The organism is Pseudomonas sp. YL2 (assembly GCF_023063025.1).
In the GTDB taxonomy this organism is placed as follows: domain Bacteria; phylum Pseudomonadota; class Gammaproteobacteria; order Pseudomonadales; family Pseudomonadaceae; genus Aquipseudomonas; species Aquipseudomonas putida_A.
Genome location: NZ_JAJSLU010000007.1, coordinates 139,823 through 191,379, shown reverse-complemented (window position 1 = coordinate 191,379; position 51,557 = coordinate 139,823). Strand labels below are relative to the sequence as shown.

The window sequence follows — 51,557 nt, the reverse complement described above, 5'->3', positions numbered from 1 at the left end:
GTGGTCTGCCCCACTGCCAGCGGGGGGGCCCGCTCCCTCGCTGTCTGCGCCCGCCCCGCCGGTCAGTGGCCCATCAGCCAGTGCTGGTGCGGCCCCGGCAGGGCCCAGATGCCGAACAGGATCACCAGCAGACCGCCGGCCATGCGCACGCTGCGTTTGCGCAGCAGCGCCGTGACCCGCTCGGCGGCGAGGCCGGTGGCCAGCAACACCGGCCAGGTACCGAGCCCGAAGGCGAGCATCAGCAACGCGCTGTCGAGTGCATTGCCCTGGCTCGCCGACCACAGCAGCGTGCTGTAAACCAGTCCGCACGGCAGCCAGCCCCATAGCGCGCCGAGCAATAACGCACGGGGCAGTGTCGACACCGGCAGCAAGCGATTGGCCACCGGCTGAATGTAACGCCACAAACCACGACCCAGGCTTTCGATGCGGGTCAGGCCGCTCCACCAGCCGGCCAGATACAGGCCCATGGCGATCAGCAGCAACCCGGCGAGAATTCGCATGACCATCGCCGCCGGGCTGTTCGCCACCGCCCAACCGGCAAGGCCGATCAGCAAACCGGCGGTCGCGTAACTGAGGATCCGTCCGAGGTTGTACGCCAGCAGCAGACGAAAGCGTCGGCTGCGCTGCTCCTTGGGGATCGCCAGGGTCAGCGCGCCCATCAGGCCGCCGCACATGCCCAGGCAATGCCCGCCACCGAGCAGGCCGAGGATCAGCGCGGAAACCAGCAGCGGCGCCAGCTCAAGCATGGGGTGGCGCCTTGTCCTGCGGTTTGTCGGCTTTGGCTTCGGCCACGGCGGCGGTGTGGTTCGGGTCCTGATCATCGAACAGGATGCTGTGGGCCGGACCATCGAGGTCGTCGTACTGCCCGCTGTCCACCGCCCAGAAGAAGATGTACACGGCGATGGCCACGATCAGCAGGGCGGCCGGGATCATCACGTAAAGAGCTGGCATCGGTACTCCAGGCCCGCGCGGCTCAGGCCGGCAACGGGCGGGTTTCTGAACGGGTGCCGGCGACCGGCGCGCTCGGCTGGCGAGTCAGGCGCAGGGCGTTGAGCACCACGGTCAACGAACTGATCGACATGCCGACCGCAGCCCACACCGGGGTGATCCAGCCGAGGGCGGCGAACGGCAACATGAGGCCATTGTACAGCGCCGCCCACAGCAGGTTCTCGATGATTACCCGACGGGTTCTGCGCGCCAACGTAAAGGCTTGCACCAGCGCGTCGAGGCGGTTGGACAGCAGCACCGCGTCGGCGCTGGTTTTCGCCAGATCGGTGGCCGAACCCATGGCCACGCTGATGTCGGCAGCAGCCAGCACCGGCACGTCGTTCACACCATCGCCGAGCATCAACACTTTACGACCTTGAGCGTGCAGCTGTTGCAGCACCTGCAGTTTGTCGTCCGGACGCAGACCGCCACGGGCCTCGTCGATACCCAGTTCGGCGGCGACGCTGGCGACCATCGGCGAGCTGTCGCCGGACAACAGCAGCGTGCGCCAGCCACGCGCCTTGCACGCGGCGAGCAGGGCGGGCGCATCGTCGCGCAGGCGGTCGTCGAGAACGAACCACGCCAGCGCTGCCGAGTCATCGCCGAGCAGCAGCCACTGGCCCGGTTCATCCGGCATCGCCGGCAGCGGCGAACCGCTAAGGGCGCAGACAAATTCTGCCTGACCGATGCGCAAACGCTGTGTGCCAACCAGCCCTTCGAGGCCGAGTCCCGGCGTGCTGTGCACTTCTTCAGCCGCCAGTGGCGCACGACCGAAGGCGCGGGCAATCGGGTGTTCCGAACGATTTTCCAATGCGGCGGCAAGGCTCAGGCACTGGTCGCTGTTCAGCGTGCCCAGTGGACGGATCGAACGCAAAACCAGCCGCCCCTCGGTGAGGGTGCCGGTCTTGTCGAAGATCACCGTGTCGATCTGATTCAGGCCTTCCAGCACATGGCCGCGCGTCAGCAACAGACCGAGTTTGTGCAGGGTGCCAGTGGCGGCGGTCAACGCCGTCGGGGTTGCCAGCGACAGCGCGCAAGGGCAGGTCGCCACCAGCATCGCCAGCACGATCCAGAATGCCCGCGACGCATCCAGCTGCCACCACAACAGGCCGATGGCCGCCGCTGCAATCAGCGACAACAGCAAGAACCATTGCGCGGCGCGGTCGGCGATTTCCGCCAATCGCGGTTTTTCGGCCTGGGCGCGATCAAGCAGACGGACGATGGCCGACAGGCGTGTGTCCTGACCCAGCGCCAGAACCTCGACGGTGAGCGCGCCTTCGACATTCAGCGTGCCAGCGGTGACCGCATCGCCCAGCGTGCGCGGTTGCGGCAGGTATTCGCCGGTCAGCAGCGATTCGTCGATGCTCGACTGGCCATCGAGGATCTTGCCGTCCGCCGGCAGGATCGAACCCGGTTGCACCAGCACCCGGTCACCCAGGCGCAATTCGCTGAGCAGGATGCGTTCGCTCTGGCCGTCGGCGTCGAGGCGCAGGCACGAGGCTGGCAACAGGTTCACAAGCTGCGCGATGGCCGCGGCGGTGCGCTCGCGGGCGCGGCGTTCCAGATAGCGGCCGGCGAGCAGGAACAGCGCGAACATCCCGACCGCATCGAAATACAGCTCGCCGACCCCGGTGATCGAGGTCCAGATCCCGGCGATGTAGGCGCTGCCGATTGCCAGTGACACCGAGACGTCCATGGTCAGGTGGCGGGTGCGCAGATCGCGCATGGCGCCCTTGAAGAACGGCGCGCAGCTGTAGAACACGATCGGTGTGGTCAGGAACAGCGCGACCCAACGCAGGATCGTGTGCAGTTCGGGGCTGAGGTCGATGTTGAATTCCGGCCAGGTCGCCATGGTCGCCATCATTGCCTGAAACCACAGCAGCCCGGCGACACCGAGCTGACGCAACGCGAGACGGTTTTCGCTGGCCAGTTGCTCGCTGGCGCGGTCGGCCTGATAGGGGTGGGCGGCGTAACCGATGTGGCGCAGCTCGGCGAGGATCTGGCTCAGCGGCAATTGTGCGTCGGCCCATTGCACGTGCAGGCGATGGTTGGACAGGTTCAGCCGCGCCTCGGCCACCGCCGGCAGGCTGCGCAGGTGTTTCTCGATCAGCCAGCCGCAGGCGGCGCAACTGATGCCTTCCATCAACAGGGTGGTTTCGGCGAGTTCGCCCGCGTGACGGACGAAGGGTTGTTGCACGTCGGCGCGGTCGTACAGCGCCAGTTCATCGGTCAATTGCACCGGCAGTGCTTCGGGGTTGGCCGAGGCTTCGCTGCGATGTTGGTAATAGCTTTCCAGACCACCGGCGACGATGGCTTCGGCCACGGCCTGACAGCCGGGGCAGCAGAACTCGCGGGACTCCCCGAGCACGACGGCGGTGAAGCGGCTGCCCGACGGGACGGGCAGAGCGCAGTGGTAGCAGGGGAGTGGGGTGGTCATGGCATCGTTGAGGGGGTAAGCCCTTGCATTGGGGTTGTCCGCTTGCCCTCACCCCAGCGCTCTCCCGGAGGGAGAGGGAGCCGATTGATGGAGGCCGGAAAAGAGGTGCATCCACGGATATCGTCACTGCCATACACAAGGCATGCGAGCGGCCGAAATCAGTCCCCTCTCCCTCCGGGAGAGGGTTAGGGTGAGGGGCTTCTGCAGTTTATTTATTTATCCAGGTCTTCGGCGCCCTGCAGCGGTTCGTCACCGAGCAGCAGATCCTTGTCGTGGCTGACCTGTTCCTCTTCGAACGTGCGCCACACGTGGTCGTCCTGCATGCCCAGCAATTCGACAAAACGTCGGCCTTCGACCTTGTCGCCCAACTGACCGATGTAACGGCCGGTTTCGGTTTCGCTGCGGGTCAGGACGATCTTGCGATCCTTCTCCGGCTGGGTCGGCGAGATCAGGTTCAGTTCCAGGGTTTTCGGCTGGCTGTCGCCGCTCAGGCGCAGGTCAACTTCGCCGGTCAGGTCATCCAGATGCACGCTGGCGCGCATCTTCAGCTCCTGCGCCAGCAGCTCGCGATCCAGCGAGCGGTTGATGCCTTTGCCGGCCTCGTAATAGTTGTCGTTGACCAGGTTGTCCGGGTTGTTCACCGCGATGGTCACCATCGACAGGGTCAAGGTCACCGAACAGGCCAGAATCCCGATGATGATCCATGGCCAAAGGTGCTTGTACCAAGGACTGGCGGCGTTTGCTGCGGGCATGTTCAGTTCTCTCAACGGGTTTGTGGGCCGATGAATCGGCTCTTGGCTTCAACGTGGACGCTATCATCGTCGGCATCCTTGAGGATGAATTTCACCTCGTTGGTGCTCGACGGCAATTGTTCCGGTGCGCTCGACAACTCCACCGGCATGCTGAAGATTTCGCCGGCCGGCACCTTGATCTCGCGTTTGCCTTGCAGGCGCAGATCCGGCAGACCGGCGGCTTCCAGCACGTAAGTGTGGTCGCGCTGATCCTTGTTCATGATCTTCAGGCTGTAGACGTTTTCGATCCGGCCTTCGGCGTTTTCGCGGTACAGCACGCGGTCCTTGCTGACGTCGAAACCGACCAGCGAGCGCATGAAGAACGCGGTCACCAGCAGGCTGATCATCGCCAGCAGCACCACCGCGTAGCCAATCAGGCGTGGCCGCAGTTTATGGGTTTTCTGGCCGGACAGGTTGTGTTCGGTGGTGTAGCTGATGAGGCCGCGCGGGTAGTCCATCTTGTCCATGATCGCGTCGCAGGCGTCGATACACGCGGCGCAACCGATGCACTCGATCTGCAGGCCGTCACGGATGTCGATACCGGTCGGGCACACCTGAACACACATGGTGCAATCGATGCAGTCGCCCAGACCCATGGCCTTGTAGTCGACACCTTTCTTGCGCGGGCCACGGCTTTCGCCGCGACGCGGATCATAGGAAACGATCAGGGTGTCCTTGTCGAACATCACGCTCTGGAAACGTGCGTAGGGGCACATGTAGATGCACACCTGCTCGCGCAGCCAGCCGGCGTTGCCGTAGGTGGCGAGGGTGAAGAAACCGACCCAGAAATACGACCAGCCATCGGCCTGACCGGTGAAGAATTCGAACACCAGTTCGCGGATTGGCGAGAAGTAGCCGACGAAGGTCATGCCGGTGACGAAGCCGATCAGCAGCCACAATGAATGCTTGGCGAGCTTGCGCAGGAACTTGTTGCCGCTCATCGGCGCTTTATCGAGCTTGATCCGCTGGTTGCGGTCGCCTTCGGTGACTTTCTCGCACCACATGAAAATCCACGTCCATACGCTTTGCGGACAGGTATAGCCGCACCAGACGCGGCCAGCGTAAACGGTGATGAAGAACAGGCCGAACGCCGCGATGATCAGCAGCCCCGACAGCAGGATGAAGTCCTGCGGCCAGAAGGTCGCACCAAAGATGAAGAACTTGCGTTCCGGCAGGTTCCACCACACCGCCTGATGCCCGCCCCAGTTCAGCCACACCGTACCGAAATACAACAGGAACAGCGCAGCGCCGCCGATCATCCGCAGATTGCGGAACAGGCCGGTGAAAGCACGGGTGTAGATTTTTTCTCGAGAGGCGTAAAGATCGACGCTGTTGTTCGCGTTTTTGCTCGGTGGTGTGACGTCGTGTACCGGAATCTGGTTGCTCATCATTGCATCCCACGGCAGTGGACAAATGCCTCGGTCGATACGTGCCGACCGCGGTCAGAAAGGGGTGTCGCAGTGGCGCAATGATACGCCTGTCGCTCTAACTCAAGGGTGCGACCTTTGGTCGCGTTGGGGAAAAAGCATTATTGGTGTAGCGAATGCAGCAAAGCCTGATGCAGATCAATTGACTTGTTGAGTATGGACGGTTTTGGGGTGGCGGCTAATTCAATGTTCCCATGGGTTGATCAGGGCGACGCCGCTCAAGCGGAAATCACCGACATTGCGCGTGACCACCGTGAGTCCATGCACCAGGGCCGTGGCAGCGATCAATGCATCGCTTTCATTGGCCTGGTCGGGTACATGCAGGCTGGCACAACGCAGTGCCACCGCGGCATCAACCGGCAGGATTCGGGCTTCGAATGCCGGAATGACGTGACGCGTCAGCCAACTGCGCAACAGCTTTCCTTGAGCAGGATCACGCCGTTCCATTCGCAGTACTCCGGTTTCCAGTTCTTTCAAAGTAATGGCGGAAATGTACAGGCGCGGGGCGATGACGCCTTTGGCCCAACTGACCACATTGGCATCGGCCTGCGGCTTGCGAAGTTCGGAAATCACATTGGTGTCGAGTAAATACATCAGGACAGATCCACGGGACGATGAATGATGACTGCGCGCTCGGTTTCGAAATCGATGTCGGCAGCCTCCGGCATGACCAACAAATCGACAATGCTCGTGTTTGCGCCGCTCAGTTTCTGATATTCCTCAATGCTCAACAGGACATGAGAGGCCTTGCCACGGTCGGTGATGATCACTGGACCCAGACGCGCAGCCTTTTTGGCGCTGCTGGTGTCCTGATTGAATTCACGGCTGGAGATGGTGGTGATTGCCATCATGGTTGACCTCTCGCAATACAGATGTAGCAACGTTACTACTTCGCCTTGGGGGCGGCAATCAAGGAAGACAGAACTCAGCCGTCCGTGGGTCGGTCCGTGGCTGGCATAGTCGAGCCAGCCTCGCAAAAGGCGCAGGCCGGCTCGGATTGATTCAGACGTGGCTTCAATACTCAGGGAAGTCTGCCGCCGCCCAGGCTCTCGAGACTGCCGGTATTTCTGTGGGGCTTTGTGGTGCTTCTGGAGTCGGGTTGCAACGGATTACCCAGTGTCACGGCAATCGATTCCACGGGGTGGTTCGATGGATCGATTGTCTGATCGTTGTCTGTGAGTTTCTGATCAACCGGGACAGGGTTTTTGCTGTCATTCAACATAGCGGCTTCATCCTTGAAGTGGCTCCGATGAGGGTCAACGGGCTGTGGACGACCCTACAGAGCATAGCGAATCGAGTCCATCAGGCATGTGTCTCAAAGTATTAATTTCGAAGGCGATTTCAATATTCCAGAAATATAATTAGTTAATTGATGGGTTTTGCTTTCTTGTTTTTTTCGAATAGCTTAGTGGCTGTTCTGCAGCGTGCTAGTTGCATGTTTATGTTTTGAAATTTAACGAAATAATGGAGTGTTATGAAAACCAAGGAAGTTAAAAAGCTTTTCGCTTGTCTGTGTCTGGTGTCCCTGACTTCTCTCACCAGTGCCAATGAAGGTATGCCGCAGCACATGGTATTTGCATCAGACCCGCAATACCCGTGGACAGAAAAGTCGGACAGTGGCGAGGATGAATCGAGCGCGGATTTCGAAAAACGCGCGAAATGGCTGGTGGAAACCCAGTTCGCGAGCATTGCCCAGTTCCGCACCGAGATGGGCGGGCAGGCTGCGGTGCCATTGATGATCAACGGTGACATGACCGCGTTTGGCCACGGCTGGCAGCGCTCTTTCATCGGTTCGATGCTGAAGAAACACTTTGGCGATCACGTGCTCTACGGATTGGGCAATCACGACTACCAGAACAACGTGAATGACTGTTTCAGTGAAAGTTGCGCAGCGGGCAGTATTGTTGATTACCGTGATCATCATGTCGGTAAAGTCGATGAATTTGATCTGGAAGTCACCGGCAGCTTTGTGAATAAACACTATCTGGGTAGTCTGGCTTATTCAAAGAATGTGGGTGAAGTGCATCTGGTGCAGTTGAACAATGAACCCACTTATGCGGTGAAGATTTCTCACGCGTTGAATCCGACCACATTCGATATCACGGCGTCGCTGGACTGGCTGGAAAATGATTTGCGAATAGCGCGAGCGCAGGGCTACGCGATCATTATCAACATGCACAAGCCCTATGAGTGGAAAGGCAGTTGGGATCAAGAGAAGCGCTTTCGCGAAATGATTGAAAAGTATCAGGTGACGGCGATGTTCGCCGGCCACTTCCACGACGAGGGTGGTAGCCAAACCTATATGGGGAGCGTGCCGATGTTTCTCAGCGGTTCAGCTTCTCAGCAGACGTACCTGACCGCCACTTTTTCCAAGGATCGCAAGCAATTGGAGGTGAGTCTGGTCGAGGACAATCAGTGGCGCAAACGTACGCCGGTGGCCACCGTGCCGGTGAAGTCGATCTGGGCCAGTAACCCATAAAAAAATCCCCCGCCAGAGCACTGGCGGGGGATTCTTCATTACATCAAGCCCTGGCCTTATTGCGCCTCGGCCTCCGGCGCTTTTTCACCGTGGGACAGGCTGTACACGTACGCTGCCAGCAGGTGCACCTTGTCATTGCCTTGCAGTTGTTCCTGCGCCGGCATCTGGCCCTGACGGCCGTAACGGATGGTCTGCTGCAGTTGGGCGAAGCTCGAACCGTAGATGAACGCGGCCGGGTGGGTCAGGTCAGGCGCGCCCATGGCCGGGGTGCCTTTGCCTGCTGGACCGTGGCAGGCCACGCAGTTGGCGGCGAACAGTTTCTGGCCGTTGGCCGGGTCAGCCTTGGTGCCTTCCGGCAGTTTGCGGCCATCGAGCTGGGTCACCACGAAGGCTGCGACATCGGCTACGCCTTGTTCGCCAATGACTTCGGCCCAGGCCGGCATCACCGCGTGTCGACCGCCCATGATGGTGGTCTTGATGGTTTCCGGCTCGCCGCCCCAGCGCCAGTCGGCGTCGGTCAGGTTCGGGAAGCCATAGGCGCCCTTGGCGTCGGAACCGTGGCATACCGAACAGTTGGAGGCGAACAGACGGCCGCCCATCTTCAGTGCTTGCGGATCCTTGGCCACTTCCTCGATCGGCATCGCCGCGAACTTGGCGAAGATCGGACCGAACTTGGCGTCCGAGCGGGCCATTTCCTTTTCCCACTCATGCACGCCGGTCCAGCCGGTCTGGCCGTTGGCGAACGCGGTCTGCTTGTCGTTATCGAGGTAGTTGTAGCCCGGCAGCAGGCCTTTCCAGTTGCCCAGGCCCGGGTACAGCACCAGATAACCCAGGGCGAACACGATGGTGCCCACGAACAGCATGAACCACCATTTCGGCAGTGGGTTGTCGTACTCCTCGATCCCGTCGAAGGAGTGGCCGACCGTTTCGTCCGTCTGTTCGCTGCGCTGGCCCTTGCGGGTCGACAGCAGCAGCCAGGTCAGGGCGAAGATCGTACCGAGACTGAGGACTGTGACGTACAGACTCCAGAATGTAGTCATTCTTTGTTACTCCTAGAAGCTTGCTCGACGTGCTTGATGGCTTCGGGATCATCCGCAAAAGGCAGCAAGGTTGCGTCTTCAAACTCCGACTTGCGCTTGGGGCTGAATACCCACAACGCCAAACCGATGAAGGCCACCATCACGACGACGGTGCCCAGGCCGCGAATCATCCCGATATCCATGAAGAATCACCGTTTGCTTTTGATGATGGTGCCCAGGCCCTGAAGGTAGGCCACCAGCGCGTCCATTTCGGTTTTGCCCTTCACGGCATCTTTTGCACCGGCGATGTCTTCGTCGGTGTAAGGGACGCCGAGCGTGCGCAACACTTCCATTTTCTTGGCCGTGTCTTTGCCGTCGAGCTTGTTTTCCACGAGGAACGGGTAAGCCGGCATTTTCGACTCAGGTACCACGTTGCGCGGGTTGTACAGGTGCGCACGCTGCCAGTCATCGGAGTAACGACCGCCCACGCGAGCCAGATCCGGGCCGGTCCGTTTGGAACCCCACAGGAACGGGTGGTCCCAGACGCTTTCACCGGCGACCGAGTAGTGGCCGTAGCGTTCGGTTTCAGCGCGGAACGGACGGATCATCTGCGAGTGGCAGCCGACACAACCGTTGGCGATATAGACGTCGCGGCCTTCCAGTTCCAGTGCCGAACGCGGCTTCATGCCTTCGACCGGCTTGTTGGTGACGTCCTGGAAGAACAGCGGAACGATCTGGGTCAGGCCGCCAATGCTGACGGCGATGACCATGAAGAAGGCCAGCAGGCCAATGTTCTTCTCGACAGCTTCATGCTTCATCAGTGAGCTCCAACAACAGCGATCTGGGCGGCGGCTTCGGCTTCAGCCGCGTTCGAGGCGCGCACGGTGCGCCAGACGTTGTAAGCCATCAGGAACATGCCGCTGGCGAAGAAAGCACCGCCCAGGGCACGGACGATGTAGCCCGGGTGGCTGGCCTGCAGCGCTTCGACGAACGAGTAGGTGAGGGTGCCGTCATCGTTGATTGCACGCCACATCAGACCCTGAGTGATGCCGTTGACCCACATCGAGGCGATGTACAGCACGGTACCGATGGTCGCGAGCCAGAAGTGCGCGTTGATCAGGCCGACGCTGTGCATCTGCGCACGACCGAACAGTTTCGGGATCATGTGGTAGATCGCGCCGATCGAAATCATCGCCACCCAGCCCAGCGCGCCGGCGTGAACGTGGCCGATGGTCCAGTCGGTGTAGTGCGAGAGCGAGTTGACGGTCTTGATCGCCATCATCGGACCTTCGAAGGTCGACATGCCGTAGAACGCCAGCGACACCACGAGGAAGCGCAGGATCGGGTCGGTGCGCAGCTTATGCCAGGCGCCCGAGAGGGTCATCATGCCGTTGATCATGCCGCCCCAGCTTGGCGCCAGCAGGATGATCGACATCGCCATGCCCAGCGACTGTGCCCAGTCCGGCAATGCGGTGTAGTGCAGGTGGTGCGGGCCGGCCCAGATGTACAAGGTGATCAGCGCCCAGAAGTGCACGATCGACAGGCGATAGGAGTAGATCGGACGTTCGGCCTGCTTCGGCACGAAGTAGTACATCATTCCGAGGAAGCCGGTGGTCAGGAAGAAGCCCACGGCGTTGTGGCCGTACCACCACTGGATCATCGCGTCGGTCGCGCCCGAGTAGGCGGAGTAGGACTTGAAGAAACTCACCGGCAGGGAGGCGTGGTTGACGATGTGCAGCATCGCGGTCACGACGATGAACGCGCCGTAGAACCAGTTACCGACGTAGATGTGTTTGGTCTTGCGCTTGGTGATGGTGCCGAAGAACACCAGCCCGTAGGAGACCCAGACAATGGCCAGCAGAATGGCGAGCGGCCATTCCAGTTCGGCGTATTCCTTGGTGGTGGTGTAGCCCAGCGGCAAGGTAATGATGGCGCCGACGATGACCGCCTGCCAGCCCCAGAAGGTGAAGGCGGCAAGGCTGTCGGAGATCAGTCGCGTCTGGCAGGTTCGCTGCACGACATAGTAGGAAGTGGCAAACAGTGCACAACCACCGAAGGCGAAAATCACCAGGTTTGTGTGCAACGGGCGCAGGCGTCCAAAGCTCGTCCACGGCAGACCGAAGTTCAACTCCGGCCAGACCAGTTGCGAGGCGATGAAGACACCGAGCCCCATGCCAAGGATCCCCCAGACCACCGTCATGATGGCGAACTGGCGGACTACCTTATAGTTATAAGCAGTCGGACTGATTGCTGTGCTCATTCTAAGGTTCCACGGTTTGGGTGTTTTATTAGGATTAAAATCGGCCGCAAGTATGCAGAGAGCAGGGGGTCATTGCAACGCGCCATGACCTGGGTCAATGCTTTCCAACGCTGATTCTGCGGCCTTTCCATACGCCGCGTAAGGTCAAAATTGGCCTCGGACAAAATGTCGCAGCGGACGAAAAAAGCGAGGGGATCAGGTCGCTTGTAACGGGGTGTGTTCAAACGCTCAGTTCGGGTGACGGACGGTAAATGGCACGACAGCCGGTATCTACCGGCGTTTGCGGCCACATCAGTCAGCCGGTTCGCAGAACACAGCAGTCAGCGTTGACCTGGAACCAGCACAAGCCAGTCCGCATCGAGCAAGCGTAGACCCGAATCCGGGGAACCGAAAGGAGAGGGTGTGACGGGGTGCGACAATGCGTCGCAAAGGGGCGGGATGCTGCCGCACCGAGAATGGTGCGGCAGAGGTGTGTGCAATGATTACTATTTGTTGTCTTCAGTAATCAGCTTATCTGTATTCAATCCATGGCTCAGGCTGTACACATAGGCAGCTAGCAATTGCACTTTATCGTTGCCCAGCAGTTCGTTCTGCGCTGGCATGTGGCCCTGGCGACCGTGGCGTATGGTCTGCTCAAGCTGTGTCAGGCTGGTGCCGTAGATAAATCCGGCCGGGTGCGTCAGATTCGGCGCACCCATGGCTTCAGTGCCGTGGCCGGTTGCCCCATGACAGGCTACGCAGGTGGTGCTGAACGCTTGCTGTCCGGCTTGCAGGTCAGCCTTGCTGTCGGCAGGCAGCGGCAGGCCCGCGAGTTCGTGACGCACATACGCCGCGACGTTCTTCACCCCGGCTTCGCCGAGCACTTCGCCCCAGGCCGGCATCGCCGCCATCCGCCCACCCATGATGGTGGTCTTGATGGTCTCGGCGTCACCGCCCCAGCGCCAGTCCTTGTCGGCTAGGTTAGGGAAGCCGAAAGCGCCTTTGGCGTCGGAGCCGTGGCACACCGAGCAGTTGGAGGCGAACAACCGGCCACCCATTTTCAGCGCCTGCGGATCCTTCGCTACTTCCTCCACCGGCATGGCGGCGAATTTGGCGAAGATCGGCCCGAATTTGGCGTCGGCCTTGTTCATTTCCTTTTCCCACTCGTGCACGCCGGTCCAGCCGTCCTCGTAGCCGGGCAGAATACCTTTCCAGTTGCCGAGGCCCGGATACAGGATCAGATAGCCCACGGAAAACACCAGCGTGCCGGCGAACAGCATGAACCACCACTGCGGCAGCGGGTTGTCGTACTCCTCGATGCCGTCGAAGCTGTGGCCCATGGTCTGGTCGACGCTGCCCTTGGTCTCGCCCCGGCGGGTGCCGATCAGCAGCCAGGTCAGGCCGATCAGGCTGCCGATGGTCAGTACGCAGATCCACGTACTCCAGAAGGTGGTCATGGCCGGGTACTCCTTGTTTCAGGTGCTTGGGTAATGTCGGGTTGCGGCTCGTCGGCGAACGGCAGCAGGCGCGCTTCGGCGAACTCCGGCGTGCGCTTGCGGTTGAACACCCAGATCGTCAGGCCGACGAAGGCGACGAACACCACGACGGTGCCGAGGCCGCGAATCAGCCCTGCACTCATTTCAATGATCATTGTGCTCACCTCTTGCTCTTGATCGCAGTGCCGAGCACTTGCAGGTAGGAGACGAGGGCGTCCATTTCGGTCTTGCCCTTGAGGCTGGCGACCGCGCCGCTGATGTCGTCGTCGGTGTACGGCACGCCGAGGGTGCGCATGGTCTTGAGCTTGGTTTCGGTGTGGCTGCTGTCGACCGCTTGCGTCACCAGCCACGGGTAGGCCGGCATTTTCGACTCCGGTACCACGTTGCGCGGGTTGTACAGGTGCGCGCGGTGCCAGTCGTCCGAGTAACGCGCGCCGACCCGGGCCAGGTCTGGCCCGGTACGCTTGGAACCCCAGAGGAACGGGTGATCCCATACGCTCTCACCGGCCACCGAGTAGTGCCCGTAGCGTTCGGTTTCGGCGCGGAACGGCCGGATCATCTGCGAGTGGCAACCGACGCAGCCTTCGCGGATATAGATGTCGCGGCCTTCCAGTTGCAGCGCGGTATAGGGCTTCATGCCCTCTACCGGTTTGTTGGTGACGTCCTGGAAGAACAGCGGGACGATCTGGGTCAGGCCGCCGATGCTCACGGCGAACACCATCAGCAGCATCAGCAGGCCGACGTTCTTTTCAATCGTTTCGTGTTTCATGGCGGACTCCTCAGGCCATCTGCGCGGCAGCAACGACGTCAGCAGGCTGCGAGGCCCGCACGGTGCGCCAGGTGTTGTAAGCCATCAGGAACATGCCGCTGAGGAAGATCGCCCCACCCACCAGACGCACGATGAAGCCTGGGTGGCTGGCCACCAGGGTTTCGACGAAGGAGTAGGTCAGCGTGCCGTCCTCGTTGACTGCGCGCCACATCAGGCCCTGGGCGATGCCGTTGACCCACATCGAGGCGATGTACAGCACGGTGCCGATGGTCGCGAGCCAGAAGTGCGCGTTGATCAGGCCGACGCTGTGCATCTGCTCTTTGCCGAAGACTTTCGGGATCATGTGGTACAGCGCGCCGATGGAAATCATCGCCACCCAGCCGAGCGCGCCGGCGTGAACGTGGCCGATGGTCCAGTCGGTGTAGTGGGAGAGGGCGTTGACGGTCTTGATCGCCATCATCGGACCTTCGAAGGTCGACATGCCGTAAAACGCCAGCGAGACCACGAGGAAGCGCAGGATCGGGTCGCTGCGCAACTTATGCCAGGCGCCCGAGAGGGTCATCATGCCGTTGATCATGCCGCCCCAGCTCGGTGCCAGCAGAATCAGCGACATCACCATGCCCAGCGACTGCGCCCAGTCCGGCAGCGCGGTGTAGTGCAGGTGGTGCGGGCCGGCCCAGATGTACAGGGTGATCAGCGCCCAGAAGTGCACGATCGACAGGCGATACGAATACACCGGACGTTCGGCCTGTTTCGGCACGAAGTAGTACATCATCCCGAGGAAACCGGCGGTGAGGAAAAAGCCTACGGCGTTGTGGCCGTACCACCATTGCACCATCGCGTCGGTCGCACCGGCGTACACCGAGTAGGACTTGGTCAGGCTCACCGGCAACTCAAGGTTGTTGACGATGTGCAGGATCGCCACGGTGATGATGAACGCGCCGAAGAACCAGTTGCCGACGTAGATGTGCTTGGTTTTGCGCTGCATGATCGTGCCGAAGAACACGATGGCGTAGGCGACCCAGACGATGGTGATCAGAATGTCGATCGGCCATTCCAGCTCGGCGTATTCCTTGGAGCTGGTGTAACCCAGTGGCAGGCTGATCGCTGCCAATAGAATCACAAGCTGCCAGCCCCAGAAGCAGAACGCGGCGATTTTCGGCGCGAACAATTGCGTCTGGCAGGTGCGTTGCACCGAGTAGAACGAACTGGCGAACAGCGCACAGCCACCGAAGGCGAAGATTACCGCGTTGGTGTGCAGCGGGCGCAGACGGCCGAAACTGGTCCAGGGCAAATTGAAGTTGAGTTCAGGCCAGACCAATTGGGCCGCGAGAAAAACCCCGAGCCCCATGCCGACGATGCCCCACACCACCGTCATAATGGCGAATTGGCGGACCACCTTGTAGTTGTAGGCGGTACTGATAGAAGTGTTCATGGTTCCCCATCCACGGTTCAGCCGAAGTGAGCGCGCGCAGAAAACGCCGCGAATCCTTCGCCTGGAGTTATAGGCAGACTAAAAGCGAGGCAAGCATGGACAAACAGCACAAGGCCAGTATTGACGGGGATCAATGGGCGCAGTGCGTGCGGGATCATGGGTGGTTGTGGGATGCCGCGTCGGGCGAGGCTTCGGCGACTTTGATCCTGGCGCATGGGGCAGGGGCGCCGATGGACAGTGAGTGGATGACGGATATGGCTGGGCGCCTTGCTGCACTTGGGGTGAATGTGTTGCGGTTTGAGTTTCCGTATATGGCGCAGCGGCGGGTGGATGGCAGTAAACGGCCGCCTAATCCGGCGCCGAAACTGCTTGAGTGCTGGCGCGAAGTGTTCGCTGAAGTGCGACGTCATGTCGCTGGGATTTTGGCCATCGGCGGTAAGTCCATGGGCGGGCGGATGGCCAGTCTTTTAGCTGACGAGTTGGGCGCCGATGCGCTTGTCTGTCTTGGATATCCGTTTTATGCGGTTGGGAAACCTGAGAAACCGCGGGTTGAGCATTTGGCTGCTTTGCGGACTCGGACGTTGATTGTTCAGGGGGAGCGGGATGCTCTCGGAAATCGGGACGCTGTCGAGGCTTATGATCTATCGCCGAGTATTGAGGTGTTTTGGTTGGCCTCTGGGGATCATGATTTGAAGCCGTTGAAGGTTTCCGGGTTTACGCATTCGGATCATTTGGCTTCGGCGGTGGAGAAGGTTGCCGGGTTTCTTCGTTGAGGTTTGGTTGGGGGGTATATCCGTTGCTGCGGTAACGGCGACTTAGGGTTTCGCCCTTACGGCGACTCACTTTTTTTACAAGCGCCTAAAAAAAGTAAGCAAAAAAACGCTTGCTCCTACGTTCGGCCCGCTCGCTGGGGCTCGGGGTTCCTTCGCTCCGGGATCCATCCGGGCGCAGCGCCTACGGTTTGCTTCGCTGCACCTCCTCTCGCTGTGTTTGGCTTCGCCAAACGGTCGCTGCGCTCCCACCCCCGGATGAATCCCTCCGCTCAGCCTTCCGATGTCGCCTGTGGATCAAGATCAAAAGCGGTACTCGAGCTAACGCTCATCGTGTTGAGTGGTGAGGAGCAAGAGCGGTGCGCGTTCTGCTCTTGCTTTTGTGTGGGAACCCGCCTGCTGGCGATGGCGGCCTGACAGCCGACCAATTCCTTACTGAAGTACCCGGCCCTACTGTGGGAGCGAGCCTGCTCGCGAAAGCTGTCTTCCAAGCGCCATCCATTTCAAACAAGCAATAAACCCCGGAGGCTTTCGCTAACCGGTTTTTCACGATCAAAAGATCGCAGCCTGCGGCAGCTTCAAGGAGTCATTCTTGCAAATTACATTGAAGGGGTACTCTTCTGGAGTTGCTGCGAGCACCCCTGCCAGATCTAGCCAGCATCCGACGGTCTCAGTCTCGTCATGGTGAAAGTCCCCTTGGGATTCAGGCGATAGCGATGACTTTTGAACACGGCCTCGAATGATCCCGTAGCGATATCCGTTTCAGCATCATATTTAACGCTGAGGATCGCCGAGTCGGCGTCCACCGAAGCCATTCCGATAAATCCCGGCGGCGCAGGGATCCAATGGCTGTGAACAAATGTCAGCCCGTTGTCGAAGTTATAGACGCCTGTGAGTGACTCATCGGATTGGTAGGGCAGAGTCATGGAGAATGAAAAATAGCTTTCATCGTCGAAATTTCCTGTTCCTCCACTGATGGACCAATACCGCTCGCCCAAGAACTCGTCCTGATAGAAAGATCTGAATTTCGCTGTTTTCCGTTTACCGCCCAATCTCCATTGAAACCTGTCATCACTGACGAGCGGTTTTTTCGGGAGAAACATAACGTGAGTGGTCATTGTTAAACCTGCCTTTCGAGTAAGAGGAGGTGTTACAACCGACTGCAATTACGGTTTCTCTTGATACCCGCTCGGATAACTCTGCGTCTACTGTCAGATCTGACAGGTGCACAAGCAATAAAAAACCCGGAAGCTTTCGCTGTCCGGGTTTTTTGCGGGGAGATTAGCAAGAGCTTTGCTTTTAGCGGTTAAACCGCTCCACCAACGAATACTGAGTATTCGCCGTCTTGGTCAGCTCTTCACTCAGCAACGCCGAGTTATGCGCCTGTTCCGAGGTCTGGTCCGCCAGTTCCGAAATGTTGCTGATGTTGCGGCTGATTTCTTCAGCCACCGCACTTTGCTCTTCGGTCGCGGCAGCAATCTGCGTGGTCATGTCCGTGATGTTGGCCACCGCTTCGCTGATGCCGACCAGTGCCTGATCCGCTTCCAGTACCCGCGCCACACCTTCTTCCGCCTGGCGATGCCCGGCTTCCATGGTTTGTACGGCGCTGGATGCAGTTTGTTGCAGCTTGGCGATCAGGGCGTGGATCTGGCCGGTGGATTCGCTGGTGCGTTGTGCCAGTTGGCGGACTTCGTCGGCGACCACGGCAAAACCACGGCCCATCTCGCCGGCACGTGCCGCTTCGATGGCGGCGTTGAGCGCGAGCAGGTTGGTCTGGTCGGCGATGCCTTTGATCACGTCGACCACGCCGCCGATTTCGTCGCTGTCCTTGGCCAGTTGGGTGACGGTCAGGCCGGTTTCGCCGACCACCACCGACAGGCGCTGGATGGCTTCGCGGGTTTCCCCGGCGATGTCGCGGCCGCGGCCGGTCAGGCGGTTGGCTTCCTGGGTGGCGTCGGCTGTGCGCTGTACGTGGCTGGCCACTTCCTGCGTGGTGGCGGCCATCTGGTTGACGGCGGTGGCGACCTGTTCGGTTTCCACGCGCTGGCGTTCCAGACCGCTGGAGCTGTTGTGCGCCAGGGCGTCGGACTGTTTGGCCTGATCGGTCAGGTGCTCGGCGGTGTCCTGCAAACGGGTCAGGCAGGTTTTCAGGCGCGCTTCCTGGCTGAGAATCGACATTTCCAGACGCGCCTGCGCGCCACGGCTGTCGGTGTACATCTGTGCGATCAGCGGGTCGGAGGTGGTCTGCTCGGCCAGACGCAGCAGACGCTTGAGCCCGCGTTGCTGCCATTGCAGGCCCATCAGACCCAGCGGCACCGAGAGGCCCGCTGCCAGAGCGAAGCCCCATTGAGAGTTCAGGGTCGCGCCGATCACGAAGCTCAACTGGCTGACCAGAATGAACGGCAGCCAGTCCTGCAGCACCGGCAGCCATTTGTCGCTGGAAGGAATTGCCGACTTGCCCTGGTTGATGCGTTGGTAGAGCGCTTCGGCACGGCGGATCTGTTCGGCGGTGGGTTTGATCCGCACCGACTCGTAACCGACCACCTGATTGCCGTCGAACACCGGTGTCACGTAGGCGTTCACCCAGTAGTGGTCACCGGATTTGCAGCGATTCTTGACAATGCCCATCCATGGCAAGCCTTGTTTCAGTGTGCCCCACATGTGCGAAAACACCGCAGCCGGGACGTCGGGGTGACGAACCAGGTTGTGCGGCGCACGGATCAGCTCTTCACGCGAAAACCCGCTGATTTCGACGAAAGCGTCGTTGCAGTAGGTGATCACGCCTTTGGCGTCGGTTGTAGAAATCAACCGCTGCTGAGCCGGGAAAGTCCGTTCGCGTTGTGTAATGGGCTGGTTATTACGCATGGTTTTTCAATCCGCAAGGCTTTGAAAGGTTGTCGGCGCTGTCAGGAAATTATTGAAGTTTTTTTTCAGATATAAGTACGGCGTCGCAAAACCGCTCTTGCTTCAACCGGCCAGCATCGGATAGGTGAACAGCGCAAAATGCAGCAGGTTCAGCCCGAAGTGCGTGGCGATCGCCGCCGCCAGCCCGCCAAAACGGTAGGCCAGACCATAGCCGACACCCGCCAGACCCGCCAGCAACACCCAGTGCCATCCTGCGCCCAGATGCGCCAGGGCAAAGATCAGCGACGCCAGCAGCAGAGCGAGGTTGTCGCCGTGGGGCAGGTGTTTGAACAGGCGGCTCAAACCGCCCTGTATATAGCCGCGAAACAGCGCCTCCTCGACCAGCGTCACCAGCAGCAGATTGTTCAGCAGCCACAGCCACGCCTGATCGGGCCACTTCGGCGCCCAGGCAATCATGCCGAACAACAGTGCGCCGCCCAGCGCCAGGACGGCGCTCAAGGTCAGGGCGAGGACGCTGGCGTACACCGTCGGACGCAGCGAGTGTGCCGCGACAATCCACGGGCAGGCGAGCAACAGCCAGAAGCCGATCAAGGGTTTGTCCAGATTCAGATACATCGCGAACGGCACGGCGTCGTCGGTGAAACGCAGCAGGGCGATGGCCCGGCCGTTGGCGAATCCCGGCAACCAGTGCAGCGCCAGCGACAGGGCGAGGAAGATGAACACGGCATGCCCCAACAGGCGCACCACCGGCACCTGCTGTTGGCGCACGGCGAAACCGGTCACCAGCAATAGTCCCACGGAGATCAGCACGAGCCAGCCGAGTTGGCCAAAGCTCAACGCTAATCCATAACCGAGGCTGAGAAGTGCCAGATAGAGCCATGGCAACGCCTTCATCGAAAGTCCTTGTGCAGAATTTTGTGGAAGGGCTTTCTACACGGGTGAGGGCGTCGGGACAAGTAAAGCTGTGGCGGGATGCGGGGACAGGCTCCAAACCTGAGGCCATCCACAAAACCCATTGTGGGAGCGGGCTTGCTCGCGAATGCGCTGTGTCAGGCGATAAAAATCTCGACGGATACACCGCATTCGCGAGCAAGCCCGCTCCCACAGTAGATATGCGTGTGGCTGAGGATCAGCGCAGGTCGAGTTTCGCCGCCGCGCGCTCGGTGATTTCCGTGCGCAGTTTCAAGGAAGGCGCCGCGCGGTGCCGGGCCTCTTTGACGACAGCACTCGGTGCCGTCTGCGGACTGCCCGATTCAAACGGCGGCGCCGGCGCATATTCCAGCTGCAGTTGAATCAACTGCGCCGCCTCGGCCCCCACCAGTTCGGCGGCCAGCACCAGGGCAAAGTCGATGCCTGCGGTAATCCCGCCACCGGTAAACAGATTGCCGTCGCGCACCACTCGGTCCTGCACCGCAATCGCGCCGAGTTTCGGCAGCAGTTCGTGATAGGCCCAGTGGGTGGTCGCGCGTTTGCCTTTAAGCAGACCTGCCGCGCCCAGCACCAGCGAACCGGTGCACACCGACGTCACATATTTGGCCTGCGCCGCCTGGCGTTTGATGAACCCCAGCGTCTGCTCATCTTCCATCAGCGGCCCGACCCCGGCGCCGCCGGGAATGCAGATCACATCCAGATCCGGGCAGTCGTCGAAGGTGGTGGTCGGTTTCAACAGCAGGCCGGTGCTGGCGGTGACTGGCACCAGATCTTTCCAGATCAGATGCACCTGCACGTCCGGCAGCGAGGCCAGTACGTCATAGGGACCGGTCAGGTCGAGTTGCTGCACCTGCGGAAACAACAAAAAACCGATCTGCAACGTCATGGGGTTTTTCTCCATTTGAGGGGTGGACGGCTTCACTGTAGGCGCGTAGGTTCTGGCGTATACGCCAATAACCCCACGAATTACGCCAAATGCCCAAAGCCATTCACGTACTCGCGTTCGCCAACATGCAGATCCTCGACGTCACCGGCCCTCTGCAAGTATTCGCCTCGGCCAACGACATCGCCCGCCAACGCGGCTTGCCGGTGCCGTATGCGCCGTCGGTGATTGCCAGTGAGGGCGGCGCGGTGATGTCCTCGGCGGGGTTGGCGGTGCTGGCCGAACCATTGCCGCAGCAGGCCAGCGATACCTTGATCATCGCCGGTGGCTGGGGCATTTATCCGGCGGCGGAGGATTTGGCGCTGGTGGATTGGGTACGCGAGCACGCAGCGAAATGTCGACGCGTCGCCTCGGTGTGTACGGGGGCATTTCTACTGGCGGCGAGCGGCTGGCTCGACGGACGTCGCGTGGTCACCCACTGGACTCGTTGCGAACAACTGGCCCTGCAGCACCCGAAGCTGCAGGTCGAAGCCAACCCGATTTTCATCAACGACGGCCCGGTCTGGACCTCGGCCGGCGTCACCGCCGGCATCGATCTGGCGTTGGCGATGGTCGAGGAAGATCTGGGCCGCGACATCGCCCTCGACGTCGCTCGGCATCTGGTGGTGTTCCTCAAACGTCCGGGCGGCCAATCGCAATTCAGCGTGACCCTGGCCCTGCAGAATCAGGGCAATCGCTTTGATGAACTGCACGCCTGGATCGCCGAAAACCTCACCTGCGACCTCGGCGTGCCGACCCTGGCCGAACAGGCCGGCATGAGCGAACGCAGCTTCGTCCGCCACTACCGCGCCGACACCGGCCAGACCCCGGCCCGCGCCATCGAACTGATCCGTGTCGAAACCGCCCGCCGTTTGCTGAGTGACACCGGGCTACCGGTGAAACGCATCGCCGCCAATTGCGGGTTTGGCAGTGAAGAAACCTTGCGCCGCAGTTTCCTGCGGGCGATCGGGGTGACGCCTCAGGCGTACCGGGAGAGGTTTTCGGTCAGTGCTGGCGAAGCAGATTCAGCGATGCCCTTAGGGGCTATTACCCGAACAGAACCTTCTGCCAATGATCTTCGCTGATGATCGCAATCGGCACGCCGCTGTCTCTCAGTTCAACGGCCTTCTTGATCTTGGTGCCGTAAGAGCTGTGAAGCCACTGATCATTGCCAATGCTGCCCACTACCAAATAGTGAATCTTTTTGCTGACGGAACCACCAATAAGGCCGCCGCGTTCGAGGATTTGCGACTCACATTCTTTACGTGGTCCATAGGCCATGACGCCTGTAAACAGGAAGACCCGATCAACCAGGCATAACTGCGGGGCAGGGTTGTCGAGAGGAAGGCTGGTCGGAGCGGCAAACGTTGTTGTTTGTGTTGGTGCGGTTGGCAGACCGGTGAACTGATGCAGCATTTCCAGCAGCTCCGCAGACTCGTCGGCGTCCAGAACTCCGTCGCTGAGCATGTCGGCAAGACGTCTGTAAAGGATGTTCACAACCGGATCGTCCAGGTGCACCAAATGGGTTTCAATCCAGGTTCTGAGAAACTCGGCTTCTTGCTGGTTGATCGTGCCGTCAGCGGCAAGCCCGGCTGCAATGCCGATGAGAGCATCGACCGAGCGCCGCTCGATTCTTGCCTGGTGAAAGAACACGCTGCTCTTAAATTCCTGATGCAAATCGACCATCGTTGCTTCTCCTTAAGCCTCGGCTTCCGCCACCTGATTGAAATACTTCGTCCGGTCCGGGGTAAACGTCACCCGCATCTTCGTCCGCGAGCAGATCAGCGAACGCTCTTCACCCAGATCAATATCCAGATCCTCGCCACGCAACCCCTGCCACTGGGCGAGGTATTTCAGCGAGCCGTATTTCTCGTTTTTCTTCAGGCTGCGGCTCACGCCACCTTTCCAGCCGAGTACCGGCAGTTCGCCGGCGAGGCATTGTTGGGCAAGGTCGGGGAAGCGGGTGGCGCGCTGACGGCCGATTTCCCAGCACTTGATCAGGCCTTTGTCGGCGGCTTCCCAGAGTTGGGTGCGGGTCAGGCCGGTGCGCAGGGGCGTGGCGATGGGGCGGTGGACGTGCTGGGTCATTCTGGTTCCTTGAATTCGGGTTTTATTGGACAGCTCCGCTGTGCCCGTTGCGGTGGATGGTAGGGGGGGATGTAACAGCTGGCAACAGGGTATTTCAGGGTGTAAGTGCAGGTTGCGGGGGAGGGATTTGCCAGGGTGTTGTTTAGAAGAAGCAGGAACAAACTACCCAAACTGTGGTGAGGGGATTCATCCCCGATCGGCTGCGCAGCAGTCGCAAAGCCATGCAATGCGGTACTGCCGAACAAATAAGCAGGCAAAGAGCGGGGCCGCTGCGCAGCCCGTCGGGGATAAATCCCCTCACCACAGGAGATCTGATTCTGTTTATTTCTGTGTAGGGGTTAGCCCGGCGAAGCGCGCTGATGCGGCATATTTCCTACAGACACTGACGAAATTACGGCTGCCAAACACTCTTCTCCCCACTCAAACGCCGATCCAGAAAACTCGCCGCACTGATCAGCGCCAGATGCGTCAGCGCTTGCGGGGTGTTGCCCAGATGGCGGCCCTTGCTGTCGAACTCTTCGGCGTACAGGCCCAGCGGGTTCGCATAACGCAGCAATTGCTCGAACTCCAGATGCGCCTTTTCCACCTGACCGGCCCGAGCCAGGCATTCGACGTACCAGAATGAGCACGCGGCAAACGCGCCTTCGGTGCCGGCCAAACCGTCGTTGTTGGCGTCGTCGTTGCGATAGCGATAAACCATGCCGTCGCGCACCAGAGTCTTTTCGATCGCTTCAAGGGTCGATAGCCAGCGCGGGTCCTTGGCGCTGACGAAGCGCACCAGCGGCATCAGCAGCATCGAACCGTCGAGCGCGGTGCCGCCCTTGTACTGCACGAAATGCCCGCGCTCCTCGTTCCAGAAGTTGTCCCAGATGTCGGCGTAGATCGCCTGCCGGGTCTGATCCCACTGGACGAACGGCGCCGGCAGCGAGCGTTTCGAGGCCAGGCGGATGGCCCGGTCAAGCGCCACCCAACACATCAGTCGCGAGTGCAGGAAGTGATGCTGCTCACCGCGCATTTCCCAAATGCCTACATCGGTTGTCTGCCAGGTCTCACACACCTGATCGACCACCTCGCGCACATGGTTCCAGCCTTGGTGGGAAATCGCATCGCCGTACTTATTGACCAGGTACACCGCGTCCATCAGTTCGCCAAAGATGTCGAGCTGAATCTGGTCGTACGCGCCATTGCCGATGCGCACCGGTTGCGCGCCACCATGACCGGAAAGGTGGGAGAGTTCGGTTTCCGGCAGCTCCTGGCGACCGTCGATCGCATAGAGGATGTTGAGTTTGGTCGAATTTCCCTGACAATCGCTGACCCGACCACGCAGCCAGCCCATGTAGGCATTGGCCTCATCGACAAAACCTAGGCGCATGAACGCGTAGACGGTGAACGAGGCGTCGCGGATCCAGGTGTAGCGATAATCCCAGTTGCGCTCGCCGCCGGGAGTTTCCGGCAGGCCGAAGGTGGCGGCGGCGAGGATTGCGCCGTGCTTGCGCGAGGTCAGCAGCTTCAACGCGAGGGCCGAACGATTGACCATCTCCCGCCAACGCCCGCGGTAGTTGGACTGGCCGATCCAGTCGCGCCAGAACTTCAACGTGCGCTCCAGGCACATTTTCGCGCCGTCATCCTTGAAACGCGGATCGTCGGCGCCACCGAGGACGAATTCGGCGTGCTGATCCTGTTTCAAGCTGAAGGAAGCAACGGCCGACTCGCCGTCGATGTGCAACGCCTGATCCGCCACCAGCCGCAACGATGGCTGACCCTCGGCGCTAAATATCACCGATTGTTGATCCATCTGCGCCCGGGTGTCGGCACGCGCGTAGTCATGGCGCACCGCGCAACGCATGTGAAACGTCGCTTCACCGCTGACCACCCGCACTCGGCGCATCAGCAACGGCAGGTCATCAACGCTGTCGCCGATCGGCAGCAGATCGGTAATTTCCACCACGGCCTGTTCGCTGAGCCAGCGCGTTTGCAGAACGTTGGTGTCCGGCAGATAGATTTGCTCGCGCCGGGCATCGGGCAAGTCCGGGGCGAGCTGGAAAATCCCTGCCTCGGGCGTGTCGAGCAGCGAACAGAAGATCGACGGGCTGTCGAATTCCGGCCAGCAGAAAAAATCCACGCTGCCCTTGTCGTTGACCAGTGCGGCACTGCGCAGGTCGCCGATGATGCCGTGGGCGTCGATCGGGCTTTGTCGTTCAGGATGATGCTCAGCCATTGCCACGAAACTCCGGATAAAGACTCATGCCGCCGTCGATGAACAGGGTGGTGCCGACGATGTAGTCGGCGGCGTCGGAAGCGAGAAACACCACCGCGTTGGCGATGTCCTCGACATCGCCGATGCGACCGTAAGGGATCAGCTCCAGCAGCTTCTCACCGGCCGCGCCTTCAGTGGCGTCCTGATTGATTGCCGTGCGAATCGCCCCCGGCGCGATGCCGTTGATACGGATGCGCTGCTGGCTGACTTCCTGGGCGAGGGTCTGCATCAATTGATCGACGCCGCCCTTGGACGCCGCATAGTTGACGTGCCCGGCCCACGGAATGCGCTGGTGTACGGAGCTCATGTGAATGATCTTGCCGGCCGCGCGGGACACGCCTTCACGCACGCCCTGGCGATTGAAAATCCGCAGCGCGGCGCGAGCGCAGAGGAACTGGCCGGTGAGGTTGACGCCGATCACCGTGTTCCAGTCTTCGAGGGTCATGTCGACCGCAGCGGCATCCTTTTGCAGGCCGGAGTTGGCCACCAGAATGTCCAGCGCACCAAAGGCATCGAGGGTCTCGGCAAATAGCCGTTCGACGTGGTCTTCCTTTGAAATATCGGCGCCGACGGCCAGTGCCTGACCGCCATCGGCGATGATCTGCCGGGCCAGCGCTTCGGCGGGTTCGGCCTGACGGTTGTAATTGATCACGACGGCTGCGCCGGCAGCGGCCAGCGCTTTGGCGGCGGCGTGGCCGATGCCGGAGCTGGCACCGGTGACCAGTGCTACTTGGCGGGCGAGGGATATTTGCATGCAGGGTCGCGCCTTGAGTGAGGGCCTATTTAGCTGACTGGTCGCAAGCCATGAGAGTTCATTCGACGGTGCGGTGTGTGGTGAATATGCCGGCCTCTTCGCGAGCAGGCTCGCTCCCACGGTTAGAATGCGCTGGCCCCGTGGGAGCGGGCTTGCTCGCGAAGGGGCCTTCACATTCCACCAACAATTGTGCGCTTCCACGCTTATCAACCTTTATGGCAACTTGGCGGCCCCTGATGAGGCTGTACCCATGGCAAACCCCTACCGCGAATTATTCACCGCCCCCGGCGCCCGGGCTTTTGTACTGGCCGGGATGATCGCGCGCATGCCGATTTCCATGACCGGCATCGGCGTGATCACTATGCTCTCGCAGCTCAAGGGTGGGTACGCACTGGCTGGTGCGGTGGCGGCGACGTTTGCCCTGGCCACGGCGTTTTGTGCGCCGCAGGTCTCGCGGCTGGTGGATCGTTACGGCCAGGGCAAAGTGTTGCCGCTGTCGGCGTTGATCGGTGGCGGGGCGCTGTTGATGTTGCTGCTGTGCACGCGTTTGCAGGCGCCGACCTGGACGCTGTTCATCTTCGCCGCGCTGGCCGGGTGCATGCCGAGCATGTCGGCGATGGTGCGTGCGCGCTGGACCGAGATCTATCGCGGCCAGCCGCAATTGCAGACCGCCTACGCGCTGGAATCGGTGCTCGATGAAGTCTGTTTCATCGTCGGCCCGCCGCTGTCGGTGGGTTTGTGCGTGGTGGCGTTTCCCGAGGCTGGGCCGTTGGCGGCGCTGCTGGCACTGGCGATCGGGGTGACGGCGTTTGTCGCCCAGCGCAGCACCGAGCCGGCGGTGCATCCGCAGGAATCACAGCATCAGGGTTCGATCATTCGCTCGACCGACGTGCAATGGCTGCTGGCGTTGATGCTTGCCATGGGCGTCATCGTCGGTGTGGTCGATGTGGTCAGCGTCGCGTTCGCCCAGCAGCAGGGCCAACCGGCGGCGGCGAGCATCGTGTTGTCGGTGTACGCCATCGGTTCGTGTCTGGCCGGTATCGCGTTTGGCGCGATGCGTTCGAAACTGCCGTTGCCGCGGCTGTTTCTGTACGGCGGCGTGGCGACAGCGGTGACCACGCTGCCGCTGTTGCTGGCGAGCAATATTTTCGGTTTGTCGCTGGCGGTGTTTGTCGCGGGATTGTTCTTCTCGCCGACACTGATCGTGGCGATGGCGCTGATCGAGCGCATCGTGCCGCCGGCCAAACTGACTGAAGGCCTGACCTGGCTGGTGACGGGGCTGAGTATCGGCGTGGCGATCGGCGCCGCCGGCTCGGGCGCGTTGGTGGATGCGTTTGGCGCCCGCAGCGGCTTCTGGCTGGCGATTGTGGCGGGGGCGGTGGTGTTGGCGTCGGCGTTTCAGAGTTATCGGCACCTGAAATAACCCGGCATTGATGAGCTGTTGTGGCGAGGGAGCTTGCTCCCGCTCGATTGCGCAGCAATCGCAAACCAGTCGGCCCGATTTCAGAAATCATTGAGACTCAGAGCTTGGGACCGCTTCGCAGTCCAGCGGGAGCAAGCTCCCTCGCCACAGTTATCAATACCTTCAGGAATTTGGTGGTGTCGGTTACCAACCCCGTCCCGAATTCACCCAGAAATTCACCGACAGTGACGTCGACACCGATTCCACCTGATGGAACCAGCCCTCCGGCAGAAACAGCAGATCCCCGGCCTCCAGCGTCACGCGCAGGAACGTCACATCGCGTGCTGCGGGAAAGCGCTCATAGTCCGGTGCGTCGGGGTTGAAGTCGCAGCCGTCCAGGCCACCCTTTGGCGCTGTCGACCAGGTGCCCAGTGCTTCGCGGTGATGCGGGGCGGCGAGTGTGAACTGCTTCTGGCCCCAGACCTGCGCGAACAGGTTGTCGGTGTCGTCGCGGTGCAGCGGCGTCAGCGTGCCTTTGGGGCCGATCCAGATGCGTGGCGGGATGAACAGCGAAGCATCGAAGTAGGGCGGGTATTTGATCTGCTGCAGCAATTGCGCCGGCAGGATGTTGTTGCCCATGTAGGCCGGTGGTTCGCCGTCAGCCCGTTTGACTGCCGGTTGGTCCAGCGAGGCAATGAACTCGGCCATCGACGTCGAGCGGAAATCACGTTCGGTGGAAAAGGTTTTCTTCACGTAATCGCCGTGGCGGGTGATGCCCTGCAGTTCGGCGAAATGCACCAGTGATTCCTCGCGACTGAGCTTGAACAGCGGCCAGTCCTGCAGGGCATCGCTGATCACCACCGGGATGCCGTTGGGCAAGTATCTGCTTTTGAATTCGCTTACCGACAATTCATCGCGCGCATGGCGCTCGATGCGGGTCTGCACCGGCAGCCCGGCGGTGAGTTGTTCGCTGAAGCGTGGCGGGGTCGGGTAGCGCTTGTTCATGTCGACCTTTTGCGCCACTGCGCTACCGTGCATCGCATGCTCGATGATCTGCGGCAGCAGCGTCGCCAGGCCCATGTTGCCGCCGATTTTCAGGCGTCCGCTGGCGAACAGTTCTTCGACATTGACTCGGCCGCCCATGATCCCGAGAAAATCGCTCTCGGCGACTTCAATGGTCACGTCGGGGCTGGGATGGCGTCCGGGCGCGGTGCGGCTGCTGGCCTTGACCTCCGACCAGTAGGCCTGCTGCGGGCCAAACACGAATTGGAAAACGCCTTCGATGCCGACGGCACCGGCGTTGGCGAACAACTTGCCCAGGATGCTCTGCAGGTCCACGGTGAATCCTCATTATTGGTTTTGGCTGAACAGTTAACGAGCGCCTGTTGGCGCAATTTACCGGCGCGCGACTAATTTGCCGGGGGCGTAATCCGTTTCTCTCTACAGACAAATTTTTCGAGGAAAGCCGGGTGAACAAGCTGACCCTGCTGTGCCTGCCGTACTCCGGCGCCAGCGCCATGGTCTATAGCCGCTGGCGGCCAAAACTGCCGCAATGGCTGCAACTGCAACCGGTGGAACTGCCGGGGCGCGGCGCACGTTTCGACGAGCCGCTGCACACGGATATGCGTGCGCTGGCGATGCAACTGGCCAAGGAATTGCGGCCGAATCTCAAAGCGCCGTATGCGTTGTTCGGCCATAGCCTGGGCGCGCTGCTGGCCTGCGAAATCGCTCACGCGCTGCGCGCATTGGGCTGTCCAGAGCCGGTGGCGCTGTTTGCCTCGGGCACGGCGGCGCCGACGATGCGCGCCGATTATGATCGCGGTTTCGCCGAGCCGAAAACCGATGCCGAATTGATCGATCAATTGCGCACGCTCAACGGCACGAGCGAAGAAGTGCTGGCCAATGCCGAGCTGATGAGCCTGACCCTGCCGATCCTGCGTGCCGACTTTCTGCTCTGCGGCAAATTCGAGCCGTTGTCGCGGCCGTTGCTCAACTGCCCGGTGCATGTACTGGGCGGCAAGGCGGATCGCGCGACCACCGAACAACTGATCGGCTGGAGCAAGGAAACCCGCGGCAGCTTTTCGGTGGACATGCTCGCCGGCGGGCACTTTTTCATTCATGAGCATGAAGCCAAAGTGCTCAAGGTGATCAAGGATCAGCTGGAGGGCCATCATCGTCGGCACAGCCTGATGGCCGTCGTGTAAACCGATTCTGCGGATTCATCCGAGACCCTGTGGGAGCGAGCCTGCTCGCGATAGCGATAGATCAGTCACTGCAACATTGACTGACAGGACGCTATCGCGAGCAGGCTCGCTCCCACAGGGTTTTGTCTGTCTGACAGTTGTTCTCATTCGCTAATTTTTCCGGTCTGCATTCGTTTTATAGGGACGACGTGCCTTTGTGCTTCCTGCCTACTGATCCGGATGCTGAGAAATGAATGCTGAAGACTCCTTGAAACTTGCTCGCCGGTTTATCGGGTTGCCCCTGGAAAAGCGCCAGATGTTCCTCGCGGCCCTGCACAAGGAGGGCGTGGATTTCGCGCGGTTCCCGATACCGGCCGGCATCGCAGCCGAGGATCGTCAGGCGCTGTCTTACGCGCAGCGACGCATGTGGTTCCTGTGGCAACTCGATCCGCAGAGCGGCGCCTACAACCTGCCCGGTGCGGTGCGACTCAATGGTCGACTGAACCAGTCGGCGCTGGAGCAAGCTTTCGCCAGTCTGGTGGAGCGCCACGAAACCCTGCGCACGGTGTTCCAGCGCCAGGCCGATGACAGCCTGCTGCAAGTGCCAGCCACCGCGCCGCTGCTGATTAACCGGGAAGACTTCAGCGCACTGCCGGCCAGCGAGCGCGAGCAGGCGGTGATCCGTGCCGCCGAACAGCAGTCGGTGTTGCCATTTGATCTGGCGGTCGGCCCCTTGCTGCGGGTGACCTTGCTCAAGCTTGCCGAGCAGGAACACGTGCTGCTGCTGACCCTGCACCACATCGTCTCCGATGGCTGGTCGATGAACGTGTTGATCGACGAATTCATCCGTTGCTACGACGCGTTCGACGCCGGTCAGACGCCGCAATTGCCGCCACTGCCGATCCAGTACAGCGACTATGCGCTGTGGCAACGCCGCTGGCTGGAGGCCGGTGAGCAGGCGCGCCAGCTCGACTATTGGCAGGCGCAACTGGGCGACGAACACCCGGTGCTGGAGTTGCCACTGGATCATTCGCGCCCGGCGATGCCGAGCTATCGCGGCACTCGTTACGAATTCGCGGTCGGCGGTCAACTCGCCGAGCAACTGCGCAGCACCGCGCAACAACATCAGGTCACCGTGTTCATGTTCCTGCTCGGCGCCTTCAATGCGCTGCTGCACCGATACACCGGGCAGACCGACCTGCGCGTCGGTGTGCCGATCGCCAACCGTAATCGCGGCGAGATCGAAGGCCTGATCGGCTTCTTCGTCAATACCCAGGTGCTGCGCACGCAGTTGCACGGCCAGACCCGGGTCGACGAACTGCTGCGGGCGGTCAAGGAAACCGCGCTGGGTGCCCAGGCGCATCAGGATCTGCCGTTCGAGCAACTGGTCGAAGCGCTGAAGCTGGAACGCAGCCTCAGCCACACGCCACTGTTCCAGGTGATGTACAACCATCAGCCGCACGTCGCCGATATCGCCACCATCAGCACCGCATCCGGCCTGCAACTCGACAGCCTCGACTGGCAGAGCCGCACCACCCAGTTCGACCTGACGCTGGACACCTGGGAGAAGGGCGGCAAGCTGCACGCCGCGCTGACCTATGCCAACGACCTGTTCGATGCACCGACCATCGAACGCATGGCGCGGCACTGGCTGCGCTTGCTGACGGCGATGGTCGCTGATCCGTCGCAGCGCATTGGTGAGTTGCCGCTGCTGGAGGCTGACGAGCAGCGCACCCTAGTGCACGACTGGAACAACGTCCACGCGCAGTACCCGAGCGACACGCCGATTCACCAATTGATCGAAGCGCAGGTCGCGCGTACGCCGCAGGCACCGGCACTGCTGTTCGGCGAGCAGACCCTGAGTTACGCCGAACTGGATGCCCGGGCCAATCGCCTGGCGCATCTGCTGCGCGAACAAGGCGTGCAGGCGGACAGTCTGGTCGGCGTTTGCGCTCTGCGTTCGGTGGAAATGGTCGTCGCGCTGCTGGCGATTCTCAAGGCTGGAGGCGCCTATGTGCCGCTGGATCCGGAGTACCCGCAGGAGCGTCTGGCCTACATGATCGAGGACAGCGGCATCACTTTGCTGCTGACGCAACAGGCGTTGCTGGCAGCGCTGCCGACTGACGGCGTAAACGTCATCACCCTGGATCAGCCGGGGCTGCTCGACCGTTACCGCGATAGCCGTCCGGAGGTCAGCGTCGATCCGCTGAGCCTGGCCTACGTGATTTACACCTCGGGTTCCACCGGCAAGCCGAAGGGCGCCGGCAACAGCCACGCGGCGCTGGTCAACCGTTTGTGCTGGATGCAGGAAGCCTATGCGTTGGACGCCAGTGATTCGGTGTTGCAGAAAACCCCGTTCAGTTTCGACGTGTCGGTGTGGGAGTTCTTCTGGCCGCTGCTGACCGGCGCGCGGCTGGTGGTAGCTGCGCCGGGTGCGCACCGTGATCCGCTGCAACTGATCGATAGCATTAACCGCCACGGCATCAGCACGCTGCACTTTGTGCCGTCGATGTTGCAGGCGTTCATCCACGAACCGGGCGTGGAAAGCTGCAGCGGACTCAAGCGGATTGTCTGCAGCGGAGAAGCGTTGCCGCTGGATGCGCAGCTGCAAGTCTTCGCCAAACTGCCGAACGCGAGCCTCTACAACTTGTACGGCCCGACCGAAGCGGCCATCGACGTCACTCACTGGACCTGTGTCGATGAAGGCGCGGACAGCGTGCCGATCGGCCGGCCGATCGCCAACCTGCGCACCCATGTCCTCGATGCCGAATTGCTGCCGGTGCCGAGCGGTGTCGCCGGTGAGCTGTATCTGGGCGGCGCCGGGCTGGCGCGCAGTTATCACCAGCGTCCGGCGCTGACGGCTGAACGTTTTGTACCGTGCCCGTTCCATGACGGCGCGCGCCTGTACCGCACCGGCGACCGTGTGCGGCAGCGTGCCGACGGCGTGATCGAATACCTCGGGCGTCTCGACCATCAGGTTAAGTTGCGCGGTTTGCGCATTGAGTTGGGTGAAATCGAAACCCGCCTGATGCAGCACTCGCTGGTGCGTGAGGCGGTGGTGCTGGTGCAGGGCGGCAAGCATCTGGTGGCTTATCTGGTGCTGGAAAACCCGCAGGCAGACGAGCAGTGGCAACAAGAGGTCAAGGCGTGGCTGCTCGGCAGCCTGCCGGAATTCATGGTGCCGACCTACCTGATCACCCTCGACAAATTACCGGTCACCGCCAACGGCAAACTCGACCGCAAGGCCTTGCCGCAACCGGAGGCCGCGCCGCAACAGGCATTCGTGGCGCCACAAGACGCCATGCAGAAAGCCCTCGCGGCGATCTGGGAAGCTGTGCTCGGCCTCGACCGCGTCGGCCTCGAAGACAACTTCTTCGAGCTGGGCGGCGATTCGATCATCTCGATTCAAGTGGTCAGCCGTGCGCGACAGGCCGGGATCCGCATCAGCCCGCGTGACCTGTTCCAGTACCAGACCGTGCGCAGTCTGGCGCTGGTCGCGAGCCACGATCATCTGTCCTCGGTGGATCAGGGACCGGTGACCGGCGACGCCGTGCTCGGGCCGATCCAGCAGGATTTCTTCAGCCGGGCGATGCCGGTGCGCGAGCACTGGAACCAGTCGTTGCTGCTGACCCCGCGTGAGGCATTGAACGCACAATGGCTCGATGCGGCGCTGACGTACCTGATCAATCACCACGACGCCTTGCGCCTGCGTTTTGTCGAAGGCAGCGAAGGCTGGCAGCAAAGCCACGGCCCGCTGCTGACGGGCGCTGAGCTGTGGCAACGCGATGCCGAATCTGCCGAACAGTTGCAGGTGCTGTGCAACGAAGCGCAGCGCAGCCTCGACCTGCAAAACGGCCCGCTGCTGCGTGCATTGCTGGTGACGATGGCCGATGGCTCACAACGACTGGCACTGATCATTCATCACCTCGCGGTCGATGGCGTTTCCTGGCGGGTGCTGCTGGAAGACTTGCAGCAGGTTTACGAGCAACTGGCGGCGGGTGGCGGCATTCAGTTGCCGGCGAAGACCAGCGCGTTCCAGAGCTGGACGGCGCGTCTGGCGCAGGAAGCGTCGCGCTTCGATGAGCAATTGAGCTATTGGCAAGCCCAGCATCAGGGCGCCAAGGATCTGCCGTGCGACCGCCCGGATGGCAGCCTGCAAAATTTGCATGGCGAGAAAATCGAATGGCGTCTCGACGCCGAGCGCACCCGCCAGTTGCTGCAACAGGCGCCCGCCGCCTATCGCACCCAGGTCAACGATCTGTTGCTCACCGCACTGGCGCGCACCATCAGCCGCTGGAGCCAGCAGCCGGGCACGTTGATCGAACTGGAAGGGCATGGCCGCGAAGATCTGTTCGATGACATTGACCTGACCCGCACCGTGGGCTGGTTCACCAGTCTGTTTGCGGTCAACCTGACCGCCAGCGCTGATCTCGACGGTTCGATCAAGGCGATCAAGGAGCGACTGCGCGCGGTGCCGGACAAAGGTCTGGGTTACGGCGTGCTACGGCATCTGGCCGCACCGTCGGTGCGCGCCGAACTGGCCGCGCTGCCGCAACCGCGCATCACCTTCAACTACCTCGGCCAGTTCGACCGCCAGTTCGACGAGGCGGCGCTGTTCGTGCCGGCCGTTGAAACCAGCGGCGTGGCGCAGGATCCGTCGGCGCCTCTGGGCAACTGGCTGACCGTGGAAGGTCAGGTGTATGGCGGCGAACTGTCGATGAGCTGGGGCTTCAGCCACGAGATGTTCGACAGCGCCACGGTGCAGCACTTGGTTGATCAATACGCCAGCGAATTGCAGGCGCTGATCGAACACTGCTGCAGCCTGCAAACCGCGCAAGCGACGCCGTCGGACTTCCCGCTGGCTCGGGTGACCCAGGCGCAACTGGATGCGCTGCCGGTGCCGGCCGGTCAGCTCGATGATGTCTATCCGCTGTCGCCGATGCAGCAGGGTTTGCTGTTCCACACCCTCTACGAGCAGGCTGCGGGTGAGTACATCAACCAGTTGCGCGTGGATGTGCAAGGTCTTGACCCTGAGCGGTTCCGCGCCGCGTGGCAGGCCACCGTCGATGCGCAGGACATTCTGCGCAGCGGTTTCGTCTGGCAGGGCGAACTGGCGCAACCGCTGCAGATCGTCCATAAGCAGGTGCAGTTGCCGTTCAGCATTCTCGACTGGCGCGAGCGCGACGATCAGCCGGCAGCCCTTGCGGCGCTGGCCGATGCCGAACGTCAGCAAGGATTCGATCTGAGCCATGCACCGTTGCTGCGTCTGGTGCTGGTGCAGACCGCTGCCGAGCAATGGCACCTGATCTACACCCATCACCATATCCTGATGGACGGCTGGAGCAACTCGCAGTTGCTCGGCGAAGTGTTGCAGCGCTACAGCGGTCGCACCCCGGCCCATGGCGGTGGACGGTATCGCGATTACATCGCCTGGCTGCAACGTCAGGACGGCCAGCTCAGTCAGGACTTCTGGAGCGCTCAGTTGGCCGCGCTGCAAGAGCCGACCCGACTGGCCCGCGCTGCCACCGGCGACGAGCGCGACAGTGGCCACGGCGACCATTACCTGACCCTAGACGTGCCGCGCACCCAGGCGCTGGAAGCGTTTGCCCGGCAGCAGAAAGTCACCGTCAACACCCTGGTGCAAGCTGCGTGGCTGCTGTTGCTGCAACGCTACACCGGTCACGAAGCGGTGGCGTTCGGTGCGACCGTTGCCGGGCGTCCGGCGGATTTGCCGGGCATCGAGCAACAGGTCGGCCTGTTCATCAACACCCTGCCGGTGATTGGCGCGCCGCGTCCGGATCAAAGCGTTGGCCAATGGCTGCAAGCGGTGCAGGCACAAAACCTCAGCCTGCGCGACTTCGAACACACGCCGCTGGCGGACATCCAGCGCTGGGCCGGGCAGGGCGGGGAAGCGCTGTTCGACAACATTCTGGTGTTCGAAAACTACCCGGTCGCCCAGGCGCTGAGCCAGGCCGGGCAAGGCCTGACATTCGGTGATGTCGGCAACCTTGAGCAGACCCACTACGCCCTGAGCGTGGCGGTCACCCTCGGTCAGCAACTGGCGCTGCACTACAGCTTCGACCGCAGCCAGTTTGCCGGTGAGGTGATCGAAGGCATCAGTGCCCATCTGCTGCAATTGCTTGAGCAGTTTGCGCTGTCGGCCGAACGCAACCTCGGCGAAATCGCTCTGGCCAGCGCTGACGAGCATGCCCGCCAGCAAGCCGAAAACCAGCCGCAGCCATACCCGGTGGACATCGCTGTGCATCAGCGCATTGCTGCGCTGACGGCCGAGCGTCCGCAGCGCACCGCGGTGATCTTCAACGGTCAGCACTTCAGCTATGGCGAGATCGAGCAGCGTGCCAATCAACTGGCTCACGCGCTGATCGCCCGTGGTGTCGGCGCCGAGACTCGGGTCGGCGTGGCCCTGCCGCGCAGCGAGGCGGTGATCGTCGCGCTGCTGGCGGTGCTCAAGGCCGGCGGTGCCTATGTGCCGCTGGACACCAGTTATCCGCGTGAACGCCTGGCCTATCTGATTGAAGATTCTGGGCTGGCGCTGCTGATCAGCGATTCGTCGGTGTCGGCGCAATTGCCGGTAGCCGAATCGGTGCCGTTGCTGGAGCTGGATCGTCTCGACCTGCGCGAGTTGCCGATCACGGCGCCACAGGTGCCAGTCGATCCGCATAACCTCGCGTACGTGATCTACACCTCCGGTTCCACCGGTAATCCGAAAGGCGTCAGCGTTGCCCATGGCCCACTGGCGATGCATTGCCAGGCCATCGGTCAGCGCTACGAAATGCGCGACAGCGACTGCGAATTCCACTTCATGTCGTTCGCCTTCGACGGTGCCCACGAACGCTGGCTCACCAGCCTGACCCACGGGGCTTCGCTGCTGATTCGCGACGACACGCTGTGGACGCCGGAGCAGACCTATAACGCGATGATCGAACACGGCGTGAGCGTGGTCGCGTTCCCGCCGGTGTATCTGCAACAACTGGCCGAACACGCCGAGCGTGTCGGCAACCCGCCGAAGGTGCGGATCTATTGCTTCGGCGGCGATGCGGTGCCAAACGCCAGTTTCGAGCGGGTCAAACGCGCCCTCGATCCGGACTACATCATCAACGGCTACGGCCCGACCGAAACCGTGGTCACCCCATTGATCTGGAAGGCTGGCCGTGAAGAGCCGTGCGGCGCCGCTTACGCACCGATCGGCAGCCGGATCGGCGACCGCAGCGCCTACGTGCTCGACGCCGATCTGAACCTGCTGCCACAAGGCATGGCCGGTGAGCTGTACCTCGGTGGTACCGGGTTGGCGCGGGGTTATCTGAACCGTCCGGGGCTGACCGCCGAGCGTTTTGTCGCCGACCCGTTCAGCGCCCATGGCGGCTTGCTCTATCGCACCGGTGACCTGGTGCGCCAGCGCGTCGACGGCACGTTCGACTATCTGGATCGCATCGACAATCAGGTGAAGATTCGCGGTTTCCGTATCGAACTGGGCGAAGTCGAAGCGGCGCTGCAAGCTCTCGACGGCGTGCGTGAAGCGGTGGTCGTGGCGCAGGAAGGCAGTGCCGGCAGTGGCAAGCGTCTGGTGGCCTACGTGGTCGGTGATTCAGCGAGTGCCGAGTTCACCGACCACCTGCGCGCGCAGCTCAAGGCCAGCCTGCCGGCGCACATGGTGCCGGCGTATGTCCTGCGTCTTGAACGCATGCCGCTGACGCCGAACGGCAAGCTCGATCGCAAGAACCTGCCAAAACCGGACGTCAGCCAACTGCAGCAAACCTACCTCGCGCCACAGACGGCGCTGGAACAGCAACTGGCGGCGATCTGGCAAGACGTGCTCAAGCTTGAGCAAGTCGGTGTCAGCGACAACTTCTTCGAACTGGGCGGCGATTCGATCATCTCGATTCAAGTGGTCAGCCGGGCGCGGCAGGCCGGGATTCGCTTCAGCCCCAAAGACCTGTTCCAGCACCAGACCATTCAGGCCCTCGCTACAGTCGTGCAGATCGGCGAAGCCGTGCAGCCCATCGATCAGCATGCGCAAACCGGCGAAACCGCGCTGCTGCCGATTCATCAGACATTCTTCGCCGAAGCGATTCCCGACCGTCACCACTGGAACCAGTCGGTGATGCTCAAGCCGACGCAGGCACTGGACGCTCAGGTACTGGAGCAAGCGCTGGATGCGTTGGTGGTGCAGCACGACAGCTTGCGTCTGGACTTTGTCGAGCAGGCTGCGGGTTGGTCGGCGCACTACCGCGACGTCGCCACCCAAGCGGGGGAAACCATTCTCTGGCAAGTCGAGGTCGCTGATCTCGCCGCCCTTGAGGCACTGGGCGACAAGGCCCAGCGCAGTCTGCAACTGAGCGGCGGTTCGCTGATCCGCGCGGTGCTGGCGAACCTGGCTGATGGCAGTCAGCGCCTGCTGCTGATCGTCCATCACCTGGTGGTCGATGGCGTGTCGTGGCGGATTCTGTTCGAGGATCTGCAAAACGCCTATCGCCAGCTCCTCGCAGGTAAGCCCGTGCAATTGCCGGCGAAAACCAGTGCGCTCAAAGCCTGGGCGGCAGCGTTGCAGGACTACGCCCAAACCCCTGCGTTGCAGGCCGAACTGGGCTTCTGGCAGCAGCAGCTGCAGGGCGCTTCGGCGGCTTTGCCTTACGACCATCCGAACGGTGGGCAGCAACACGATCAGGCGCTGACCCTGCGCAGCAAACTCGATCAGACCCTGACCCGTCAGCTGTTGCAGGAAGCTCCGGCGGCCTATCGCACCCAGGTCAACGACCTGTTGCTGACCGCGCTGGCGCGGGTGCTGGTGCGCTGGACCGGGGACGACAATGCCTTGGTATTGCTTGAGGGCCATGGTCGCGAAGACCTGTTCGAACACATCGATCTGACCCGCACCGTGGGCTGGTTCACCAGCGTATTCCCGGCACGCCTGGCACCGGCTGCGGAACTCGGCGCGTCGCTCAAGCAGATCAAGGAACAGCTGCGGGCGATCCCCCACAAAGGCATCGGCTTCGGCGCACTCGCGCACCTTGGTGATGAGCCGGCGCGTGCCACCCTGCAAGCCTTGCCGGCGCCGCGCCTGACCTTCAACTACCTCGGCCAGTTCGATGGCAGCTTCGACGCTGCCAGCGATGCCCTGTTCGTGCCGACCAGCGAGTCCGGCGGCGCAGAGGTCAATCTGCAAGGGCCGCTGGGCAATCCGTTGGCGCTCAACAGCAAGGTATTCGGCGGTGAGCTGGACCTGAGCTGGACCTACAGCGGCGCGATGTTCGACACCGCCACCATCCAGCGTCTGGCCGACGACTATGTGCAGGAACTGACCACGCTGATCGGCCACTGCTGCGACAGTGCCAACCGTGGCGTGACGCCGTCGGACTTCCCGCTGGCGCAACTGTCGCAAGCGCAACTGGATGCGCTGGTGCTGGAGCCGCAAGGCATCGACGACATTTATCCGCTGTCGCCGATGCAGCAGGGCATGCTGTTCCACACCTTGCTCGAACACGGCAATGGCGACTACATCAACCAGATGCGCCTGGACGTCGACGGCGTCGATCCGCAACGCTTCCGCGCGGCGTGGCAGGCGGCGGTAGATGCCCACGACATCCTGCGCAGCGGCTTCTTCTGGCAAGGCGATCTGCCGCAACCGGTACAAGTGGTGCAACGTCAGGTCGAGGTGCCGTTCAGCGTGCTCGACTGGCACGGCAGGACTGATCTGGAGGCAGCGCTGCAAACCCTCGCCGATGAGGAGCGCGCACTGGGTCTGGACCTGAGCTGTGCACCGCTGATGCGCCTGGTGCTGGTGCGCACTGCAGCCGAGCGTTATCACCTGATCTACACCAACCATCACATCCTGATGGACGGCTGGAGCAGCGCGCAGTTGCTCGGCGAAGTGTTGCAGCACTACAGCGGCGAAGCGGTCGCCCGTGGCGCGGGTCGCTACCGCGATTACATCGCCTGGCTGCAATGTCAGGATGGCGCGGCGGCGCAAGCCTACTGGCTGGCGACGCTGGGCAATCTGCAGGAACCGACGCGCCTGGCCAATGCCATCGCGCGGCCGCACGCCGGTTTGCCGAGCGTGGGTTATGGCGATCATTACCAGGTGCTGGACGCTGAGCTGAGCCAGCGCCTGGGCGAGTTTGCCCGGGCCGCGAAAGTCACCGTCAACACCGTGGTGCAAGCGGCGTGGCTGCTGCTGTTGCAGCGCTACACCGGCAAGGATTGCGTGGCGTTTGGTGCCACCGTCGCCGGGCGCCCGGCGGATCTGCCGGGCGCCGAAGCGCAGATCGGTCTTTTCATCAACACGCTGCCGGTGATCGCCGCGCCGCCCGCGCAGCAGAGCGTGATCGCCTGGCTGCAAGCGGTGCAGGCGCAGAACCTCGCCTCACGCGAGTTCGAACACACGCCGCTGGCGGATATTCAACGCTGGGCCGGGCAGGGCGGTGACGCGCTGTTCGACAGCCTGATGGTGTTCGAGAACTACCCGATCGGCGAAGCGCTGGAACGTGGTGCGCCGCAAGGTCTGCGCTTCGGCGCGGTGGCCAATCAGGAGCAGACCAACTATCCGCTGACCCTGCTGGTGAACATGGGTGCACAACTGTCGGTGCATTTCAGTTATCAGCGCGACAGCTTCGCTGCGGCCAGCGTGGCGCAGTTGGGCGCGCATCTGCAGCGTCTGCTGAGCCAGATGGCGGATGGCGGGGAACGTTCGCTCAGCGCGCTGAACCTGATCGAACACCGCCCGCCGGTGAACAGCGATTTCGTCACCGAGCAGTGCATCCATCAAGCCATCGCCAATCAGGTGGCGACGACCCCGGATGCCTTGGCGGTGACCTTTGCCCATACGCAACTGACCTACGCCGAACTGGATGCGCAGGCCAATCGTCTGGCGCATAAATTGGTAGAACTGGGCGTCGGCCCGGAAGTGCGCGTGGGCGTGGCGATGCCGCGTTCCGAGCAATTGCTGATTGCCTTGCTCGCGGTGCTCAAGGCCGGTGGCGCTTACGTGCCGCTGGACCCGGACTACCCGGCCGATCGCGTGGCCTACATGCTCGAAGACAGCCGCGCGCGGGTGTTGCTCTCCGAACAGGCGGTTGCCGCGACTCTGAGCGTGCCGGGCGATACGCAAGTGCTGCTGTTGGATCAGCTGTCGCTGAGCGACTATTCGGTTGTTGCGCCACAGACTGCAGTACAGCCGGACAACCTCGCCTATGTGATCTACACCTCCGGTTCCACCGGCAAACCGAAAGGCGTGGCGATTGCCCATCGCAACGTCATGGCGCTGATCGACTGGTCGGCCAAGGTCTACAGCCGTGATGACATTCAAGGCGTGCTGGCCTCGACGTCGGTGTGCTTCGACCTGTCGGTCTGGGAGCTGTTTGTCACTCTCGCCAACGGTGGTTCGCTGATCATTGCGCGAAATGCGCTGGAGCTGGCGCAACTGCCGGCCCGCGATCAGGTGCGCCTGATCAACACTGTGCCGTCGGCGATTGCCGCACTGCACCGCGCGGGGCAGATTCCGTCGAGCGTGCGCATCATCAACCTGGCGGGTGAACCGCTGAAACAAGCGCTGGTGGAGGCGTTGTACCAGCAGTCGACGGTCGAGCACGTTTACGACCTTTACGGCCCGTCGGAAGACACCACCTATTCGACCTGGACCCGCCGCAGTGCTGGCGGTGAGGCGCGGATTGGGCGTGCGCTCGATCACAGTGCCAGCCATCTGCTCGACGCCGATCTGCACGCGGTGCCGCAAGGCGTTTCGGCCGAGCTGTACCTGTCCGGCGCCGGCATCACTCGCGGTTATCTGGGGCGTGCGGCGATGACCGCCGAGCGCTTCGTACCGAATCCTTTCGTCGGCAGCGGCGAGCGCATGTACCGCACCGGCGACCTGATTCGAGAGCGCGAGGAGGGCGAGCTGGAGTACATGGGCCGGATCGACCATCAGGTGAAAATTCGTGGATTCCGCATCGAACTGGGGGAGATCGAGGCGCGATTGCTCGCGCAACCGGCAGTCACCGAGGCGGCGGTACTGGCCGTCGAAAGCGACACCGGCGCGCAACTGGTGGCGTATGTGGTTGCTCCGTCACTGGAGATGCACGACGGGGACGCGCAGCGGCAACTGCGCGAGGGACTAAAGACTGGCCTCAAGTCTTCGTTACCTGACTACATGATTCCCGCGCACCTGCTGTTCCTTGAGCAGTTGCCACTGACCCCCAACGGCAAACTCGACCGCAAGGCCCTGCCGGCGGTCGATGCCAGCCAGATGCAGGCCGCGTATGTCGCGCCGCACAGTGAGCTTGAGCAGCAGGTCGCGGCGATCTGGCAGCAAGTGCTCGAAGTGCAGCGCATCGGTCTGAACGATCACTTCTTCGAACTCGGCGGGCACTCGCTGCTGGCGGTCAACGTGGTGTCGCGCATGGCCCTTGAACTGGGCCTGACGCTGACCCCGCAACTGTTATTCCAGCACCCCGTCCTGAGCGATTTTGTCGCTCGACTCGATACAGGAGGCGGGGCAATCAACGAACAGAAACTGAGCAAGCTGGAAGCCCTGCTTGACGATATGGAGGAAGTCTGATGGACAAGAGTGTTGCTTTGAGGGTAGCCAAGCGCTTTATCACTCTGCCGCTGGACAAACGTAAGCTGTACCTGGAAAAGATGCTCGAAGAGGGCGTCTCACCGGCCAACCTGCCGATCCCGGAAACACGTTCCGGGTTTGCGGCGATTCCTCTGTCGTACGCTCAGGAACGTCAACTGTTCCTCTGGCAAATGGACCCGCACAGCACCGCGTATCACATCCCCAGCGCCCTGCGCCTCAAGGGGCGGCTGGATGTGGCGGCGCTGGAGGGCAGCTTCAACGCGGTGGCGGCGCGTCACGAAAGCTTGCGTACCACTTTCGCCGAACAGGGTGAAAGCTTTTGCCAGGTGATTCACCCGCAGCTGCCGCTGAGCATCAGCCTGACGGCATTGCCGGAGGGCCTCGACGCCGCCGGGGAAGACGCCGCGATCAAGGCCTTCGTCGAGAGCGAAACCGCACGCCCGTTCAATTTGCAGCAGGGCCCGCTGCTGCGGGTGGCGCTGCTCGAAGTGGCGGAAGACGACCATGTGCTGGTGCTGATCCAGCACCACATCATCGCCGATGGCTGGTCGATCAAAGTCCTGGTCAACGAGCTGATCCAGCATTACGCCGCCGACACCGCCGGGCAGCCGCTGAGCCTGCCGGAACTGGAAGTGCAATACGCCGACTACGCGATCTGGCAGCGCCACTGGCTGGAAGCGGGCGAGCGTGAGCGCCAGTTAGCCTACTGGGTCAAGACCCTAGGCGGCGAGCAGCCGGTGCTGGAGCTGCCGATCGATTTCCCGCGTCCGGCCGTGCAAAGCCTGCGCGGTGCGCGGCTGGAGCTGAACCTGCCGGCTGACCTCGGTGACGCCCTCAAACAGCTGGCGCAGCGCGAAGGTGCGAGCCTGTTCATGCTGTTGCTGGCGTCGTTCCAGGCGTTGCTGCATCGCTACAGCGGTCAGGCGCAGATTCGCGTCGGAGTGCCGACCGCCAACCGTAATCGGGTCGAGACTGAAGGCCTGATCGGCTTCTTCGTCAACACGCAGGTGCTGAATGCCGAGGTCAGCGGGCAACTGCCGTTCAACCAGTTGCTGGCTCAGGTCAAGCAGGCGGCGATGGATGCGCAGGCGCATCAGGACCTGCCGTTCGAGCAACTGATCGAAGCCCTGCAACCGGAGCGCAGCCTGAGCCACAGCCCGGTGTTCCAGGTGATGTTCAACCACCAGACCAGCCGTGATCAGGGACGTAGCGCGGCGCAGTTGCCGCAGCTGAGTGTCGAGGATGTGCAGTGGGAAGGGCGCACCGCGCAGTTCGATCTGACGCTGAATACCTACGAGTCCAGCGACGGCTTTGACGCCGAGCTGACCTACGCCACTGATCTGTTCAAAGCTGAAACCGTCGAGCGTCTGGCGCGTCACTGGCAGAACCTGCTGCGCGGTATCGTCGCCGCGCCGAGCCAGCGCGTCGGCGAATTGCCGTTGCTGGAAAGCGCCGAACACGGCGTGCTGTTGCAGGACTGGTTGCGCAGCGCCGACCGCACTGCGCAAGCCGAATGCGTGCAGGAGGATTTCTCCCGGCGTGCGCAGCAAACACCGCAGGCCACGGCCCTGATCATCGGCGAAGACGTGCTGAGCTACGGCGAGCTGGATGCCCGCTCCAGTCAACTGGCGCACAAGCTGATCGAGGCCGGTGTCGGCCCGGATCAACTGGTTGGCATCGCCGTCGAGCGCAGCGTGGAAATGATCGTCGGCCTGCTGGCGATCCTCAAGGCCGGCGGTGCTTATGTGCCGCTGGACCCGGCGTATCCACAGGATCGCCTGGCCTACATGATCGAGGACAGCGGCCTGCAACTGCTGCTGATTCAAAGCCATTTGCAGACGCAGCTGCCGATCCCGCCGGGCGTGCAAGCGCTGTTGCTGGATCAGCCACGCGAGTGGCTGGCGGCTTATCCACAGACCGCGCCGGACGTGGCAGTCAATGGCGAGCATCTGGCCTACACGATCTACACCTCCGGTTCTACCGGCAAACCGAAAGGCGTGATGGTGCGCCACGCGGCGCTGAGCAACTTTGTCGCGAGCATGATCAAGCAGCCGGGCATCTGTGCCGCCGATCGCATGCTGTCGCTGACCACCTTTTCGTTCGATATTTTCGGCCTGGAAATCTACGGCCCATTGCTGGCCGGTGCCTGTGTGGTGCTGACCGGCAAGGATGTGCATCAAGACCCGCAAGCGGTGCTCGAACTGATCGAGCGTCATGGCGTGACGGCGCTGCAAGCCACGCCCTCGACCTGGCGCCTGCTGCTGGACAATGAACAGGCGCCAATCCTGGCAGGCCGCACGTTCCTCTGTGGCGGTGAAGCGCTGTCGCAGGAACTGGCGCAACGCATGCTCGCACTGACGCCGAGCGTGTGGAACCTCTACGGCCCGACCGAAACCACTATCTGGTCGGCGCAGCACGCCTTGAGTGTGGACAGCAGCCGTCCATTCCTCGGCACGCCGATCGACAACACTGCGTTGTATATCCTCGGCAGCGACCTGGAGCTCAATCCGCTCGGCGCCCCGGGGGAACTGCTGATCGGCGGCGACGGCCTCGCTCGTGGTTACTTCCAGCGCCCGAGCCTGACTGCCGAACGCTTTGTCCCTGATCCCTTTTCGAAAACCGGCGCGCGTCTGTACCGCACCGGCGACCTGACCCGTTACCGCGCCGAAGGCGTGATCGAGTACATCGGGCGGATCGACCATCAGGTGAAAATCCGTGGTTTCCGGATTGAACTCGGCGAGATTGAAGCGCGTTTGCTCGCCCTCGATAGCGTGCGCGAAACCGTGGTAGTCGCTCAGGACGGCCCGACCGGCCCGCAACTGGTCGGCTATGTGGTGCCAGCCGCCAGCGCTTTTGATGAAGGCGAACTGCGCGCCGCATTGAAAGCCAGCCTCAAGGCCGAGCTGCCGGAATACATGGTGCCGGCGCACCTGCTGTTCCTCGCGCAACTGCCGCTGACGCCGAACGGCAAAGTCGACCGCAAAGCCTTGCCGGCGCCCGATGCCAGCCAACTGCAATCGACTTACATCGCCCCGCAAACCGCCACTCAACACAGCGTCGCCGAGATCTGGCAAGCGGTGCTCAAGCTTGATCGCGTAGGCCTGAGTGACAACTTCTTCGAACTGGGCGGCCACTCGTTGTTGGTCACGCAAGTGGTCTCGCGGGTGCGTCAGGCGCTGAACGTTCAAGTGCCGCTGCGCACGTTGTTCGAACACAGCACGCTGGAAGATTTTGTCGCCGCGCTGGGCGTCGATCAGGCGCATCGGGAGCCGCCGATTGTTGCCTTGCCACGCCTGCAACCGCTGGCGCTGTCCTATGCCCAGGAGCGTCAATGGTTCCTCTGGCAACTGGAACCGACCAGCACCGCTTATCACGTGCCGGCGGCGTTGCGTCTGCGCGGTGAGCTGGATTTGCCAGCGTTGCAGCGCAGCTTCGACGCGCTGATCGAGCGCCACGAATCGCTGCGCACCTGCTTCGTCGAACAACAGGGGCAGACCCTGCAAGTGATCCAGGCTCACGGCACACTCGATATGCAGGTACAGGACGTGGCGGCGGATCTCGACGAGGCGGCGCTGCAAGCGCTGGTCGCCGCCGAAACCCTGCACCTGTTCAATCTGCAGCAAGGCCCGTTGCTGCGGGTCAAACTGCTGCGTCTGGCCGCCGATGACCACGCACTGGTCATCACTCTGCATCACATCGTCTCCGATGGCTGGTCGATGAATGTCATGGTCGATGAGCTGGTGGCGTTGTATGCCGCCTACAGCCAGGGCCAGAGCGTGCAATTGCCGGCGCTGCCGGTGCAATACGCCGACTACGCCGTGTGGCAGAAACAGTGGATGGACGCCGGTGAACGCGAGCGTCAATTGAGCTACTGGGCCGCACAACTCGGCGATGGTGATCAACCGCTGCTGGAGTTGCCGACCGACCGTCCGCGTCCAGCCGAGCAGAGCTATCGTGGCGCCCGTCGCGATATCCCGCTGAGCCTCGAACTGGCCACCGCGCTCAAGCACCTGGCGCAACGCGAAAACGTCACGCTGTTTGCGCTGTTGCTGGCGTCGTTCCAGACCCTGCTGCATCGCTACAGCGGTCAGGCCGATATCCGCGTCGGGGTGCCGGTGGCCAACCGCAACCGGGTCGAGACCGAAGGCCTGATCGGTTTCTTCGTCAACACCCAGGTACTCAAGGCCGAGTTCGACAGTCAGCAGACGTTCCGCAGCCTGCTGCAGCAAGTGAAAAATACGGTGCTGGGTGCGCAGGCGCATCAGGATCTGCCGTTCGAGCAACTGGTCGACGCGCTGCAACCGGAGCGCAGCCTCAGCCACAGCCCATTGTTCCAAGTGATGCACAACCACCAGAGCCAGGTGCGTCAGGCGCAGGGTGCCACGCGTCTGCCAAAACTGGCGATTGAAGGCTTGCCTTGGGCGTCCAATACAGCGCAGTTCGATCTGACCCTGAACACTTTTGAATCGAGCGATAACGTCTGGGCCGAGCTGACCTATGCCACCGACCTGTTCGATGTCGAAACCATCGAACGCCTGGCGCAACACTGGACCCATCTGCTGCAAGGCATCGTCGCCGACAGCGCTCAGCGCATCGCCGAACTGCCGCTGCATGACGCGGCCGAACGCGCGGCGACCTTGCAGCAGTGGAACCCGGCCATCCGCGATTTCCCGAGCGAGCAGTGCCTGCATCAACGGATCGAACAACAAGCCGCCCGCGCCCCGCAAGCGATTGCCGTGAGCTGTGCCGGGCAGTCCCTGAGCTACGGCGAACTGAACAGTCGCGCCAACCAGTTGGCCCACAAGCTGATTGCCAGCGGCGTCGGCCCGGACGTGCGCGTCGGTCTGGCGGTGGAGCGCAGCCTCGACATGCTGGTCGGCCTACTGGCGATTCTCAAGGCCGGCGGCGCCTATGTGCCGCTGGACCCGACGTACCCGGAAGAACGCCTGAGCTACATGATCGGCGACAGCGGCATCGCCTTGCTGCTGACCCAGAGTCATCTGATTGGGCGTTTGCCGGTGCCGGATTCGTTGCGCAGCCTGATGCTTGATCAGGAACGTGACGGTCTGGAAGGCTACAGCGACAGTAATCCGCAGGTGCGCATGAGCCCGGACAACCTGGCTTACGTGATCTACACCTCCGGTTCTACCGGGCAGCCGAAGGGCACGTTGCTGGCCCATCGCAACGTGCTGCGCCTGTTTGAGGCCACCGATGCGTGGTTCGATTTCGGCGCCGCGGATGTCTGGAGCCTGTTCCATTCCTACGCGTTCGATTTCTCGGTGTGGGAGATTTTCGGGGCGCTGCTGTACGGCGGCAAACTGCTGGTGGTGCCTTACGAGGTCAGCCGCTCGCCGGAAGATTTCTTCGCCTTGCTTTGCCGCGAAGGCGTCACCGTGCTCAACCAGACGCCATCGGCGTTCAAGCAATTGATGCAAGTGGCTTGCGCCCCGCAGCATGCGGCGCAAGCACTGGCGCTGCGTTATGTGGTGTTCGGCGGCGAGGCGCTGGAGGTCAAAAGCCTGCGTCCATGGTTCGAGCGTTTCGGCGATCAGGCACCGCAACTGATCAACATGTACGGCATCACCGAAACCACCGTGCACGTGACCTACCGGCCGATTTCGCTGGCCGACTTGCAGCGTGACGCCAGCAGTCCGATCGGCGAACCGATTCCCGATCTGTCCTGGTACTTGCTCGACGGTGATCTGAATCCGGTCGCCAAAGGCTGCATCGGTGAGCTGTACGTCGGTCGTGCCGGCCTGGCTCGCGGTTACCTGAACCGTGCGGATCTGACCAGCCTGCGCTTCATTCCCGACCCGTTCGCCGCTGATGGCGGGCGTCTGTACCGTACCGGTGACCTGGCGCGCTATCGCGCCGACGGCGTGATCGAATACATCGGCCGGATCGACCATCAGGTGAAAATTCGCGGTTTCCGTATCGAACTCGGCGAGATCGAAGCGCAGCTGCTGGAACAGGCTGCCGTGCGCCAGGCCGTGGTGCTGGCGCAGCCGGGCCTTAGCGGTCAGCAACTGGTCGCGTATCTGGTGCCAGGCGACGCCGCGCTGCTCGACGCAAGCCCGGCCGAACAGGCGCTGTGGCGCGACAGCGTGCGCGCCGAACTCAAGGCCAGTCTGCCGGATCACATGGTCCCGGCGCACCTGTTGCTGCTGGCGCAATTGCCGTTGACCGCCAACGGCAAACTCAATCGCAATGCCTTGCCGTCACCCGACGCCAGCCAGTCACAGCAGACCTATCAGGCGCCGCAAAGCGCGATGGAGCAGGGGCTGGCCGCGATCTGGCAAGACGTGCTGAAGCTGCCGCAGGTCGGCATCCACGACAACTTCTTCGAATTGGGCGGTGACTCGATCATCTCGATTCAGGTGGTCAGTCGCGCCCGTCAGGCCGGCATCCGCCTCAATCCCAAAGACTTGTTCCAGCACCAGACCGTGCAGCGTCTGGCGCTGGTCGCGCAGTGGGGCGGCGACGAATCGACGATTGATCAGCAAGCTGCGAGCGGTGCGGCGTTGCTGCTGCCGATCCAGCAGCAGTTCTTCGCCGACGAGATTCCGCAGCGTCATCACTGGAACCAGTCGGTACTGCTGCAACCACGTCAGGCGCTGGACGCTGAAAAGGTCGAGCAGGTGTTGCGCGCACTGGTCGCTCATCACGATGCCTTGCGCCTGAGCTTCACCCAGCGCGATGGCGTGTGGCAGGCCGAGCATCGCGCGGTCGAAGCGCTGCCGCAGAACCTGCTTTGGCAGGAACAGGTCGCGGATGCCGCCGCCCTTGAAGCCTTGGGTAACCGCGCCCAGCGCAGCCTCGATCTGCAACACGGGCCGTTGCTGCGTGCGGTGCTGGCAAATCTGGCCGATGGCACTCAGCGTTTGCAGTTGGTGATTCATCACCTGGCGGTGGACGGCGTGTCGTGGCGGATTCTGCTGGAAGACCTGCAGAACGCTTATCAGCAATTGCTGAATGATCAGCCGTTGAGCCTGCCGTCCCGGACCAGCGCCTTCAAGGACTGGAGCGAGCATTTGCAGCGTTACGCTAACAGCCCGGCGTTGCAGGCCGAACTGGATTATTGGCAGGCCTGCCTGAGCGATGTAAGTACCGATCTGCCGTGCAAACGCGTTGACGCCAGTCAGGACAATCGTCTGGCCCAGACCGTACAAACCCGGCTCGGCACCGAGCTGACCCGCCAACTGCTGCAAGAGGCCCCGGCGGCGTACCGCACCCAGGTCAACGATCTGTTGCTGACGGCGCTGGCGCGGGTCATCGGCCGTTGGAGCGGGCAGGCGTCGACGCTGATCCAGCTCGAAGGCCATGGTCGCGAAGAACTGTTCGACGGTGTCGATCTGACCCGCACGGTGGGCTGGTTCACCAGCCTGTTCCCGGTGCGCCTGACGCCGGCAGAGACGCTTGGCGAGTCGATCAAGCAGATCAAGGAACAACTGCGCTCGATCCCCAACAAGGGCATCGGTTTCGGCGCTTTGCGTTACCTCGGTGATGCGCAAGCGCAGCAGAGCCTGCAGGCCTTGCCGAGCCCGCGCATCACCTTCAACTACCTTGGGCAGTTCGACGGCAGTTTCGCTGGCGATGACGCTGCGCTGTTCGTGCCGTCGCCGGGCAACGCCGGCCTCGATCAGAGCCCGGAGGCGCCGCTGGGCAACTGGTTGACCCTCAACGGTCAGGTGTATGGCGGCGAGCTGCGGGTGGGCTGGACGTTCAGTAGTGAGCGCTTCGACAGCGCGGTGATCGAAGCCCTGGCCGCAGATTACGCCGCAGAACTCGCGGCATTGATCGGCCATTGCCTGACCCCGGGCGTCGAAGGTCTGACCCCGTCGGACTTCCCGTTGGCTGGCCTGACGCAGACGCAGCTTGATCAGTTTCCGCTGGCGCCGCGCCAGGTCGCCGATGTGTATCCGCTGTCGGCGATGCAGCAGGGCATGTTGTTCCACAGCCTCTACGAGCAGGCCACCGGCGATTACATCAACCAGGTCCGGCTCGATGTCGAAGGCCTCGATCCGCAACGCTTTCAGCAGGCCTGGCAAGCGGCGGTGGACAACCACGACATTCTGCGCAGCAGCTTTGTCTGGCAGGGTGAACTGGCGCGTCCAGTGCAAGTGGTGCACAAGCAACTGGACATGCCGTTCCGCGTCCTCGACTGGCGTGATCGCGACGATTGTCAGAGCGATCTGAATGCGCTGGCCGCAGCCGAACAGGCGCAAGGTTTCGACCTGAGCCAAGGGCCGCTGTTGCGCATGGTCGTGGTGCGGCTGGACGAGCAGCGCTGCCACTTGATCTACACCAACCACCACATCCTGATGGACGGCTGGAGCAACTCGCAATTGCTTGGTGAAGTCCTGCAGCGCTACAGCGGGGTTGCCCAGCCGCCACTGGCCGGACGTTATCGCGATTACATCGAATGGCTGCAGCGTCAGGACGTGCAGGCCAGCGAGCGTTACTGGACCGCGCAACTGGCTGACCTGCAAGCGCCGACCATGCTGGCGCAAGCGTTGCAGGCGCAGCGCGGCGATGCACCGCGCGACGGCCACGGTGAACATTTCTGCGTACTCGATGCTGAGCAGACGCGGCGTCTGGGCGAGTTTGCGCGCCAGCAGAAAGTCACCCTCAACACGCTGATTCAGGCGGCATGGCTGCTGCTGTTGCAGCGCCTGACCGGCCAGCCGTGTGTGGCGTTCGGCGCGACGGTAGCGGGGCGTCCGGCTGAGCTCAAAGGGGTCGAGCAGCAGATCGGTCTGTTCATCAACACCTTGCCGGTCATCGCCATCCCGCAGTCGCCATCGAGCGTTGGCGAATGGTTGCAGAGTGTGCAGGCGCAGAACCTGGCCTTGCGCGAACATGAGCACACTCCGCTGTTCGACATTCAGCGTTGGGCCGAGCGCAACGGTGAGGCGCTGTTCGACAACATTCTGGTGTTCGAGAACTACCCGGTGTCCGAGGCGCTGGCGCAGGGCGCACCACAAGAGCTGCGCTTCGGTGAAATCCACAATCATGAGCAGACCAACTACCCGCTGACGCTGCTGGTGCACTTGAGCGACGAATTGTCGATGCACTTCAGCTACCAGTGCGAAAGCTTTGCCGCGCACAGCGTGGTGCAACTGGCCGGGTATCTGCAGCGCTTGCTCGGGCAAATGAGCGAGTCGGGGGAACGTTCGCTCAGTGAATTGAACCTGATCGAGCACAGCCCGCAAGTGAACAGCGATTTCGTTACCGAGCAGTGCATCCATCAAGCCATCGCCCGTCAGGTAGCGGCGATCCCGGATGCCTTGGCGGTAACCTTCGCCCATAAGCAACTGACCTACGCCGAACTGGATGCCCAGGCCAACCGTCTGGCGCACAAACTGGTCGAGCTGGGTGTCGGCCCGGAAGTGCGCGTGGGCGTGGCGATGCCGCGTTCCGAGCAGTTGCTGATTGCCTTGCTTGCGGTGCTCAAGGCTGGCGGTGCGTACGTGCCGCTGGACCCGGATTACCCGGCGGATCGCGTTGCCTACATGCTGGAGGACAGCCGGGCGCGGGTGTTGCTGACCGAACAGGCGGTTGCCGCGACCCTGAGCGTGCCGGGCGATACGCAAGTGCTGCTGATGGATCAGGTTTCGCTAAGCGGCTATTCGGCTGTTGCACCACAGACTGCGGTGCAGCCGGATAACCTCGCCTACGTGATCTACACCTCCGGCTCCACCGGCAAACCGAAAGG

The 51,557-nt window shown here is 62.0% G+C and carries 31 protein-coding genes (1 of these 31 cut by a window edge); 7 read left to right on the top strand and 24 right to left on the bottom strand.

What is annotated here, in order from left to right:
- Window positions 1-62: 62 nt before the first annotated feature.
- The 7 genes from LVD08_RS13095 to LVD08_RS13065 all read right to left on the bottom strand — a co-directional run bounded on the left by LVD08_RS13095 (window position 63) and on the right by LVD08_RS13065 (window position 6,490).
- Window positions 63-746, bottom strand: a complete 684-nt coding sequence (locus tag LVD08_RS13095) for a sulfite exporter TauE/SafE family protein (RefSeq protein ID WP_247268344.1) — start codon at window positions 744-746, stop codon at window positions 63-65.
- Entirely contained in the window at window positions 739-951 is a 213-nt protein-coding gene (gene ccoS, locus LVD08_RS13090; protein ID WP_247268343.1) for a cbb3-type cytochrome oxidase assembly protein CcoS, read from the bottom strand. The genes LVD08_RS13095 and ccoS overlap by 8 nt, the downstream gene beginning before the upstream one ends.
- A 22-nt stretch (window positions 952-973) precedes the next feature.
- Entirely contained in the window at window positions 974-3,424 is a 2,451-nt protein-coding gene (locus tag LVD08_RS13085) for a heavy metal translocating P-type ATPase (protein ID WP_247268342.1), read from the bottom strand.
- A 212-nt stretch (window positions 3,425-3,636) separates the two neighbouring features.
- Window positions 3,637-4,176, bottom strand: a complete 540-nt coding sequence (locus LVD08_RS13080) for a FixH family protein (protein WP_247268341.1) — start codon at window positions 4,174-4,176, stop codon at window positions 3,637-3,639.
- An 11-nt stretch (window positions 4,177-4,187) separates the two neighbouring features.
- Window positions 4,188-5,603 (bottom strand): cytochrome c oxidase accessory protein CcoG, encoded by a 1,416-nt coding sequence (gene ccoG / locus LVD08_RS13075; protein WP_027613255.1) that lies wholly within the window; start codon window positions 5,601-5,603, stop codon window positions 4,188-4,190.
- A 222-nt stretch (window positions 5,604-5,825) separates the two neighbouring features.
- Window positions 5,826-6,236: a type II toxin-antitoxin system VapC family toxin gene (locus LVD08_RS13070; protein ID WP_097087649.1), complete on the bottom strand. Its 411-nt coding sequence runs from the start codon at window positions 6,234-6,236 to the stop codon at window positions 5,826-5,828.
- The gene (locus LVD08_RS13065) at window positions 6,236-6,490 is read right to left on the bottom strand and encodes a type II toxin-antitoxin system Phd/YefM family antitoxin (protein WP_047599120.1); all 255 of its coding nucleotides are present in this window, start codon (window positions 6,488-6,490) and stop codon (window positions 6,236-6,238) included. The genes LVD08_RS13070 and LVD08_RS13065 overlap by 1 nt, the downstream gene beginning before the upstream one ends.
- A 626-nt stretch (window positions 6,491-7,116) precedes the next feature.
- Between LVD08_RS13065 and LVD08_RS13060 the strand changes: the two genes are divergently transcribed.
- Window positions 7,117-8,121 carry a metallophosphoesterase family protein gene (locus LVD08_RS13060; protein ID WP_097087651.1) on the top strand — a complete coding sequence of 335 codons (1,005 nt, stop codon included), beginning with the start codon at window positions 7,117-7,119 and terminating at the stop codon, window positions 8,119-8,121.
- A gap of 56 nt (window positions 8,122-8,177) precedes the next feature.
- On the opposite strand, the gene ccoP (LVD08_RS13055) is transcribed toward LVD08_RS13060, so the two are convergent.
- From ccoP (LVD08_RS13055) to ccoN (LVD08_RS13020), 8 genes are all read right to left on the bottom strand, one after another.
- The gene (ccoP, locus tag LVD08_RS13055) at window positions 8,178-9,161 is read right to left on the bottom strand and encodes a cytochrome-c oxidase, cbb3-type subunit III (protein ID WP_096797659.1); all 984 of its coding nucleotides are present in this window, start codon (window positions 9,159-9,161) and stop codon (window positions 8,178-8,180) included.
- A complete protein-coding gene (locus LVD08_RS13050; protein ID WP_003175465.1) occupies window positions 9,158-9,343 on the bottom strand; it encodes a CcoQ/FixQ family Cbb3-type cytochrome c oxidase assembly chaperone in 186 nt (61 codons plus the stop codon). The genes ccoP (LVD08_RS13055) and LVD08_RS13050 overlap by 4 nt, the downstream gene beginning before the upstream one ends.
- Window positions 9,344-9,349: 6 nt before the next feature.
- Entirely contained in the window at window positions 9,350-9,958 is a 609-nt protein-coding gene (ccoO, locus tag LVD08_RS13045; RefSeq protein WP_024164411.1) for a cytochrome-c oxidase, cbb3-type subunit II, read from the bottom strand.
- Entirely contained in the window at window positions 9,958-11,400 is a 1,443-nt protein-coding gene (ccoN, locus tag LVD08_RS13040; protein ID WP_007969186.1) for a cytochrome-c oxidase, cbb3-type subunit I, read from the bottom strand. Before ccoN (LVD08_RS13040) ends, ccoO (LVD08_RS13045) begins: the two co-directional genes overlap by 1 nt.
- Window positions 11,401-11,885: 485 nt before the next feature.
- Complete coding sequence (gene ccoP / locus LVD08_RS13035) at window positions 11,886-12,836, bottom strand: cytochrome-c oxidase, cbb3-type subunit III (protein WP_097087653.1); 951 nt, start codon at window positions 12,834-12,836, stop codon at window positions 11,886-11,888.
- Window positions 12,833-13,030 carry a cbb3-type cytochrome oxidase subunit 3 gene (locus LVD08_RS13030; RefSeq protein WP_027613249.1) on the bottom strand — a complete coding sequence of 66 codons (198 nt, stop codon included), beginning with the start codon at window positions 13,028-13,030 and terminating at the stop codon, window positions 12,833-12,835. Before LVD08_RS13030 ends, ccoP (LVD08_RS13035) begins: the two co-directional genes overlap by 4 nt.
- Before the next feature lie 5 nt (window positions 13,031-13,035).
- Window positions 13,036-13,644 carry a cytochrome-c oxidase, cbb3-type subunit II gene (ccoO, locus tag LVD08_RS13025; RefSeq protein WP_003223389.1) on the bottom strand — a complete coding sequence of 203 codons (609 nt, stop codon included), beginning with the start codon at window positions 13,642-13,644 and terminating at the stop codon, window positions 13,036-13,038.
- A gap of 10 nt (window positions 13,645-13,654) precedes the next feature.
- Window positions 13,655-15,079, bottom strand: coding sequence for a cytochrome-c oxidase, cbb3-type subunit I (ccoN, locus tag LVD08_RS13020; protein WP_098967987.1), 1,425 nt, complete (start codon window positions 15,077-15,079; stop codon window positions 13,655-13,657).
- A gap of 95 nt (window positions 15,080-15,174) precedes the next feature.
- Here ccoN (LVD08_RS13020) and LVD08_RS13015 point away from each other — a divergent pair, with 95 nt between their 5' ends.
- On the top strand, window positions 15,175-15,852 hold the full coding sequence (locus LVD08_RS13015) for an alpha/beta family hydrolase (protein WP_247268340.1): 678 nt from the start codon (window positions 15,175-15,177) through the stop codon (window positions 15,850-15,852).
- 647 nt (window positions 15,853-16,499) lie between these two features.
- Here LVD08_RS13015 and LVD08_RS13010 read toward each other — a convergent pair.
- The 4 genes from LVD08_RS13010 to inhA all read right to left on the bottom strand — a co-directional run bounded on the left by LVD08_RS13010 (window position 16,500) and on the right by inhA (window position 20,530).
- On the bottom strand, window positions 16,500-16,967 hold the full coding sequence (locus LVD08_RS13010) for a hypothetical protein (RefSeq protein ID WP_098967989.1): 468 nt from the start codon (window positions 16,965-16,967) through the stop codon (window positions 16,500-16,502).
- A gap of 181 nt (window positions 16,968-17,148) precedes the next feature.
- Window positions 17,149-18,714 (bottom strand): methyl-accepting chemotaxis protein, encoded by a 1,566-nt coding sequence (locus LVD08_RS13005; RefSeq protein WP_097087658.1) that lies wholly within the window; start codon window positions 18,712-18,714, stop codon window positions 17,149-17,151.
- Between the two features lie 102 nt (window positions 18,715-18,816).
- Window positions 18,817-19,608 (bottom strand): CPBP family intramembrane glutamic endopeptidase, encoded by a 792-nt coding sequence (locus LVD08_RS13000; protein ID WP_247268339.1) that lies wholly within the window; start codon window positions 19,606-19,608, stop codon window positions 18,817-18,819.
- Window positions 19,609-19,843: 235 nt separating this feature from the next.
- The gene (gene inhA, locus LVD08_RS12995) at window positions 19,844-20,530 is read right to left on the bottom strand and encodes an isonitrile hydratase (RefSeq protein ID WP_247268338.1); all 687 of its coding nucleotides are present in this window, start codon (window positions 20,528-20,530) and stop codon (window positions 19,844-19,846) included.
- 89 nt (window positions 20,531-20,619) lie between these two features.
- On the opposite strand from inhA, the gene LVD08_RS12990 reads away from it, so the two are divergent.
- Entirely contained in the window at window positions 20,620-21,651 is a 1,032-nt protein-coding gene (locus LVD08_RS12990) for a GlxA family transcriptional regulator (protein ID WP_247268337.1), read from the top strand.
- Here the strand turns inward: LVD08_RS12990 and LVD08_RS12985 are convergent.
- The 4 genes from LVD08_RS12985 to LVD08_RS12970 form a co-directional block, all read right to left on the bottom strand.
- The gene (locus LVD08_RS12985; RefSeq protein ID WP_247268336.1) at window positions 21,614-22,252 is read right to left on the bottom strand and encodes a BRCT domain-containing protein; all 639 of its coding nucleotides are present in this window, start codon (window positions 22,250-22,252) and stop codon (window positions 21,614-21,616) included. The genes LVD08_RS12990 and LVD08_RS12985 overlap by 38 nt on opposite strands.
- Before the next feature lie 12 nt (window positions 22,253-22,264).
- Entirely contained in the window at window positions 22,265-22,654 is a 390-nt protein-coding gene (locus LVD08_RS12980; protein ID WP_247268335.1) for a hypothetical protein, read from the bottom strand.
- Window positions 22,655-23,045: 391 nt separating this feature from the next.
- Complete coding sequence (locus LVD08_RS12975) at window positions 23,046-24,872, bottom strand: glycoside hydrolase family 15 protein (protein ID WP_247268334.1); 1,827 nt, start codon at window positions 24,870-24,872, stop codon at window positions 23,046-23,048.
- Window positions 24,865-25,665 carry a glucose 1-dehydrogenase gene (locus tag LVD08_RS12970; RefSeq protein WP_247268333.1) on the bottom strand — a complete coding sequence of 267 codons (801 nt, stop codon included), beginning with the start codon at window positions 25,663-25,665 and terminating at the stop codon, window positions 24,865-24,867. Before LVD08_RS12970 ends, LVD08_RS12975 begins: the two co-directional genes overlap by 8 nt.
- A gap of 250 nt (window positions 25,666-25,915) precedes the next feature.
- On the opposite strand from LVD08_RS12970, the gene LVD08_RS12965 reads away from it, so the two are divergent.
- Window positions 25,916-27,088 carry an MFS transporter gene (locus LVD08_RS12965; RefSeq protein ID WP_247268332.1) on the top strand — a complete coding sequence of 391 codons (1,173 nt, stop codon included), beginning with the start codon at window positions 25,916-25,918 and terminating at the stop codon, window positions 27,086-27,088.
- Window positions 27,089-27,271: 183 nt separating this feature from the next.
- On the opposite strand, the gene LVD08_RS12960 is transcribed toward LVD08_RS12965, so the two are convergent.
- Window positions 27,272-28,405, bottom strand: a complete 1,134-nt coding sequence (locus LVD08_RS12960; RefSeq protein WP_247268331.1) for a cupin-like domain-containing protein — start codon at window positions 28,403-28,405, stop codon at window positions 27,272-27,274.
- 131 nt (window positions 28,406-28,536) lie between these two features.
- On the opposite strand from LVD08_RS12960, the gene LVD08_RS12955 reads away from it, so the two are divergent.
- The 3 genes from LVD08_RS12955 to LVD08_RS12945 form a co-directional block, all read left to right on the top strand.
- Complete coding sequence (locus tag LVD08_RS12955; RefSeq protein ID WP_097087675.1) at window positions 28,537-29,271, top strand: thioesterase II family protein; 735 nt, start codon at window positions 28,537-28,539, stop codon at window positions 29,269-29,271.
- A 229-nt stretch (window positions 29,272-29,500) separates the two neighbouring features.
- Window positions 29,501-41,821: a non-ribosomal peptide synthetase gene (locus LVD08_RS12950; protein WP_247268330.1), complete on the top strand. Its 12,321-nt coding sequence runs from the start codon at window positions 29,501-29,503 to the stop codon at window positions 41,819-41,821.
- A protein-coding gene (locus LVD08_RS12945) for a non-ribosomal peptide synthase/polyketide synthase (RefSeq protein WP_247268329.1) crosses the window boundary here: on the top strand, window positions 41,821-51,557 show its 5' portion. It continues 5,260 nt past the right edge of the window; the window shows 9,737 of its 14,997 coding nt (coding positions 1-9,737); it begins with the start codon at window positions 41,821-41,823; its stop codon lies off the right edge, out of view. Before LVD08_RS12950 ends, LVD08_RS12945 begins: the two co-directional genes overlap by 1 nt.

Bases quoted from the DNA above. Each gene is read 5' to 3' on its own strand.
- LVD08_RS13095 (WP_247268344.1), bottom strand. From the start codon at position 746: ATGCTTGAGCTGGCGCCGCTGCTGGTTTCCGCGCTGATCCTCGGCCTG.
- ccoS (WP_247268343.1), bottom strand. From the start codon at position 951: ATGCCAGCTCTTTACGTGATGATCCCGGCCGCCCTGCTGATCGTGGCC.
- LVD08_RS13085 (WP_247268342.1), bottom strand. From the start codon at position 3,424: ATGACCACCCCACTCCCCTGCTACCACTGCGCTCTGCCCGTCCCGTCG.
- LVD08_RS13080 (WP_247268341.1), bottom strand. From the start codon at position 4,176: ATGCCCGCAGCAAACGCCGCCAGTCCTTGGTACAAGCACCTTTGGCCA.
- ccoG (WP_027613255.1), bottom strand. From the start codon at position 5,603: ATGAGCAACCAGATTCCGGTACACGACGTCACACCACCGAGCAAAAAC.
- LVD08_RS13070 (WP_097087649.1), bottom strand. From the start codon at position 6,236: ATGTATTTACTCGACACCAATGTGATTTCCGAACTTCGCAAGCCGCAG.
- LVD08_RS13065 (WP_047599120.1), bottom strand. From the start codon at position 6,490: ATGGCAATCACCACCATCTCCAGCCGTGAATTCAATCAGGACACCAGC.
- LVD08_RS13060 (WP_097087651.1), top strand. From the start codon at position 7,117: ATGAAAACCAAGGAAGTTAAAAAGCTTTTCGCTTGTCTGTGTCTGGTG.
- ccoP (WP_096797659.1), bottom strand. From the start codon at position 9,161: ATGACTACATTCTGGAGTCTGTACGTCACAGTCCTCAGTCTCGGTACG.
- LVD08_RS13050 (WP_003175465.1), bottom strand. From the start codon at position 9,343: ATGGATATCGGGATGATTCGCGGCCTGGGCACCGTCGTCGTGATGGTG.
- ccoO (WP_024164411.1), bottom strand. From the start codon at position 9,958: ATGAAGCATGAAGCTGTCGAGAAGAACATTGGCCTGCTGGCCTTCTTC.
- ccoN (WP_007969186.1), bottom strand. From the start codon at position 11,400: ATGAGCACAGCAATCAGTCCGACTGCTTATAACTATAAGGTAGTCCGC.
- ccoP (WP_097087653.1), bottom strand. From the start codon at position 12,836: ATGACCACCTTCTGGAGTACGTGGATCTGCGTACTGACCATCGGCAGC.
- LVD08_RS13030 (WP_027613249.1), bottom strand. From the start codon at position 13,030: ATGATCATTGAAATGAGTGCAGGGCTGATTCGCGGCCTCGGCACCGTC.
- ccoO (WP_003223389.1), bottom strand. From the start codon at position 13,644: ATGAAACACGAAACGATTGAAAAGAACGTCGGCCTGCTGATGCTGCTG.
- ccoN (WP_098967987.1), bottom strand. From the start codon at position 15,079: ATGAACACTTCTATCAGTACCGCCTACAACTACAAGGTGGTCCGCCAA.
- LVD08_RS13015 (WP_247268340.1), top strand. From the start codon at position 15,175: ATGGACAAACAGCACAAGGCCAGTATTGACGGGGATCAATGGGCGCAG.
- LVD08_RS13010 (WP_098967989.1), bottom strand. From the start codon at position 16,967: ATGACCACTCACGTTATGTTTCTCCCGAAAAAACCGCTCGTCAGTGAT.
- LVD08_RS13005 (WP_097087658.1), bottom strand. From the start codon at position 18,714: ATGCGTAATAACCAGCCCATTACACAACGCGAACGGACTTTCCCGGCT.
- LVD08_RS13000 (WP_247268339.1), bottom strand. From the start codon at position 19,608: ATGAAGGCGTTGCCATGGCTCTATCTGGCACTTCTCAGCCTCGGTTAT.
- inhA (WP_247268338.1), bottom strand. From the start codon at position 20,530: ATGACGTTGCAGATCGGTTTTTTGTTGTTTCCGCAGGTGCAGCAACTC.
- LVD08_RS12990 (WP_247268337.1), top strand. From the start codon at position 20,620: ATGCCCAAAGCCATTCACGTACTCGCGTTCGCCAACATGCAGATCCTC.
- LVD08_RS12985 (WP_247268336.1), bottom strand. From the start codon at position 22,252: ATGGTCGATTTGCATCAGGAATTTAAGAGCAGCGTGTTCTTTCACCAG.
- LVD08_RS12980 (WP_247268335.1), bottom strand. From the start codon at position 22,654: ATGACCCAGCACGTCCACCGCCCCATCGCCACGCCCCTGCGCACCGGC.
- LVD08_RS12975 (WP_247268334.1), bottom strand. From the start codon at position 24,872: ATGGCTGAGCATCATCCTGAACGACAAAGCCCGATCGACGCCCACGGC.
- LVD08_RS12970 (WP_247268333.1), bottom strand. From the start codon at position 25,665: ATGCAAATATCCCTCGCCCGCCAAGTAGCACTGGTCACCGGTGCCAGC.
- LVD08_RS12965 (WP_247268332.1), top strand. From the start codon at position 25,916: ATGGCAAACCCCTACCGCGAATTATTCACCGCCCCCGGCGCCCGGGCT.
- LVD08_RS12950 (WP_247268330.1), top strand. From the start codon at position 29,501: ATGAATGCTGAAGACTCCTTGAAACTTGCTCGCCGGTTTATCGGGTTG.